At 25.6% G+C, this 57,671-nt stretch carries 49 protein-coding genes and 1 riboswitch (2 of these 50 cut by a window edge); of the genes, 17 read left to right on the forward strand and 32 right to left on the reverse strand.

Features of this window, described 5'->3' with window-relative positions:
• From JN03_RS08655 to JN03_RS00945, 6 genes are all read right to left on the reverse strand, one after another.
• On the reverse strand, positions 1-3,114 hold the beginning of the coding sequence (locus JN03_RS08655) for an ABC transporter permease (RefSeq protein WP_134076493.1). Its footprint begins 5,277 nt before the window's first position; 3,114 of the gene's 8,391 nt are visible here — the first part of the coding sequence; its start codon is at positions 3,112-3,114; the stop codon falls past the left edge of the window.
• A 451-nt stretch (positions 3,115-3,565) separates the two neighbouring features.
• On the reverse strand, positions 3,566-4,306 hold the full coding sequence (locus JN03_RS00925) for an ATP-binding cassette domain-containing protein (protein WP_134076494.1): 741 nt from the start codon (positions 4,304-4,306) through the stop codon (positions 3,566-3,568).
• Positions 4,306-5,268 (reverse strand): lactate/malate family dehydrogenase, encoded by a 963-nt coding sequence (locus JN03_RS08660; protein ID WP_235193135.1) that lies wholly within the window; start codon positions 5,266-5,268, stop codon positions 4,306-4,308. Before JN03_RS08660 ends, JN03_RS00925 begins: the two co-directional genes overlap by 1 nt.
• Positions 5,268-6,581 carry a glucose-6-phosphate isomerase gene (locus JN03_RS00935; protein ID WP_036443872.1) on the reverse strand — a complete coding sequence of 438 codons (1,314 nt, stop codon included), beginning with the start codon at positions 6,579-6,581 and terminating at the stop codon, positions 5,268-5,270. Before JN03_RS00935 ends, JN03_RS08660 begins: the two co-directional genes overlap by 1 nt.
• Positions 6,571-6,909, reverse strand: coding sequence for a S1 domain-containing protein (locus JN03_RS08665; RefSeq protein ID WP_036439989.1), 339 nt, complete (start codon positions 6,907-6,909; stop codon positions 6,571-6,573). Before JN03_RS08665 ends, JN03_RS00935 begins: the two co-directional genes overlap by 11 nt.
• Positions 6,909-8,681: a hypothetical protein gene (locus JN03_RS00945; RefSeq protein WP_134076495.1), complete on the reverse strand. Its 1,773-nt coding sequence runs from the start codon at positions 8,679-8,681 to the stop codon at positions 6,909-6,911. Before JN03_RS00945 ends, JN03_RS08665 begins: the two co-directional genes overlap by 1 nt.
• An 85-nt stretch (positions 8,682-8,766) precedes the next feature.
• A riboswitch (TPP riboswitch) is annotated at positions 8,767-8,856 on the forward strand.
• Between the two features lie 26 nt (positions 8,857-8,882).
• On the opposite strand from JN03_RS00945, the gene cypl reads away from it, so the two are divergent.
• Entirely contained in the window at positions 8,883-9,989 is a 1,107-nt protein-coding gene (gene cypl, locus JN03_RS08670; protein WP_134076496.1) for an ABC transporter thiamine pyrophosphate-binding lipoprotein p37/Cypl, read from the forward strand.
• Complete coding sequence (locus JN03_RS08675) at positions 9,970-11,637, forward strand: ABC transporter permease subunit (protein ID WP_036443877.1); 1,668 nt, start codon at positions 9,970-9,972, stop codon at positions 11,635-11,637. Before cypl ends, JN03_RS08675 begins: the two co-directional genes overlap by 20 nt.
• Positions 11,638-11,655: 18 nt before the next feature.
• Here the strand turns inward: JN03_RS08675 and tsaD are convergent, their stop codons facing one another.
• From tsaD to tsaE, 3 genes are read right to left on the reverse strand one after another with little or no spacing between them, the layout of a single operon-like run.
• The gene (gene tsaD / locus JN03_RS00960; protein ID WP_134076497.1) at positions 11,656-12,573 is read right to left on the reverse strand and encodes a tRNA (adenosine(37)-N6)-threonylcarbamoyltransferase complex transferase subunit TsaD; all 918 of its coding nucleotides are present in this window, start codon (positions 12,571-12,573) and stop codon (positions 11,656-11,658) included.
• The gene (locus JN03_RS00965) at positions 12,567-13,139 is read right to left on the reverse strand and encodes a hypothetical protein (RefSeq protein WP_134076498.1); all 573 of its coding nucleotides are present in this window, start codon (positions 13,137-13,139) and stop codon (positions 12,567-12,569) included. The genes tsaD and JN03_RS00965 overlap by 7 nt, the downstream gene beginning before the upstream one ends.
• A 1-nt stretch (position 13,140) precedes the next feature.
• Positions 13,141-13,527 carry a tRNA (adenosine(37)-N6)-threonylcarbamoyltransferase complex ATPase subunit type 1 TsaE gene (gene tsaE, locus JN03_RS08680; protein ID WP_200868350.1) on the reverse strand — a complete coding sequence of 129 codons (387 nt, stop codon included), beginning with the start codon at positions 13,525-13,527 and terminating at the stop codon, positions 13,141-13,143.
• Positions 13,528-13,653: 126 nt separating this feature from the next.
• On the opposite strand from tsaE, the gene JN03_RS08685 reads away from it, so the two are divergent.
• On the forward strand, positions 13,654-16,461 hold the full coding sequence (locus JN03_RS08685) for a hypothetical protein (RefSeq protein WP_134076499.1): 2,808 nt from the start codon (positions 13,654-13,656) through the stop codon (positions 16,459-16,461).
• On the opposite strand, the gene JN03_RS00980 is transcribed toward JN03_RS08685, so the two are convergent.
• From JN03_RS00980 to rsmD, 6 genes are read right to left on the reverse strand one after another with little or no spacing between them, the layout of a single operon-like run.
• The gene (locus tag JN03_RS00980) at positions 16,450-17,094 is read right to left on the reverse strand and encodes a ribulose-phosphate 3-epimerase (protein ID WP_134076500.1); all 645 of its coding nucleotides are present in this window, start codon (positions 17,092-17,094) and stop codon (positions 16,450-16,452) included. The genes JN03_RS08685 and JN03_RS00980 overlap by 12 nt on opposite strands.
• A 35-nt stretch (positions 17,095-17,129) precedes the next feature.
• Complete coding sequence (rsgA, locus tag JN03_RS00985) at positions 17,130-17,969, reverse strand: ribosome small subunit-dependent GTPase A (protein ID WP_036443887.1); 840 nt, start codon at positions 17,967-17,969, stop codon at positions 17,130-17,132.
• Between the two features lie 3 nt (positions 17,970-17,972).
• On the reverse strand, positions 17,973-18,989 hold the full coding sequence (locus tag JN03_RS00990; RefSeq protein WP_036444559.1) for a serine/threonine protein kinase: 1,017 nt from the start codon (positions 18,987-18,989) through the stop codon (positions 17,973-17,975).
• Entirely contained in the window at positions 18,990-19,736 is a 747-nt protein-coding gene (locus tag JN03_RS08690; protein ID WP_036440135.1) for a PP2C family protein-serine/threonine phosphatase, read from the reverse strand.
• Positions 19,736-20,365, reverse strand: a complete 630-nt coding sequence (gene gmk, locus JN03_RS01000; RefSeq protein ID WP_036440138.1) for a guanylate kinase — start codon at positions 20,363-20,365, stop codon at positions 19,736-19,738. Before gmk ends, JN03_RS08690 begins: the two co-directional genes overlap by 1 nt.
• A gap of 48 nt (positions 20,366-20,413) precedes the next feature.
• The gene (rsmD, locus tag JN03_RS01005) at positions 20,414-20,959 is read right to left on the reverse strand and encodes a 16S rRNA (guanine(966)-N(2))-methyltransferase RsmD (RefSeq protein ID WP_134076501.1); all 546 of its coding nucleotides are present in this window, start codon (positions 20,957-20,959) and stop codon (positions 20,414-20,416) included.
• A gap of 164 nt (positions 20,960-21,123) precedes the next feature.
• Between rsmD and JN03_RS08695 the strand changes: the two genes are divergently transcribed.
• From JN03_RS08695 to JN03_RS08710, 4 genes are all read left to right on the forward strand, one after another.
• The gene (locus JN03_RS08695) at positions 21,124-21,888 is read left to right on the forward strand and encodes a hypothetical protein (RefSeq protein WP_134076502.1); all 765 of its coding nucleotides are present in this window, start codon (positions 21,124-21,126) and stop codon (positions 21,886-21,888) included.
• Between the two features lie 64 nt (positions 21,889-21,952).
• Positions 21,953-23,854 (forward strand): MYPU_1760 family metalloprotease, encoded by a 1,902-nt coding sequence (locus JN03_RS08700; RefSeq protein ID WP_134076503.1) that lies wholly within the window; start codon positions 21,953-21,955, stop codon positions 23,852-23,854.
• 11 nt (positions 23,855-23,865) lie between these two features.
• The gene (locus tag JN03_RS08705) at positions 23,866-24,828 is read left to right on the forward strand and encodes an ABC transporter permease subunit (protein WP_119863668.1); all 963 of its coding nucleotides are present in this window, start codon (positions 23,866-23,868) and stop codon (positions 24,826-24,828) included.
• Complete coding sequence (locus JN03_RS08710; RefSeq protein ID WP_119863669.1) at positions 24,816-25,979, forward strand: ABC transporter permease subunit; 1,164 nt, start codon at positions 24,816-24,818, stop codon at positions 25,977-25,979. The genes JN03_RS08705 and JN03_RS08710 overlap by 13 nt, the downstream gene beginning before the upstream one ends.
• An 18-nt stretch (positions 25,980-25,997) precedes the next feature.
• On the opposite strand, the gene JN03_RS08715 is transcribed toward JN03_RS08710, so the two are convergent.
• Both JN03_RS08715 and JN03_RS08720 read right to left on the reverse strand, forming a co-directional pair.
• Positions 25,998-27,047, reverse strand: coding sequence for an HxHSH motif-containing lipoprotein (locus JN03_RS08715; RefSeq protein ID WP_051601311.1), 1,050 nt, complete (start codon positions 27,045-27,047; stop codon positions 25,998-26,000).
• Positions 27,047-28,981, reverse strand: a complete 1,935-nt coding sequence (locus tag JN03_RS08720) for an MAG3240 family lipoprotein (protein ID WP_134076504.1) — start codon at positions 28,979-28,981, stop codon at positions 27,047-27,049. The genes JN03_RS08715 and JN03_RS08720 overlap by 1 nt, the downstream gene beginning before the upstream one ends.
• A 116-nt stretch (positions 28,982-29,097) precedes the next feature.
• Between JN03_RS08720 and JN03_RS08725 the strand changes: the two genes are divergently transcribed.
• Together JN03_RS08725 and JN03_RS01045 are read left to right on the forward strand one after the other, a co-directional pair.
• Complete coding sequence (locus tag JN03_RS08725) at positions 29,098-30,084, forward strand: ZIP family metal transporter (RefSeq protein WP_036440161.1); 987 nt, start codon at positions 29,098-29,100, stop codon at positions 30,082-30,084.
• 11 nt (positions 30,085-30,095) lie between these two features.
• On the forward strand, positions 30,096-30,554 hold the full coding sequence (locus JN03_RS01045) for a hypothetical protein (RefSeq protein ID WP_036444580.1): 459 nt from the start codon (positions 30,096-30,098) through the stop codon (positions 30,552-30,554).
• A 78-nt stretch (positions 30,555-30,632) separates the two neighbouring features.
• Here the strand turns inward: JN03_RS01045 and JN03_RS08730 are convergent, their stop codons facing one another.
• From JN03_RS08730 to serS, 7 genes are all read right to left on the reverse strand, one after another.
• Positions 30,633-32,540, reverse strand: a complete 1,908-nt coding sequence (locus JN03_RS08730) for a M13 family metallopeptidase (RefSeq protein WP_036457223.1) — start codon at positions 32,538-32,540, stop codon at positions 30,633-30,635.
• 155 nt (positions 32,541-32,695) lie between these two features.
• The gene (locus JN03_RS08735) at positions 32,696-34,234 is read right to left on the reverse strand and encodes an MHO_4530 family protein (protein WP_134076505.1); all 1,539 of its coding nucleotides are present in this window, start codon (positions 34,232-34,234) and stop codon (positions 32,696-32,698) included.
• Positions 34,224-36,410, reverse strand: coding sequence for an ATP-dependent helicase (locus tag JN03_RS08740; RefSeq protein ID WP_235187854.1), 2,187 nt, complete (start codon positions 36,408-36,410; stop codon positions 34,224-34,226). Before JN03_RS08740 ends, JN03_RS08735 begins: the two co-directional genes overlap by 11 nt.
• Positions 36,411-36,517: 107 nt before the next feature.
• Positions 36,518-37,162 carry an RDD family protein gene (locus JN03_RS08745; RefSeq protein WP_134076506.1) on the reverse strand — a complete coding sequence of 215 codons (645 nt, stop codon included), beginning with the start codon at positions 37,160-37,162 and terminating at the stop codon, positions 36,518-36,520.
• A complete protein-coding gene (locus JN03_RS01070) occupies positions 37,156-38,175 on the reverse strand; it encodes a hypothetical protein (protein WP_036443911.1) in 1,020 nt (339 codons plus the stop codon). The genes JN03_RS08745 and JN03_RS01070 overlap by 7 nt, the downstream gene beginning before the upstream one ends.
• Before the next feature lie 11 nt (positions 38,176-38,186).
• The gene (asnS, locus tag JN03_RS01075) at positions 38,187-39,533 is read right to left on the reverse strand and encodes an asparagine--tRNA ligase (RefSeq protein ID WP_134076507.1); all 1,347 of its coding nucleotides are present in this window, start codon (positions 39,531-39,533) and stop codon (positions 38,187-38,189) included.
• Positions 39,534-39,536: 3 nt separating this feature from the next.
• Positions 39,537-40,805: a serine--tRNA ligase gene (gene serS / locus JN03_RS01080; protein ID WP_036440181.1), complete on the reverse strand. Its 1,269-nt coding sequence runs from the start codon at positions 40,803-40,805 to the stop codon at positions 39,537-39,539.
• Between the two features lie 107 nt (positions 40,806-40,912).
• On the opposite strand from serS, the gene JN03_RS08750 reads away from it, so the two are divergent.
• The 4 genes from JN03_RS08750 (at position 40,913) to ftsH (ending at position 46,769) form a co-directional block, all read left to right on the forward strand.
• Positions 40,913-43,102 (forward strand): ATP-dependent DNA helicase, encoded by a 2,190-nt coding sequence (locus JN03_RS08750; RefSeq protein WP_134076508.1) that lies wholly within the window; start codon positions 40,913-40,915, stop codon positions 43,100-43,102.
• The gene (gene pth, locus JN03_RS01090) at positions 43,102-43,647 is read left to right on the forward strand and encodes an aminoacyl-tRNA hydrolase (protein ID WP_036440187.1); all 546 of its coding nucleotides are present in this window, start codon (positions 43,102-43,104) and stop codon (positions 43,645-43,647) included. The genes JN03_RS08750 and pth overlap by 1 nt, the downstream gene beginning before the upstream one ends.
• On the forward strand, positions 43,647-44,555 hold the full coding sequence (gene tilS, locus JN03_RS08755) for a tRNA lysidine(34) synthetase TilS (RefSeq protein WP_051599083.1): 909 nt from the start codon (positions 43,647-43,649) through the stop codon (positions 44,553-44,555). The genes pth and tilS overlap by 1 nt, the downstream gene beginning before the upstream one ends.
• A gap of 138 nt (positions 44,556-44,693) precedes the next feature.
• Positions 44,694-46,769: an ATP-dependent zinc metalloprotease FtsH gene (gene ftsH, locus JN03_RS01100; RefSeq protein WP_134076509.1), complete on the forward strand. Its 2,076-nt coding sequence runs from the start codon at positions 44,694-44,696 to the stop codon at positions 46,767-46,769.
• 245 nt (positions 46,770-47,014) lie between these two features.
• On the opposite strand, the gene JN03_RS08760 is transcribed toward ftsH, so the two are convergent.
• Positions 47,015-47,137 (reverse strand): hypothetical protein, encoded by a 123-nt coding sequence (locus tag JN03_RS08760; RefSeq protein ID WP_273569406.1) that lies wholly within the window; start codon positions 47,135-47,137, stop codon positions 47,015-47,017.
• Positions 47,138-47,449: 312 nt separating this feature from the next.
• Here JN03_RS08760 and JN03_RS08765 point away from each other — a divergent pair, with 312 nt between their 5' ends.
• From JN03_RS08765 to plsY, 4 genes are read left to right on the forward strand one after another with little or no spacing between them, the layout of a single operon-like run.
• Entirely contained in the window at positions 47,450-48,373 is a 924-nt protein-coding gene (locus tag JN03_RS08765; protein WP_134076510.1) for a hypothetical protein, read from the forward strand.
• A 13-nt stretch (positions 48,374-48,386) separates the two neighbouring features.
• Positions 48,387-49,772, forward strand: a complete 1,386-nt coding sequence (gene gltX / locus JN03_RS08770; protein ID WP_036440195.1) for a glutamate--tRNA ligase — start codon at positions 48,387-48,389, stop codon at positions 49,770-49,772.
• Positions 49,763-50,137 (forward strand): hypothetical protein, encoded by a 375-nt coding sequence (locus tag JN03_RS08775; RefSeq protein ID WP_036440199.1) that lies wholly within the window; start codon positions 49,763-49,765, stop codon positions 50,135-50,137. The genes gltX and JN03_RS08775 overlap by 10 nt, the downstream gene beginning before the upstream one ends.
• Positions 50,138-50,161: 24 nt before the next feature.
• Positions 50,162-50,899 (forward strand): glycerol-3-phosphate 1-O-acyltransferase PlsY, encoded by a 738-nt coding sequence (gene plsY / locus JN03_RS08780; protein ID WP_036443974.1) that lies wholly within the window; start codon positions 50,162-50,164, stop codon positions 50,897-50,899.
• A 78-nt stretch (positions 50,900-50,977) separates the two neighbouring features.
• Here plsY and JN03_RS08785 read toward each other — a convergent pair whose 3' ends face one another.
• The 7 genes from JN03_RS08785 to JN03_RS08800 form a co-directional block, all read right to left on the reverse strand.
• Entirely contained in the window at positions 50,978-51,862 is an 885-nt protein-coding gene (locus JN03_RS08785; protein ID WP_166666752.1) for an ECF transporter S component, read from the reverse strand.
• Positions 51,863-51,927: 65 nt separating this feature from the next.
• Positions 51,928-53,298: a M17 family metallopeptidase gene (locus JN03_RS01135; protein WP_134076511.1), complete on the reverse strand. Its 1,371-nt coding sequence runs from the start codon at positions 53,296-53,298 to the stop codon at positions 51,928-51,930.
• Between the two features lies 1 nt (position 53,299).
• Entirely contained in the window at positions 53,300-54,721 is a 1,422-nt protein-coding gene (locus JN03_RS01140; protein ID WP_134076512.1) for a M17 family metallopeptidase, read from the reverse strand.
• 108 nt (positions 54,722-54,829) lie between these two features.
• A complete protein-coding gene (locus JN03_RS08790; protein ID WP_134076513.1) occupies positions 54,830-55,489 on the reverse strand; it encodes a uracil-DNA glycosylase in 660 nt (219 codons plus the stop codon).
• Positions 55,479-56,342, reverse strand: coding sequence for a methionyl-tRNA formyltransferase (gene fmt, locus JN03_RS08795; RefSeq protein WP_134076514.1), 864 nt, complete (start codon positions 56,340-56,342; stop codon positions 55,479-55,481). Before fmt ends, JN03_RS08790 begins: the two co-directional genes overlap by 11 nt.
• 39 nt (positions 56,343-56,381) lie before the next feature.
• Entirely contained in the window at positions 56,382-57,314 is a 933-nt protein-coding gene (locus JN03_RS01155; RefSeq protein WP_134076515.1) for a nucleotidyltransferase, read from the reverse strand.
• Positions 57,298-57,671: part of a hypothetical protein coding region (locus JN03_RS08800; RefSeq protein ID WP_166666753.1), annotated on the reverse strand (this coding region is incomplete at its 5' end). The annotated region continues 1,420 nt past the right edge of the window; the window shows 374 of its 1,794 annotated nt. The genes JN03_RS01155 and JN03_RS08800, both read right to left, overlap by 17 nt.

Here is a 57,671-nt window from a genome sequence, read left to right on the forward strand (position 1 = left end):
GTCTTCTCATTTTTTATAAAGACTAGTTTCACTGTTTGGATTTAGTATCGTATTAAAATCAATTTCACTTATTAATGATTTGATGGCATATTTAAATTTAGAATTATCTACTGAGGCAAAAAATGCTGAGGCAATTTTATGCACCGATAAGTTTCAGTATTCTAAATTAACTTCAGTTAGAGGAAAGTAAGGATGCTCTTTATATCATTTTTGAATGCTATTAGAAAAGTTTTCAAAATCAACTGAATTAATTAAATTCTTTAAGAAACTAAAGATCACTCTTTTACTTTTTATTACTTTCATAACTTCTAAAAGGCTCATATTTATGAAAGGAATTACATTTAAATTAACGCCAAATATTCTTGTGATATTTTCAATTTGTTCAACCAAAATTCTGTCACGTTCTTCATCTGTCGAAGCTGATTGGATGTATTGTTTTTCAAAATAACTAATGATGTAGTTGAATAAGTTCTTAACAAAAATGTTCCCATTCATATTAACAAATTGATAATTATGTGGCGATTCTGCACTGACATTTTTGATAACATTATTCAAAAAGTCAAATAGCACTTTTGTTAAAAGTGCATTGTTGTTTTTAGCCAACGCTAAAAGTGAATGGTAACTATTATCTTCAACTGCTTTTTTTAGATTATAGAAAACTGTGTTGATAGTATCTTCTGAAAATAGTTTGCTTGCGTCAGTGTCAATAATAATTTTCTTGATTGCAAAAGCTAGTTTTTCAATTGTTCTATTTTGAATAATATCATTTGTATATTCATTATTAATTGAACCAAAAGCAACTGGGAAGGTATAGAAGTTTTTGAATTGTTGGTTTGTTCAAACTCATCCATTTTCACCAATTTCACCTTTGATAGTAAGTGAGTTATTTACCATATAGTTATAAACATCATTTAATGATAAATAATCTTTTTTGTTATTTAAATTAACTTTCTTTCAAACCTTGTAATTTGAATGTTCATTAATTTTATTTTGCGTTAAAAGCACATAACTATCTTTTTTAGGCATTGCAATAGCCCCTAATATAGTTACATTATCTTTTTGCTCATCATTAGTGTTAGTTAAAACAACTATCTTACCGCTTGGAACTTTACGCAAAATTTCAGTATTAGGGTAATAATCATAATAATCTTCAAATCTTATGTCAGCAACAAAGTATTTGAAATTAGGTGTAAAGTTATTTTCTAAAATAGCCTTAATTATTTCTTTAGTATAAACTGATGGAATTTTCTTTTCAATGTTTTTATCAGTTGGTTTTAAAATGAAACTATCTGACAGTTTTTCGGAAATAGATGAATTTAAAACAGTTTTTGAAAGTTGTTCTTCTTTTAATTTACCTACATTTAATTTAATGCCATTAACTTTTTCGTTTTCATCGCCAGCATTTATGAAGTGAAAAGCATTTTTTTGGCTTGTTGCTTCATCAACAGTTTCAACTGTTAAAGTTTGACGTAGCCCTAGATTTTTTTCACCAACTGATTTTTGAATTTCTTCCAAAATCAGTTTCTTAGCAAAATTAGATGAGCCTTCACGAACAAATGAGATCTTGTTTTTGAATTCATTATTGTCAGTTATTTTTTCATATAACTTTTTATTAGCTTCAAGAGTTTGACTATCTTTATTAATTGTGCTATCAAAACTTGGATTAATAGCTTTTTCAATATCAATTATTGAATTATATGAATTTCCTGTTATTCAGTTATGCTTACTTAAAATGTCAAGTGATTTACCAGTTCAAGCTTTTTCAAATGCTATGTTAACAAATTCATCTTTCTTTTCACTAAAAGTAGCTTCTTCAGTTTGAACTTTTCCAGGTTTATCTTCATCGATTTCTTTTCCAGTTATATAAGTTGTTTGAGTTTCTTTTTTTCAAATAGAAAAGTATTTTAAACTTTCATATAACTCAGGATCATATTTTTTAAGATTAACTATATATTTAAAATATGCACCTTTTCAATTTGATTTTTCTTCATCATTTATTTCATTTCAATTCATTTTGAAACGGTGTCATTTGAAATAGTTTTTCTTAGTTATTTTTCTAATTCATTCTTTTGGAAATGAATATTTGAAACTATTGTCCTTATCAAGTTTTTGATACTGAACTTCACTATTTTTGAAACTTTGAACTAATGAATCTTCAAATTTTTCTAATTTAAAATTGCTTTGAATAGCATCATTACCATTTATATTGCCTTCGGTAGTGGTATATCCTGAAGCCAATTTGATACTTGCATCTGTTTGGCTACCTACTTTAAAGTATCACTTATCATCACGTTTTTCAAAATTAAGTGCTTTTAAAACATCCTCACCTTTAATATAAGCAACTTGACCTTCACGTTTTCACTCTTCATAATCGCCTATTTTTAAAGATGCTTTTTTATCTTTTATGTTCAAAAATATTGTATGCGGATTAATAACATACAATCCTTCTTCTTTAGCTGAATATACAACTTTAACTAAATCATTTAACTTCAGATCATGTTTGAAAGTAAATTCATCAGTTTTTTCAGCTTTAATTTCATTAGTTTCAATTTCGAATTTATCGCCAACTTTTTTATAAATTCTAAACTTAGTTTTATCACTATCATTTTTAAATTTGATAACTTCATTTAGTTTAGCTTTTTCATCTGTGCCATTTGGTATAAAATCAGTAATTCTAAAATTATTTAAATTTGAATAGTAAAAAGTAATGAAATCTTCGGTTCTAATGTATTTATCACTTCCAGAATTTCATCCATTAATTGAATTTACTTTTATATAGTTTTCAGAATCTTTAGGAAAGCTTAGCATATAACGTTGCTCACCATTGCCTGAATAGGCAAAAGTAATAGGAGTATTGGTCTTTTTATTTTCAGCATCAATTTGGTCAAAACCACCATTTGGAATCTTACCAGTTGAATTAATGTCAAGGTCAACTGTTAAATCGTGTAATCTTGAAATAGTTTCATAAGAATTAATTGTTTTCGAATAACTAGTTTTAATATCAAAAAATAATGTGAATATTCCAGAAGTCAAAAAGATTAAAATAGTTAAACAAATTACAACGATTTTATTTTTTGCAAGTGATTTAAAAACCTCTTTGAATAGCCGTTTCATACCTACTCCCTAAAAATAATTAAAAAATTATATATTATTAATTTTTATTTACAATATTTTTAATTTTTAAGAATTGAATAACAAAAAATAGATAGGTCAAATTATCTAATTTGTACTTAGTTTTTTTATCTTAATAAACTAAGTTTATTACTCTTAAAAAATTTAAAAATAATTTATGTGAAATTTAGCATAGAAAAATAGTTTCTCTATATGATGAAAAATTACTCAAAATATAGAAATAAAACTTATAAATTTATTGACAAATTTTCCCATTTTAAACTAGTAAAATGCTTGCTGCTTTTTCATATATTCGCCATGCTAAAAAAACAAAAAAAATGTGAAAGTAGTTTTAAAAAAGAAAAAAAATCAAAACACTAATTTTGTGAAAAAACCAATGTTTTGGTCTAATTAATGAGTTGAATTTTGGTGTTATATTATTTAAAAATTTGACTTAATTGTATAACTTTTCAATGTCTTCAGAAGTTATATCAGAAGGGACTTTATAGAATAAAACCTCTCCTTTTTTTAAGCCTATGATTTTATCAAAATATTTTTTTGCAAGCTCTATATCGTGAATATTCGCTATTACAGTGATGTTTTTGTTTTGAGATAGTTCTTTTATCAAAGATAAAACATCATTTGCAGTTTTAATATCGAGGCTTGTTGTGGGTTCATCAGCAAGGATTAATTTTGTGTCTTTTAACAAAAGTTTTGCAATTTCTACTCTTTGTTTTTGACCGCCACTTAGTTGATCAATTCGAGTGAATGCTTTATCAAAAAGCCCTAAACTCTCAAGTGTTTCATAGATTTCTTGCTTTTGAGATTTAGTTAAAATATGGAAGAAATCATAGAAAAAGTTTTTGTATTTCGTGTAAGTTCTTAAGATACTTTCATACACATTTTCAAAATCTAAAAGAAAAGTTTCTTGACTTAAAAAACCAATACTTTTTAAAAACTTTTTCATTTCTTTGCGGCTTAGTTCATTTATTTTTTTATCGTCTATATAAATGCTACCTTCAGATACAAAAAGTTGATTGATTATAGCATTAAAAATAGAAGTCTTACCAGCTCCTGATTTTCCGATAATTGCTATTTTTTGTCCACTAGAAATTGAAAAAGAAACATTATTAATAATGTTTACTTTTTTGTTATTTCTATAACTTGCAGTTAAATTTTGAAGTTTAATATCCATTATAGATTATGTTTTATTTTTAGATTATTTAGAATTTCAATTACTGTTTCTTTTATTTCACGAGAATAATCGTCAAATAATTTTTGTTCATCTTCTTCTAATCTGATTTTAGGTAAATGTCTATATCCATCTTTACCCAGTATTACCGGAAGACCAAAATATATTCCATGGTTCTTATATTCTTTCGAAAGTTGAACTCCAAGTGAATATACACTTTGTCTATCATTTTCAATAGCAAGGGTTATTTCAGCAAGATTTTCACCAATTCCAAAATTGGTTATACCTTTACCTGAAATAATTTCGAAAGCTTCATCTTTAACTTTCTTGCCTAAATCATCAAGTCATTCTTTTGTAACTGTTCCATTAGCTAATCAGTCCTTTAATGAACCTAATCCAATTCTCATTTTTAGAAATGGAATAATACATCTAGCTCCATGTTCGCCTATTACAAAGCCTGTGATTGAACTTGCTTTTACTTTCAGTTTTTGAGACAAGAATTTTTTCATTCTTGCAGTTTCAAGTATTGTTCCTGAACTTATAACTTTACTTGGTTCAAATTTTGTTACTTGTTGATAAACTGATGCCATTATATCAACAGGATTTGAAGCAATAATGGTTATTCCCTTAAATCCTGATTTTTTGATATTTTCAGCAATTTCTTTAATTAAAAGTGCATTATCTTTTAAAAGTTCTAATCTATCTTGAAGTTTACCTTCTTTTGGTTTTACACTTGCTGTTATTACAACAATTTGTGCATCTGCTAAATCTGCATATTTTCCAGCTTCAAAAGTTGATCCACAGTTTGCCATAGAGCAAGCCGCATCGTTTAAATCTTTAGCTTGAGCTTCTGCAAATTTTTCAAAAGCATCAATTAAAATGTAGTTAGCTTCAACGCCTTTATTTAAAGCAGCATATAGATAAGAACTTCCTACCGCTCCAACACCTACAATTCCTATTTTCATTATTTCTCTCCTTTAATAATCTTGCTAACTTTCTTGATCAAATTGATATTAAAATTCTTTATAGAGTTATTAATAAATGGATTTACCGCTTCAAGTCCTGCACTCATTATTGAAACTCTATGCATAAATGAAACTATCCAACCTAATGTATTAGCATTAATTTCTGATATATAAATTTTAACATTTGGTACTTTATAAATAATAACATTATTTTCAATAATGGTGTTTCTTATTATTTTATTTATCCCATTGAAGGTGATGCTTGAAAGAGCATTTAAATCATCATCTATGTAGTTTGCACTATTAAAAATATGATAATCATACTTTGGATTTTCAATTATGATATTAGTACAAAATGTGTTCAATGTGTTTTCATTCATTATTTGTGAGTTAATTTTTAAATCAACCAAGGCATTTTGATTTAATGCTAGAATTCCCGAACTATCTTTTAGTGAAGTTTCATTTAAATAAACACCCAAAACTTTTGTTATCAAATCTAAATCTTTAGAGTAATTATTTATAACTTCTATTTTGAAATTGTTTTTTCGTAAAATATGTCTAATTACTGCATATTGATAAGCAGGATTTTGTTCTAAACTATTATTAGAAAATCTTTGGTTAGCTTCATAAGCGCCTTCAAGATATTTATCAATATTTATTTCTGCACATGCAAGTGGAAACAAAATAGCAGCTGTATAGTTAGAAAAGTTTTCAGTTGTATTATCAAACAAAGTAAAGTGATTATACTTATATTTTTGAACTAGTTTAAATAAACTACCAAAGTTATTATTGGTTGTGATGTAAATATATTTGTTAGCATTTAGCTTACCAACATTTTTTTCAAGAATGTATTTAAATTCTCTGAAAAGTAGTAATGTTTGAAATGATTCGCCTGTTTTTGAAATTACATTAATTGCAAAACTTTTATTTTTGATTTTTTCAACAATTTGAGCAAATTCACTGCCATCAATACTTTCATCAACAAAAATAAATTTGATCTTATTCTCAAAAGGATTACTTCCATGATATAGGTCAAAAAGTGATTTTATTTGAAGACAATATGATTTATTTGCAAGAACAATAAAATATTCAATTTTCTCTTCATATAAAAGAATTTTTGAAAATTGCAAAATCTTTTCATAATCTATTTTGGTTATGTTTTTATAGATATTGAAAAACCCATAATATTCATTATCAGTATCTATCAACATATTAATTTTTTCATTAATAATTTTCACTTCACTTTGGTATTTATTAATAGATTCTTCTTTTACTGCATAATCAAAATTAATTGCGATTTTACTATTTGCCATATCTTATTCCTTTCATTACAAAATCCAGCAATTGCTCAAAGTTATTGTTTTCAGTTTCAAGTTTGTATTTGAAGGGATTACGTAATTCTTTTGGATGAATTCTTTTAAATGAAACTATTAAATCACCAAGTGGATCTATATCAATTATTTGTAGTTGTTTTATAGAATTAATTTTGAATAATTTTTCAATATCTGCTACTTTGTAATCACTTATTTCTTTAATTGTTAAATAACATTTTTTACTATCAGCAGTATATAAATAAACAACATTTCTTCATACTTTTTTTACCTGGGCTTTTATTATTTGTCCTACTTTATACTTTTCCATTATTTTACCTTTTCTAACTTCTTGAAAAATTCCTCAGTATTATTAATTTTTATTATTAAGGGTGCAGCTGTTGTAATAAGATCTTCAAACGCTTTATTATATTTTTCATATTTTTGTTTAAATGATGCTTTTTCAGATACTTCTAATTGTAATTTATCTATTATTTCATCACGTTGCTTTTTATATTCATTTTTTAACTCTACTAATCCAGAAAGTAAAGTAAAAGGATTATTTATTTTCTCTGCAATATCTAAATCAATAGCTATTTGAAATGTTTTTTGCAAATAATCAGAAATAAAATCAAACAATGGTCCAAATTTTTCTTTCTTTGAAATTAGATTTGATTCTAAAATCGATCTATTTATTGCTTCATTTTCAGATGGAATATAAATACTATCTAAATTACTTCTAAAACTTAAAAATTTTTCTGGAGAACTTAAATAAAGTTTACTTGTGTAAACTAATTCTTTATTTTTTATATGTTTTAAAATAAAATCAATAATTTCATAAATTTTGTTCTCAATGTATTGATTGATAACTATGTTTAGCTTTATATTAAAGTCATTTTTTAAATAATCTGACATATTTCTTTCAGTATAAAATTTCTCAATATTAGAAACAATATTTTCAAAATTAGTTTTATATTCGTTCAAAAATCCAGTTGTGATAAATACTTCGATATAATCATCTATTTTTTCATTAGTATTTGATTTAAGAATTTCTTTTATTGTTTCTAAATCAAACAATTTATTATTTACTATTGTTTGTTTAATATCTCCAAGTGAAATTTTTGTGTCTAATAATTTAGAATTAAAAATTTTATATTCAAAAATTAATGGAATTAATTCGCTTTCAACTCCATCAAAAAAAATTCGAAAATATGTATTTAATTTTCCTAATTCTTTATCTATTATTTCTTGCTCGTTTGATGCGAATATATTATTTATTAAAGCATCTATTCTATTAGATAATTTAGTTACTATTTCTTTAAAAATATTCTTTATTAAAATGGTTTTTGGAATTTTAGAATTTTTTAATTCGTTAATTATTTCATCTTCAATTGTCTTCTCAAATATTCTTATTTCACCAACAAAATTTTTCATTTTTTGAGGAATAGTTACATTGTTTTCAAAATATTTTTTTTGAATATTATTTAAATAATCTACAAGCAATTCAAAAACAATACTCTTAATATTTGTAAACATTCTCCTAATAAATAGTTCATTAGTTACAGAAATATCATTATTATTACCATTAATAATATTTGAAACTTTTTTTAATAAACTTGAAGTAAAAAATTCAATTGTGGTATTTGAAGATAGATATAACTTAGATTTTATTTCATCACTTGTTTTTAATCTTTCAAAAAAAGTTGAAATATTTTCAATAAACGCCTTGTAAAATTTATCAATATTATTTAAAAAACCAGTATCTCTTTCTTCTTTGCTGTTTTTTATATTGGTCAAAAGTGCATTCTTGTTATGTGATGCAAAATCCAAATAATTTTCATATGTTGTTTCTAAAAGTTTCTTAACTAATTCTGGTTTATCTTTTTTGTAATAAGAATCAATGGAATTTATTAAATTTTCTTTAAATGAATTTCATTCATTAATTGCATTTTCTTTTGTATAAATAAACTTTTCAGGGAATACTGTTTTTTCATTTTTTTCCTTGCGTACACAAGATTTTGAGATTATCGCAAGTGGACTTAATGCAATAGAAAAAGCAGAAAAAATACCCAACAATTTAATTAAATTTATTTCTTTCTTCATATCTCTTCCAATAACCTTTTCAACTAAAATTGCTATATATAATTATAATTTATACAAAAAATATTATTGCTATATAATTTAATTTTGAAAGAAACAGGGGTGCAAAATATTGCTGAGAAATACCCTCTTAACTGATCTAATTAGTATTAGCGTAGTGAGTTTCTCTTGTTTTCTTTTCTCATAAGGAGAGAACAAAACAAAATGAAAAAAATCTTAACAAGCATTTTATTACCAGCATTGGTTATTTCGCCTTTTTTTATTATTTCTTGTACAAAAAAAATAAACATTGTTGTAAATGAACCTTGAAGAGAATATTCTAAATTTAATTTTTTTGATGATATAGAAAAAAAATACAATGAACTTTTAAATTCAAATGTTAAGTTCAATATTTCATTTCGTGGTGAAAATAATGACCTAGCTAATGAAATAATAAAGGGAGGTAGTGACATCGGAAGTGTTACTACAACTTTGTATTATAGAAATAGACAATTTTTAGATCCAATAATCCAAACAAAAACATATTCATTTACTTTTGATAAACAGTTTGATGTTTTTTATAAAGATGGGTCAAATAATGATCCACTTGTTTTACTTGCGAAAAAAGCCGAAACAATTTTTAACAAGAAAAAATTTGCTGAATGAGATGATCAAGAATATGGTTGAGATGGAATCAAATACAATTATTTTTATGATAATGAATTAGTTGATTATTATCGTGGTAATGTACTTATTTGAGGAAATGATGATCAATTGAAATCTATAAAAGAAGCATGGAACAAAAAAGATTGAAGTACATTTAGAAATTTTGGAATATTGCATGGGAAGGAAACTAGTTCTTCAAAATATATATTACAAGAATTACTGTTCAAAAAACATTTCACAAATCCTAGTAATAAATTCACTTCTTTTATAAAAGATAAAGAAAAGAATTCAAATAAATATAAACAAGGGGCTGCACGTGATTTATCAAAAGGTGAGAATTCAAATTATCACATTGTTTTTGATGAGCTAGGATCATATGCTTACACACATAATATAAAAAAGAATAAAAAATTAAATTACTTTGAAACCTTAAATTTAAATAATAAAATTGAATTTTTAACAGTTACAGAACCCATAAAATATAATGTTTTTGCAGTTTCTAAATATATGAAAGAAATCGAAAAAAATGCTTTATCAAAGTCAATTTTTGAAAATTGAAAAAACAGAAAAGACGACTATGGACCACATGTTGGTTTTAATGGATACAGGATAATAACTAATAAGGAAGAAGAGGTAATTAAACCTTATGAAAGACTATTTAAATAGTGACGAAATACAACTAAAAAATTACCTATTCTTTGAAAAAATTAATAGCAAAAATACAACTATCAAAAATCAAAAAACTACTTTTAACAAACTGTTTTTTTGATTTTTTATTTTTTTAATATTTCTTATCTCTTTTGTTGTTGTAAGATGAACGCCTGCTAAATATGGATTTAATTTATTTTTTGAAAACATAAAAAATTTCTTTAATCCGGTAGTAAAAAGCGAATATATAAAAGATTCAAATTTGTTTGCTATTTCATTTTATTTATTATTTCAAACAGTTAATTATTCATTATTAGGATTATTAATAGGTGGAGGACTTGCATTTTTAACAAGTTACCTCTTTGCTTTTCAATTTAAAAATAAATGAATTTATTCTATATCAAAGATATTTTTTACAATTTTAAGAATTCTGCCAGAAATTATATTTATATATTATTTTTCAAATAGCTTTTCTAAGAAAATGTCAGTCGTAATGATATTTGCTTTATTTAATTGAGTTTGACTGCATGAATATTTCACACAAATGTTTGAAAATGCAAATTACACATTTTACTTTCATTTATTAAAAAATTCATGTAGCAAATTTAAAGCATTCCAAACTGAAATACTTCCTCAAATCAAAATTAAAATATTAAATTTACTTCTTTATACATTTGAATCAAACATAAGATGAAGTGTAATAATTTCTAAACTTGGCTTTTTAGGAATTGGTACATTATTAAATTCCCCAACTATTAATATTTCTTATTTTAGAGAGCTATTAATTCCACTATTTGTATTAGTTTTCTTTTTAGTTATCATTGAATTTTCTTTTAATCTAATTAAAAAATATATTTATGAAACTAAGACAACTATTAATGAAAGAAAGCATTTTAAACACAAAATATATAAAAGATTATTTAACTGATTAATATTTATCTTTTTAGTTTCATTTATTATATTTAATATCATTTATCTAAAAGATATCAAATTTTATCCATCAAATAGTACTGAATATTTCAAAGATTTCTTTAATCCAAGTTTTAAAGAAATAAATAATAATTTAGGCAAAAGTACTTTTTACATTGTAGAACTACTTTTACTAATATTTACTTGTAATTTCTTAGTATTCATCTTTACTTATATCTCATTATTCTTATTAAATAAAAAAATGAACAACAAATACTATTCAGCATTTATAAGAATTACAAATGTTATATTTAGAAATGTTCCAATAATAATTTTGTTTCTATTTACCTCTCCTATATTTAAAAATCCACAAGTTGCTTTCATTATCGGATTTGCTATTCATAGTACTTTTGTAATAAATAAAAATATGGATGAGTACATAAATTATGATGGTTATGAAAAAAATATTGAACTTTTACATAGTTATGGAATGTCAAAGTGGAAAATTTATAGAACTTATCTAAGACCTAAAATTGCTTCTAACTTTATAACATTCTTCACATTCGAAATTGAAAAGAATACTAGAAATTTCATAAACTATGGAATATTTGCATCAAGTACAATCGGACTAAAAACTACCATAACAAATGGTAGAGAATATATAGATATTGTTCCTTACTTATGAATTTCAATCGCAATAATATTTGTAGTTTATATATCAGGATATTTCATCAGAAAGAAAATCAATAAAAACTAAAATTTAACTTTATTAAAGTTATTTTTTAATTTTTTCATATGCCAATCTTGCTATCATCATTGCATTGTCTGTCGTATATTCCATATCAGGAATAAATGTATTTTCGTGTAATTGTTCAAACATTTTTCTTATACCTTTATTAGCTGATACGCCACCACACAAGACGATAGATTTTGGTTTATATTTAAAAATAGCAAGTTCCATTTTATTTTTTAAATATTTGATAATAGTATTTTGGAATTCAGTAGCTAATTGTTTCTTATCAATTGTTTCAAAAGAATTTACTTCATTAGTGATTTGAGTTTTAATTCCACTAAAAGATAAATCTAATTCACCTTCAGTTTTAGGAATTGTCATAGTATTTGTATATTTTTTATTATTAGTTATTCAAATTTTATCTATTAAACTTCCGCCCGGAAAACCTAATCCAAGTTTTCTAGCAACTTTATCATAAGCTTCACCAACAGCATCATCTTGTGTTTCACCGACTATTTTTGAATCATCAACACTTTTATAATAAACTATTTGGCTATGTCCACCAGATACAGTTAAAGCAAGAGAAGGAAATATTACCTCTTTTCCTATAAAAGCAGACATAAAATGACCATCCAAATGATTTAATGGAAGAATTGGTTTTTTCAAATATAAAGCTAATGAATTTGCAATTACATATCCAACATGAAGAGAACCTATTAATCCCGGACCTTTTGTATAAGCGATAACATCTATCTTAAATAAATCAATTTTTGATTTTAATTCTTCTATTAACTTGCCTATATTTAAACTATGCAATCTTGAAGCTATTTCAGGAACAGTTCCACCATATTTCTTATGAATTTCAATTTGTGAAATAGTTTTCATTCATATTGGGCTATTATTTTCCATTATTGCAAATGAAGTATCATCATGAGAGGATTCTATTGCGAAAATTATCATTTTAGTTCTCCTATTTGTGGATTACTTAAATATATTAATTCTTCTTTTAATAAATTTTCTTTTTCTACTTTTTTAGAAAAATTCAAATATGTAAAAATATTTTTTTCAAATAAAGAATAATTTAACTTTTCATAATTATTTTCATTTGCGATTAATTCCATATTTATTTTTTTAAGATTATCTGATAATGTAATCTTATAAATACTATGTTTGTTAGCTTTTATATTGATTATTTCTTTAGGATATGACATCAAAAGATGCTGAACATAAAAAATAACATATGTAGGAATTGTGAATAGTTCAATATCTGAAATTTGAGCAATAGTTCTTGCAAATAAAAATCCTATACGTGATCCATTAAAGCTTCCCGGACCTTTTGTTACATATATTTTATTAACTTCATTTATTTGAATTTTCGCTTCATTTAAGACGTAATTTAGATTTTCAAAAAATACGTCAGTTTTTTTAGTTATGTCATTTAATTTAATTTTTGAAATTATTTTTCCATTATTCTTAAATAAAATTAAATACAAATCATCTAAACAAGTTTCGATAAATAAATTCATATTAACTTACTTCCTTCTTGATTTCAAAAATGTGTTTCCCATCTTTTACATACACATCTATTTCTACATAATTAGTAAATGAATGCGTAATTTTGTCCGCTCATTCTATTATTACTAATTTATCTTCGAAATACTCTTCGTAAGGAAATAAATTTCCTACCATTTTATAAGCATCAATATGCACCAATTTATCATATATTAAAATTGAATTAAACGTTGGAGATATTACGGTTTTTTTTTCTCCCAATTGCTTTGCAATTGCTTTTGCAAGTGTTGTTTTGCCAGAACCTAATTCACCATTTAATAGTATTGCTTGCAAATTTGGTATATTTAACAAATAGCTAACCAAAACACCCAATTTCTCGTTATGTGCAAAAGTAAATTTCATATTTGAAATTATAAACTATCGCATTTACAAATTCACCAAAAATAATAATTTGTAAAAATATTTATAACTATCATTTTATTTTTTGATACAATACCCCCGTTTTTTTAAAAAAACATGAGGTGTAAAATGAATAAAACAACAAAAATTATTTTGTCTACTGCTATACCTGTTGGTGTAGCTAGTATACTAATCCCTACAATAGTAGTAGCTTCTTTAAAATCTAAAGTAAAGAAAACTGAGCAAGAAAGAAAATCACTAAATGATTTGAATCTTGAAGTTGAAGAATATTTGGGAAAAATTACAACAGAAATAAAGGAAAATAATATTGATGAATATGAACAATTGTTGAAATTAATATCCAAAACTAAAAATGTAATTGACAATAAATATTTAAGAAAAGAAGACTACAAAAAACAATTATTACTGTTAAAGGAAAAATTTGATAGTTTTAAAAACAAAAACCAATCACCCAAAAAAAACGATACCAATGAACCCTTTGATAATACTAACAAAGATAATACAAATAATAAAGATATAGAAAAACCCAACACAGGAAAAAACGGTGAAAATGAAACACCCAAAGAAAGTGTTGATGCTTATCAACAATTGAAAACAGAATTGGAAATAGTAGAAAAATTTTTTAATTCAATAAATGGCGAAAAATATATGGAAATAAAAACGAAATCCAATAAAAAGCTAGATGAATTTAAAAAAATATTACAAAATAAGAATTTAAAAGATATCGATTATTCAAATGCAAAAAATGAATTAACTAATTTTCTTGATCTAATAAAGAAAGAAATTGCATCAAAAGAAAAAGAAAAATTATTAGAAGATCAACTTGATGAAAATTCAAAAAAAGAATTAAAAAAAATTGACGAAAAAACTATTTTATTTAAAAGGAATTTTTCTGAAATAGATAATCAAGAAAAATATAAAGATAATATATTAAAAGAATTGAATGAAATTAAAACAAAATACAAGTTAGATACTCCAGTTACCAAAACTTCAATTGAAATAAAATATAGAAATATATTATTAGATGAAATAAATAATCGATATACTAAATTTAAAACTATACTTGATACTAACGAAACACAAGAAAAAGATTGATTAAAACAAGAAATCGAAAAAATTTCCGCTATTTTAGTTAAGAATAAAGTTGAATTATCACAATTAGCAAATGTTGAACAAATCCAAACGTATTTAAAAAGTATTAAAGAAAAAATAACTAGCATATCTAAAAACGAAATAATACAAACTGGTGTCACATTGTTGAATATATCTAATATTTTAGATATTTCAAAAAAAATTTATGATATTCAAAAAAATCTAAATTCCATAAATTTTAATAACATTATTAAAAATTCACCATTAAAAGATAATATAAATTTTGCTATAAATTTCCAAAATTTACTTATTACGTTTAATGAAAAAATGAAAAAACTAAAAGATATAAATGAATGAACTCAAAATAAATACATTGAATATTTTGATGCATTTTTGTCTATTAGCAAATTTAACTTGAGAATTGAAAATGAAGTAAGTAATTTAAAAAAATTGCTTGAATTAATCGATAGATTCAATGTTACTAAAACAAAAATAGAAAATATTTATTACAATAAAGATTTCAAAATTAGCGAAAAAGAAAAAAACAATGTAAATTTAGAAATAAAAAAATACATTGAAGAATATATTAAAACATTTTATGATCTTTCTTCACTTAATGAATTAACATTAAAAATTGATAATGTAGTAAAGAAAGTTGAAGAAGAAAGCAAGAAAAGTAAAATTTCATACATTGATGATCTTGAAGAAAAAAAGAACAATTTGTATAATAAACTAAAAAAATATGAGGAAATCTATGATACTAAAGAATTTGAAAAGACATTTCAAGAATTAAAATCAAAATATAAAAGTGCATCTATACAACTGGACAAACAATCGGCAATTAGCAATTTAGAAAATTTCTTCATATATTATGAAGATTTTATTGAAAATTTAGATAATAAGGTAAGCGAATATATCACTATGTTAAAAAGAATAGAAAATCTTGCAAATGAATATTCTGAACCTAAATATTCAAAAATTATTGCAGGAATTTCTACACTTGCTAAAGAAATAAAAGATGATAAATTTAGAAATATACAAAATATAAACACAATAAATTTTATTTTAACATCTTTAGTAAAAACAATAAATGATAGTTTACAATTTATAAAAAAATTACCAAATGACATTGAAACATTAAAAATTCAACTAAACAAATTAGTTCAAGAAACAAACAAATCATTAAATATAGAAATAATTCCGCAAGAAATAAAAACAAATTACCAAAAATTAGTAGATGAAATCAATAAAAATATAACAAATAATTCAAACATTAATATCAATGATTTGATTAATATGATATATATAGTAAATGCATATAGCACTACATTTAAAAATGATTTTACAATACTAAGAGAAGATAATATTTATAGTTATATTTCAAGTAATTTTCCTTATGATTATTTGTTTGAATTTATAAATGAATATACCATCTTCCAAGAAAAAACTAACAAACAAATTTCGTCAATTTTGAGTACGTTGGATGACCATAAAAAAACAACGTCATTAAAAGTTATTGATGGATTTATTTTATATTTAGATTTATTAAATAAAAAATATAAGGAAAAAATAGATAAATATGATGATTTCTTTGTTAAATATAATAAAAAGAATGAAAAACTATTATTAGAAATAAATAATTTTACAAATTATGAAAATGCAGTCTTCAATTTAACAGCAATGTTTACAAAACATTTAATTGATTTTTCATATAAATATTTTGAAAATATTCCTACAAAGAATATAAATCATTTAAACGATATGGAAAAAGATTTAGATTTACTAATTAAAATAGTAAGTGAAAATAAGACTTTAACTCAATAATTTATCTACAGTTTCTTTAGAAAAATTCTTAACTAGATAAGAACCGACAACCGCCAAATTTATTCCTGCATCAAAACAAGATTTTATATTGTGGTCTTTAATACCACCATCAACCTGCAAAATAAATTGGAGGTTGTTTTCTTTTTTATATTTATTTATTGCTTGAATTTTTGCAAAACTATCTTCAATGAAAGATTGTCCCCCTTTTCCGGGAAAAACACTCATCACCAATATAAGAGCAAAATGTTTAAAATGATCTTTGACTTCATCAATATTTGTGTCGGGATTTAATGCTAAGCCAATTTTTACATTATCATTTTTTGCTTGTAAAATTAACCAATTCATATTTTCTTTATTTAATGCCTCAAAATGAAAAGTCAAAATATCGCCAATGTTTTTATACATTTCATAATATTTCTTGATATCTTTTACCATTAAATGAATGTCCATTGTATGTACTAAACACTTATCTTTTATTTGCTTAATAAGTTCAAAACTAAGTGCAGTGTTTGGTACAAATTCACCATCCATTACATCGTAATGAATATTTGAAATTCCTCATTTAATAAGAGTATTAACATAGTCAATTTGGTTATCTTTTACATCTAAAATTGATGGACTAATCTTTTTCATATTTTTCCTTTTTTTTATAAAAATTTTAATAGCAATTAATGTAACAAGCGTTCTAAGAAGCTGCAATAGTTGTTATAACGCTCTTGTTTTATTTTTCCTTGTGATACTAGCCTTTTTACTTCGCAGTCTTTTTCTTGTTCTTGATAGTGTTTACAAGTTCTAAATTTGCATAGCTTGCTAGCTTCTCTAAAGGTGTTAAATGCAGTAGGCATTTCATTTATTGTAAGATCAAATTCAATAGAAGAAAAACCAGGAGTATCAATAATTTCCCCTCCATTAAAATCTATTAAACTTACTTCACGTGTGGTATGTTTACCTCTATTTAAAGCAAGTGAAATTTCTTGAGTCTTAAAATTAGTTTTAGCTAAATAATTAATTAAAGTGGTTTTACCTACACCGGTTTGACCAACAAAAAAGCTAGTTTTGTTTTTGAAAATATCACGAAGTCCTTCAAAGCCTTCTTCGGTTTGATAGTTAATTTCAAAAATTTTATATCCTTGTTCTTTGTAAAAATCAATCTTAGATTTAGAAGTAAGATCTTTTTTGGTCAAGACAATAATAGGTTCTACACCTTTGTTTTCAATGATAATTAAAAACTTGTCAATTAAAAGCGAACTGAATTCAGGTTCAACTAAGGACATAACAACAATAGCTTGATCAACATTGGCAATTTTGGGTCTGATGAAGAAATTCTTTCTTCCCATAATTCTATGAATTAATTCATTAGGTTCAAATTCAACATAATCACCTACAATTGGTTGCATATCTAATAAGCGCAATTTACCGCTTCCACGGACACGGTAAATTTTGCCATCACGTTCATTTTTTATGTCAAAGAAACCAGATATTGATTTAACTATTTTGCCTTTTTCCATAAACTATATTATTCCTCCAAAGTGAAGTCCTAATAAAATTACTAGAAGTACAAGTGTTCCTGCTATTGATGCAATAAGTGAAATTGTAAATTTTTTACTATTAACAATTTCTTTAAATGTTTTTCTTTTCTTCTTAGATTTAAGTGTAACTTTATCTTCTACAATACGTTCTTGTTGTAAACAAGTTTCAAGGTCACGGTAAAGTTCTTCACAATTTTCATATCTATCAGTTAGTTTTTTTGCTGTACATTTAATAATAATATTTTCAACTGCTTGAGGTATTAAAGTGTTTACTCCTTCTAGGGGAGGAAGGTCGCTATTAACATGCTTTAATGCTATGGTTTTGTGATCCATGCCAGCAAAAGGCAAATGTCCTGAAAGCATTTCATACATAATAATACCAAGTGAATATATATCACTTTGAGGTGACGGCGAGTGCGATTTAACAACAAGTTCAGGTGCCACATATTGCACTGAACCTACCAATTTATTATCTTCGGTAACTCTAAGCGATTCTTCGCTTAAAGAAATTCCGAAGTCAATAAGTTTAACAACACCATTTTCATTGAAAAGAATGTTGTTGGGTTTTAAATCACGGTGAACAATACCAGCATTATGAATATCTACAAGACCTAAGCAAATTTCACGAGCTATAGAAATAGCTTCATCAACTGGCAACTTTTTTCTACGTTCCAATTTTTCTTTCAAACTTGAACCTTCAACAAGTTCCATTGCAAGATAATATTCTTTATCATTTGGATCTGATTTAGGAATATAAGCACCTTTAAGTTGAACAACATATGGACTAACAACTTTTTTCATCATTTCAACTTCATTTTTGAATCTAAATTGAGTTGCACGCATTCTTTGAATATTTGCATAAGTTAAAATTTTGATAGCATAACGTTCACCAGTTTTTTTCATTGTAGCACTATAAACCGCACCAAAACCGCCACTACCTATTGGCTTAAAATCTTCAAAATTTTTGTTTAAGTTCTTATATTTAGATAAATCTAGCATTTATAACTCCACTAGAACAATTGACATATTGTCATTTGACATATTCTTTTTTGCATAGTTAATCAAAGTATTAGCTTTTTCTTCTAGAGTTAAATTATTAGCCTGAATAATACGCTCAAAAAGTGGTTTTTCTACTCAGTCATGAAGCCCATCGCTTGTTAAAACAATGTATTTAGCTTTCGATTCTTTACTATATACAAAGCCATCAGGGGTCATAACTTTGTTAGGCCCTAAACAACTAGTTAATTTATTGGCAAAAGGATGTCTTTCGGCTTCATGAGGTTTCATTACGCCTTCACGAATTCACTGGTTTTTCACATTTTGATCTTCGGTTACTTGGTGTAAAAGTCCATTATAAATATAAGTACGTGAATCACCTACATTAAACACATAAATTTGTTTTTCTGATGGATAAATTAAAGTCGCCGTTAAAGTAGTACCCATGTCTGCACATCCAGGGTCTTTTTTAGCGGCGATATTTAATTCATTTTTAATTCTATCTAATGCTTTTACAAATCAAGCTTTTATTGTTTTTTTATCAGTGTAGTCAGTATCTTCAGGGAAATTATGGTTAAAATAATTTTCAAAAGTAGATATTGAAATTGTTGATGCTATAGAACCTCCAGCATGTCCTCCCATACCATCACATAAAATTGCAAGCGCTCATTTACCTTTAATAGCCATTCCGACCCTATCCTGGTTTTCAGGTCTAACAATACCAACATCTGATTTTAAACAATAGTTCATTAGGCATTCCTTCCTTCGCTTGCTTCTTTTTCTGTATTTATTATGTTATTAAATTCCTTATTGATAATTTTTTTAATTTCTTCAGTTGCTTGTTCAATACTATTATTAATTACAATATATTCAAATAAACTTGATTGACCGATTTCTTCTTTGGCTTTAGCTAAACGTTTTTTAATAATTTTGGTAGGTTCAGTATTACGTCCGATAATTCTTTTTTCAAGTTCTTTAAATGAAGGTGGCATTAGGAAGATTGAAACAATTTCATCACTTTTGTTATATCTTTTATAGTATTCAATAACTTGTTCTGCGCCATTAGTTTCAATTTCTAGGAAAGGTATTTTGCCTTGCTCTATAATACGATTAATTTCTGAGTATAATGTTCCGTAATAATTATCAAAATGCATTGAGTATTCAATTAATTTATTTTCAGATAAACAAATGTCAAAAGTTTCTTGTGATACGAAATAATAATGCACACCATCAATTTCGCCTTCACGTGGTCTACGTGTAGTAACTGAAACTGATAGTTTCAGTTTTAAACTAGGATCTGAAAATAATTCTTTTTCTACAGTTCCCTTACCTACGCCACTAGGACCTGAAAAAATAATTAGTTTCTTGTTTTGCTTCATAATTACTCCTTATGATTACGGATTAATAATTATTAATATAATTTTAAATTAATATATTCTATATTTGATGTAATAGATATAAATTTTACCATATTTTTTTACTTTCAAAATTTCATATGAATTTGCGAAATTTAAAAATTGTTGGTTAGTTTCAACAAATATAATTCCATCACTCTTCAAGAGATTTTTTTGAACAATTAGTTGCAAACAATCATCTAAAATATTAGTGATTTTATATGGTGGATCTAAGTAAATATAATCAAATTGTAAATTAGTTTTTTTTAAAAAACTTAATGCATCTATGTTAAAAACTTCAAGATTTTTTTCACCTAAAGCTTGTCTATTCTTTAGAATAATTTCATAAGCATTATGGTCTTTTTCAATACAAATAGCATGTTTAGCTCCACGAGACAAAGCTTCTAAGCAAAAACTTCCACTACCCGCAAAAAGATCTAAAAAAATCTTATTTTCAATATCAAATTGAATAGATGAAAAAAGTCCTTCACGAGCACGATCTAATGTTGGTCTAGTGGTTTCATTTGAAGGTGTAATTAATCTTCTAGATTTATATTTTCCAGCTATGATTCTGAGCATAATAATAAAATTATATAGATTTTAATTGTATGGTTTTTGTTTTATAAAATGCATTTTTTTTATAAATTGAGTTCTAGAAAAAATGCAATAATTTTTTTTATTTTTTACAATTTTTCAAAACTTAAAGTATAATATATTTTGCATTTTCAAGGAGAATTATATTAATGAAACATAGCAAAAAAATTATATTTTCAAGTGTATTAGGTTCAATAGCTGTATTTTCTACATCAGTAGCTTTAATTTCAAAATCTTGTCCTTCTGCCCCTGAAACAAAACCCGAAGAAAAAATTAAATATCAAGAAAAACTTGGATTAAAAATTGCTGATAAAACCACTAAAGAAGAAGAAACACATCACTTTGTCCATGAAGCAAAAGAAGCAAAAACTTTAGAAGACATTAAAAAAGTTTTAACTAAATTCAATATTGCTTTTGATTTTTCTGGAATTCCAGAAGGTGCAACTTATAAAGTTGCAGATTCTACACATGATCATGCTGACCAAGGTATGATTCACTTAGATATCACTCAAACTATTAATGGAAGAGAAGCAACCGAAAGATTTGAAATCATTGGATTTGAAATCGAAAAAGTTCCTGAACACATTAAAATTGGTGGTTATACATTAGCTACAAAAGCTAAAAAAGAATGAAAAAAAACAGTTAGAGAAACTGCAGAAGAATTAAAAACTTACAAAGATAAATCATTCGAAGAACTACTTACATTCTTAAAGCAAATTGTAGAAATTAAAGAGCCTGAATCAGAAGAAGAAAAGAAACTACAATTCAAATTTGATTTGGAACACCTACATATCCATGCTCACCACGAAGGCGAAGGTGAAATTATATTTGAAAAAACATTTGTGTTTAATAAAGACAAACCTACCGAAACTACTGAACTTAAAGAAAAATACAGAATTCATCACTTGAAATAATAATTAATAATTCCCGTAATATCATTTTAATAAATGATATTATTTATTTTTAAAGGAGAAAAAAATGAAAAAGAAAATACCTGGATGAGCTACTTTCTTAATCGTTTTTTTTCTTTTTCTTACTGCGGGCCTTGCTGGCTTTGCCACTTATTTAGTTTTAAAACAAAAATGAGAAAAACTGCAAGAACCTGATAATAATACCCCTATTGTTTATAACAAGAAAAATAGTGCTGCTGAATATAGTGAAGGTATCTCTATAAAAAATGAATTTTTAGAAATTGAAGAATATCCTTATGCTATTGATTATGACAACAATCCAAAATACTTTTTTGGTATAGAAGGACTTGAACTATTGTCACGTGAATTTCACAAAAGAGCTTGATATGGCCCTGAAATAATTGAAATTCCTAAAATTACTATCAATAAAAAATTTACTAATGTTAATACTAACCAAGTAAATGGTTTTTATACTCCTGATAGTAAAGAAATTGCACTTTTTACTACCGAAATAGTTCGTGATAAAAATGGCAATATTAGAAAAGTAGATAATTTACGTAATGACATTAAAGTTGAAATGGTACTTCCAACTTTGGTTCATGAATACACTCACCACGTTGCTAATGTTTATAATAACTCAGGCAAACTATCGGATCCAAATTATTCCAATGAACTAGATTATAAACTTTCAACTAACATTCATTACATCGCAACTTATGCTAATAATATAAAATTCTTGAAAGAATTTAAATCATCACTATTTTATGATGAAACTTATAAACCGATTACTAATCTTCCCAATTGAGATATTGGAAATAAATCAATTTTTTCATATCCTAATTCTTTATATAAAAGTTTTTCAGCTAGAGAATTATTTAATTATGCCAACTATACAAATATAGAAAACCCTGAAAAATGAAATTCATTAAATACTACTGAATATACTTTTAATAACACTTATGAATCTCCTATTAAATTTAGCGAACCTGTTGAAAGTGGAAAAATTGAATATTTATATTCTTTTGAAGAATTAATTCCTCGTGAATTTATGAAGATGATTTATTCAACTTCAAAAAGAATTGCAAAAAGCTCAACAAATCCTAATGGAATATTATATTTCGATAAAGTTGATGACTATGGACATAATTATGGAATTCATTTAACTGCTTATGGTGAAGATTCATTAAGAAACTTAGCATTTAAACCAAAAAGTTTAAATTCTTATAATGTGAAAATAGCTGCTCCTAATTGAGTATTTGATGGCGAACTAAAACAATTCAGAAATATTTATGGCCAACAAATATATCCTGCAACAGAAAACAATGTTCAACTAAAAAAATTCTATAAAACATTTTTAGATTTATTTGGTTATGGACAAACTATAAGTTATATGGGATATAAGACTATCTTCAACAATAAAACAAAAAATAGCGATTATGAAAATATAAGACTTGGTGGTTACCTATCAAATAATGGAATAGATTCTAAAAATAATGTTTATTTAACTTATGAAGTAGGAACTAAAACCAAAAATGTAAAATTAAACTTATTTAATACCAATTTCACTACAAAAACCAAATGAAATTCATTTAGTGAAGATAGAAAATATAATCCTTCGATTTTAAATAAGCCATCTTCAATGTACGCTTATTATAGTAATTTAATTAACATTCAAGATATTAAAAAAAGTTTAATTGGCGATAAAGAATTCAAATATTTCATTTGACAAGATAAAAATAATAATGGCGATTATGATGCAGATGAAAAAGTTAATATTGATTTCAAAAAAGAATTTAACATTCAAAATGAAATTCAAAGATCAATTATTAACTCAAGAAAAAGTTTTGAGATTCAAAAAAATACAAAAGCATTATTTAATTCGCACATCTTAAAATTAAATTATGAAAAAACCACTGACACATTAGGTCAAGAAATTGATAACTACTACTATAGTTTTGTAAAATATTAAAAGGTTATAAAATGAATAAAACAAGAAAGATATTAACTAGAATAGGAATTTATACAGCTATATTTTTTGTATCAATAATTCTTATTTATTTTTTAATTAATCTTGTTTTTGAAAATCAAATCAAAAAAAATCTAGCTGTCTATTCACAAATTGAAAAAAATATATTTTTTCGTTTTGGTGCTTGAATAAAGCGATTTTTTACAAATGAAGGCAAGATATATAGTTATGAATTAAATGCTAATAACTTATCAATTCCATCGCTATATTTAAACCAATTCAAATGAACACTATTATTTACTATTTTAGTATTTATAATTAGTTTCTTTGTGGGCAATGCACTAGGTATTTATTCAGCATATAAATTTAATAAAACATCTGATATTCTTATCAACTTCATAATTACTTTATTTGCTACATTCCCTTTAATAATTATCGGTATAGTTTCGCTAGTTTTATCTAATACTTTCAAATATCCATCACAATTTATACTTAGTTCAAAATATACATTTATTTCTATTTTAGTACCTATTCTAATTACTAGTTTTGGTAGTACTAGCTTATTCTTTTCAAGAGCTAGAAAACTAGCAAAAGAAATAATAACTAGCAACTTCTATATTTTCCATAAATCCCTTGGTTTAAGTCAAAATTCGCTTATTAAGAAGTGTTTATTAAAAAATATTTTTATTTATGAACTTCAAGTAATAATCCCATTTTACTTACTACTATTTTCATCATCAATGGTTATTGAAAGAATATTTTCAATCCCGGGGCAAAGTATCTTTTTAGCTTATGCATTTAAACATGCCGAAATGGATTTAATACTATTTTATTTCGTATGAAACTTATCATTTTTATTAATTACAAAATTCATATTTTCAATTGTTTTAATTTATATTAATCCTATGCAAAAAGATTCAACTTTGTACGATCTAAGTTTTATTAGAATTAGAAAGGCTAAATTATGGACAAGATAAATAGCCAATTATTAAAACCAGCAAAAAGAAAAGAACCCACTGCACAAGCAGTTAGACAAACTACTTCTTTAAAACTTTATTGAAAGAAATTCTTTTCTAAAAAGACAAATATCTTTGCATTTGTGTTTTTCTTGGCTATTTTTTTAAGTTTAATAATTGCGCTTTTCTTCGTTAAAAACTCAGCAACTAAATCTGTATCAGATAGCATATTTGTGAATAACTTACCTTCATATTACAATCAAATAGTTACTCGGAGTTTTGATAAAGGTGAAACATTAAACTTCATTAGAAAACTAGGCGAACTTGAAAAATCAAGAGCCAGTGAACTCGGAATATCACCTATTTTTGAAATCTATTTTGATTCAGCTTATGATACTTCCGGACAAATAAACATCACAACTGATATTGTTATTCTTCAATATAATCCTTATAAATTATTAGAAGCTATGAACATAAACTTAGGTTCTAAAATTGAAATTCCACAATATATTTTAGGCACCAACCAAAATGGTGTTGATATATATTCACGTAGCATACTTTCAATTTTTACAACTATCATTATTATTACAATTTCACTATTTGGAAATATTTTAATTGGCTTTATATTAGCCTCACTTTATTCATTCAACAAAAGAAAATGATGAAGCAAAATTATTGATGTTATAGCATCTATTATTAACTCAGTTCCTACTATTATTTGAATATTCATATTTACTATTTTATTTGGGACTAAACCATGACAAATTCTGATCTCATTTTTATTAGTTTCATGAGCTTCATTTTATGAATTGACGAAAAATGAAATTGAAGAAGTATCAAAAACAGAATTTATTATTGCAGCCAAAGCTATTGGATTAAATAATTTTCAAGTAGCAAAACGTCATTTATTCACTTACATATTACCATCACTTTTAATTCTATTTGTTGATATGTTCACAATGGATATTTTGATAATTTCTTCTCTTGCGTTTTTAGAATTTATTAATGAAACAAATAACTTAAATATTGGAATGGTAATTAAAGAATCTATTTCAATGATAAGCTTAAATATTTCATATTTAATTGTAATTTGCGTTTATATAAGTCTTTTTTCAATTTCGCTTAAATTATTATCTAACTCACTTTCTTCAACTTTTAATCCAAAGATATAAAAAAACCGCTTATGCGGTTTAATCAAAATCAACTATATTTTTTAGACCTTGACTATCTCTAATGATAGTTAATTTTTTCTTCAATTCATCAAGAAGTGATTGACCTTTTTTCTTAAAATCTTCACTTTCGAGTTTTCAATCTTTATTTATTTCTTGTGAAACACCACCAACAATTTGTGTTGTAGTTTCAAAGATTTTACTTAATGCCTCTAATGCTTTTTTTTGATTTGAATTCACTACTAATTGATTAGGGTTATCGACAATATGTGGGATCGTTTGTGCAAATGCAGTAGTATATATATCTTTTTCTAACTTATAATTCTCTCCCAATTTCTTATGCCATAAACCTAATTCATTAGTCAAATTTATTATGGCATGTGAATGATTATGACTAGTTTTATCGCTTTCTAAATTAACCTTATCCAAATCCTCTTCTTTAGTTATTCTATTTGGATCATAAATTAAAAGCTTAGCTAAATTTCAAATTGATTTTAAGCTTGCTTCTAATTTGGCAATATTTATGTCTTTTCCAGACAATCTTCCATCTATAACTAACAAATGATCCATAAATTCTTGTGAATCTAGTTTCAAATTAATATCAACTAAAACTGCATTAACATCTTGATAGATTAATAAAAACTTAGAAATATATTTAGCAAATAAACTATCACTTTCTATCTTATTTTCTTTATTAGGCTCTAATAATCATTTTTTTTGAAACTCATATATTTTTTCCTGATTATTTGGAATGGTTTGAACTATTCTTAATTCTCTAAGTTTATTTTTTAAAAATGAAAACTCACGGCTAAATACACTTGCATATTTTTTATATTGAAAATAATTATTTTTTACTTCAATGAAAAGCGGGGTTAAAGTATTGTCATAAATTTCTTTTATGGATACAACTTCAGAACTTAAAAAATTGTATTTTTTGGTTTCAATAGGCATATCATAATCATCAGTTAAAAGTTTTTCATAATCTTCTGACTTACAAGAAACCATTGAAATTGTAGGAACAAAAGAAAGCGTTGATAGTAAGGGTAAATTAATTAAAAACTTTCTTTTCATTATTCTTCACCTTCTACAATTTTCTCAATTTCAATTTCTTTATAATCACTTTTCTTTTCATATCCTTTAAAATCATTTCAATATATGTAAACAGATACTAATTTCTTTTCACCTTCTGTTTTATATTTATAATCATTTTCGCCAGCATATGACATAAAGTCGAGTTTTAGATGGATTTTACCAACTTCATATGGTGTTGGTAAAACTGAAATATCTATTCTTTTAACACCCGTAAATAATTTTTCTTCTTCATTATTCAGGGCGTAAGCTAACATATAATTGTTTATAAATGAAGCTAATATTTTTATTTGAAACGAATCAGTATGCAAAAAACTCGCTTCATAACTTTGTCTAATATCGTTATTTCAATATTTAAAATCTTGTAAATTGTTTGTAGCTTTTAAAAGTAATTTATAGAATGCTACTGATGTGTAAACCTTATTAATATCTTCAGTTGAAACTTCATTTTTTTTAACTGGTTGAAAATTAAAAAACTCCTTAAATGAAATCCCTTTTGGGATTTTCTTATTTAATCCAGTATAGTTTCAAATGTCTTCTGTTGTTAAATTTTCAGGACTAGATGATTGTGAATCGTAATATTTATTTTTAAATATTTGACCTTTTAATCTATGTCCATGATCATCAAAGTTTGAACTAAATCAAACATAATCTTTATAACTTTTATCTTTTTTAAATACTCTAACTATTGCTTTCAATATTTGATTTGTTTCAAGATATGGTGTATATTCAAAATCAATAATCTTATATAAAATGTCTTCATTCTGTTTGTGTTTTGGAATTTTAATTTCAAAAAAATCATTTATAAAATTTTTGAATAAATAAATTAATCCTTTTGAATTTCAAAAGTCATATTCTAATGCGCCTTTAACAAAATGGTTTATATTATCATTAACAGTTAAATAATTTTTCCCATTAATCAATAAAAGCGGATTAGGAATATATTCATTAAATAGAGGTAATTCATCAGATTTAATTCCAGTAGTGCCTAAACCGAATTTTTTATCAGTATCATATTTTCGAAAATCATTTATATAATAGGAATTATTTAATTTTTCAACTGGCATTATTGACTTATCATTAAAATCAATAATATCCTTTATTTTGAATGATACAAAGTCAGTTTCTTTAGATAAAGATTCTTCTGCTTTAGCTTGTTTTCAATCAATAATAATATCTTTAACACCAACATTAAACTTATTTAAATAGAGAACTAAATATTTTTTGAATACTTCACGTTCAAATTCATGTGCATCATCTAATCAGGTTTTTGCTTGTATAAAATCTGGTCTAAAAACTGTTTTTTTCAAAACAGATTCATTATTCACATTTACCATTCTACGAGAATTTAAAAAATTGTAGTTAGTATTTAAATCAAAAATAACTTTGAATATTATTGTTTGCAAATCAGCAAAATAAGGATCGCCAGCTCTATTAAAATCAAATCCTAATTTTTGTGACATTGCTAAAAATCAATCATCATTAAATCCATTAGCTGCATCTACTGATTCGAATGGATATTCTGTCAAAATATTAGAAATATTAGTTTTTTCATTTCCTTCTATTATATTCATAGAATTAAATTGATTTAATTGCTGATATCAAGTTTTTTTGAAAGTAAAGTCAGGCTTGTATATAACAAAATTATTTTTATCTTTAAATAACTTAAATTCATTTTTTTTATCATCAAATACTGCTGATTGAAAATATAATCTCTTACCTTTTTCATAAAAATAAAAAATTTTATTTTGGTTATGAAAAATAGCAATTTGATTACCAGATAAAATTTTTAAGTATTTTCTTGATATTTTATTTATATCTAAATAGCTATTTTTTTGACTACAAGAAATAGAAAAAACGGCAGGTGTAAAAGATAATACACTAAAAATTGAACTATACATTAACTTTTTTGTCATTTTTTTTATTCCTTTTCTACATTTTTTATTATAATATAATTAAAAAAAATATGCATTTATTAATAATTATATATTAATATTAACATTAATAATTAATAATAGAAGGGTACAGTGATATGTTTTTTGGTATTGAAAAATTTAATTACAATTTAGAACTAACTGTATTTTTGAATTTATTAATTTTTATTCTTATTCTAATTGGTATACCTATGATATTTATGGGTATAATGTCCGCTTTTAAGATAAAGCCAAGTTCTAAAAAGTCTATCTATTTATATACATTTTCTACTGGAATGTTCTTGATGATAGGTTCTGCTGGATTTCTAAAAGAAGGCTATATACAACTAGAAATTTGATTTCACAAGCAAGGGCCACAAGGCGGTTTAATACTAACAGGCGGAAATAGTTTATATGAACAGCTTTACATTGCTTTAATAGTTGGGGTAAGTACAATAGTAGGACTTGGAATTGTTATTTTAGGAAGATATTTATTATCTGATAAAAAGAAAATCGATCTTCATAAAGAACACTATGAACATGACCACTCTGAACACTTGATGTCTTTTGGTGATATTGATAACCCTAAAGCCGCATGAACAGCAATCATAATGATGTTAAGTCATAGAATTATTGATGGACTAATACTTGGCCTATCAGTCTATCAAATGACTAATAATGGATTGAACAAAGCCAATGTAGCATTGATAGTTACTTTTAATATACATATAATCTTAGAAGCAATTATTGTTTACTACCGTCAATTGCAATATGGATTTACAAAAAAGAGATCTATTTTATTTAACTTTGTCTCGCTTTTGCTCATAATACCAATAATGTTCATTGGAGCATTTCTAGGAAAATATTTAGATAGAGCTGGTTGAGTAATCCCAGCCTTCCAAATATTAGGCGGAGCAATAATTATCTTTATGTCTATATTTGAACTCGTACCAGAATTTATCCACTATAGACATATGGATAAAAAAGGAATTTATATCACTTTAATAATATTTGCTTTATCAATAGTATTCACATTAATCTTATTAAGCTTCCACTCTCACAATCAGGTTTCATCAATTGTAGGAAAAATAATTAATACATCTTAGAAGGAGATAAAATGAAAAAAATATTATTATCACTGCCAATAATAGCTATTACATCATTACCTTTAATTTCAGTCAAATGTGAAAATAGATTTCAAAAAGTAGCTCAACTAAATTCATCACAAGTAGAAGAAATAAAAAATCAAATACAGTTTGAAATAACATTAGAAGGAAAAAAGAAATACATAATAGATACTAATTATGACTATACAAATTTAAATAAATTTATAGCAGAAAAAAATAACGAATATGTACATAGTGGAAAATTTAGATTTTTACCAAATGATAAAGATTTCAAAAAAATAATAACACTATCTTTTCCAGATGTAAATTCACTTTTTTATGGACATAATTTAACAATAACTTTTTCAAAGGATCAAACCGGAATTCCTATACTACTTTGAGAAGTTGGATGTGAGGCTTACGGTAAGGAAGGTGAGGGGCAAATCAAACTAGAAGGCGCCCAAAAATAAAAAAAAGAAAAAATTAAAAAATACCTTGTGTGAAAGGTATTTTTTAATTTTTTAATTTCAATATTTTATTAAAATTTTCTATCAAATTTTCACTCTTTTTTCAGGTGCTAAATACATATTGTCACCTTCTTTGATATCAAAAACTTTATAGAAATCATCACTATTTTTGCTTTGAATATTAGTTCTTAATTTCGCAGGTGCATGTACATCTATTTGCAAGTGTAATTTTGCAGTTTCTTCTCTATATTTAATTCTTCATATTGTCGCAAAACTCAAGAAGAATTTTTGAAGATCACAATCTTTTTCTTTCTTAGCTGCTTCTATTGCGCAAGCCACTCCGCCGGCATCTGCTATATTTTCAGAAACTGTTAATTTACCATTACATTTACCATATTCAATTTCTTGATTGTCAAATAGTTCAATCATTTGTTTGGTTTTTTCTTCAAAATTCTTTTTATCTTCTTCTGTTCATCAATTTATCATATTACCATCTACATCAAAATTAGAACCATTGTTGTCAAATGCATGTGAAATTTCATGAGCTATAACAGCACCTATACCACCATAGTTTTCACTAGTGTTTCTATTATATTCATAAAAAGGATATTGAAGAATAGCGGCAGGAAATACAATTTGATTTTCGGTAGGACTATAATAAGCATTTACTTTAGCAGGTGACATTGATCATAATTTTTTATTTACTGGTTTTAGATATTGACTAAATTTATATTCATTTATTAAATAAGTAAATTTAGAAATATTATTTATGAGAGCATTATAACCTTCATATTCCAAAACAACAAAGTCTTTATAATATGGTCTTATTTCAGTAGGGTAACCTATATGAATACCTAAACCATTTAATTTTTCAATTGCTTTTTCTATGGTTTTCGGAGTTAATCATGTGTTTTTGGTAATTCTATTTTTATAAATGTTTACCATTTCTTTTACCATTCTTTCAACATCACTCTTAGCTTTTTCTCCAAAATAGGTCTTTCCATAAAACATTCCAAAAGGCATATCATAGAATTTCATAGTTGCATTAATTTCATATTTATCCTTTGGGAAAGACTTAATTCCAGATAATGCGCTAGTATATTCTGTAGCTATCAATCTACATTCATCAGTTAAAAATGAAGCAGCTGACAATAAAGTATCAATTAATAATCTTGATTTAAATAGTTCAAAATTATTTTTATAAATTAAATCTAGATTTTCTAAGAAATCTAAAGCTGGTGCACATATTTCTTTAACTTCTTGTCCACCAACTATTTCAGAAGCAATTTTCTTAAAATCTAAGAAACTACATTTTTTAGCAACATAATCAATATCTTTCATATTATATAACGATGTAAACACTGCTTCTTGTTCTGGTGTGAGTATGAATTTTGCTAATGTTTCATCAAATTTAATTGCATTATTTATGTGTTTTTCAACTAATTCTTTATCTTTATTAAAATATATATTTAATAATTTTGAAACCATATTTTTTCAAACGTTTAATAAGTTGCCTTGTTGTGCAGGGTTAGTATAATAATTTTTTGATGGCAAGATTACTTCAGGATAATCAAATCACAAAATTTGTTTTTTACTATCTTTAAAATCATTTATAATAAAAAAGTGAATAGGTAAATATCTATTAATATAAGAAAATTGCTTGTAATTTTTTTCAATATCTTTTCAACTTTTTAATTGATTTATTTCCTTTATTAGTTCTAAAGCAGGTTTAATTCCATATTCTTCACGTGCATCTCAATTACCTACTAATTTGTAAAATTTAACCATTTCTAATAAAATAGACTCATTCCTTATTTCATCAGGATTTGCTTTTCATTTTTTTAATAAATCAATTTTTAGATTTTTAATATTTTCATCTAATTCATAAAAAGACCCTCAACCAGTCAAATGTTTTGGTATATCATTTTCTTTTATTCATTTACCATTTATTGCTTCATAGAAGTCTTTTTTTAATAATTCTTTATCCATTATTTTTTCCTTTTTTTCTTGTAATAGATAGTTAATCTATATAAATATATTAATATAAAACGAATAATTTTTAATGCATTTAGCAAATTCATTTCAAATAAAAATCTCCTGCAATTTTAATTTTGAAGGAGATTATTTTTCAAATCAATTTCATATTATGATTTTAATTTATATAAGAATTTATTGTAATATTCCTTATTGAAATTTTCAAATATGATTTTTGTTTGTCTTGATTTTTGAAAGTTCAAAAGTGCTGATATATAAAGAACATTTTTCTCATTATTTAAATCACTTGATATCGAACTAGAAATTACTAAATATTTAATATTTGTTTTTGTTAAAAAGAAGAAAACATTTTCATCAATTTTATTTATTTTAATTCCAATCCGATAGCTATTATCAGATAATGAATTTATTTTTCTTCACAAATTTTCTAGGTTTAAATTATTAGTAATATTTACTATATAAGACATTTCTTCATTATTTTCTCAGTCCTGAATTTTCTTCAAATAATTTATATTCAAGTAATTGAAAGTGTAATCTTCTATTAATAGTAGAGAATCATTGAAATTAAACTTTTTGAAATTTTGTAAGAAGTGTAAGAACAAATACTCATAAACATCAGTTCTAGAAAAATTTTCACGATAATATTTCTTCTTTCAAGCATCCGAAAAATTCAAGGATAGAATTGTATTTTTAATATCTTCATCAAAACTCATAGTGGTTTGTTTATTTAAAACATATTCACCATTATTTACAGTTGCAATAGCATCATTATATTTTTTCAAGAAAAATTTATATTCTTGTTGATCTAAAAACTGTTTATTTATTTCAATGTAATTAAATTGATTTTCCGATTTAAGACTATTTTTATATCTACAAAAATTGCATAATATATTAAAATTAAATTCATTAACATCTTGTAAAACATCATTAGAAAATAGAACAACAAGATCAAAATATTTATTGAATTTTCTAAGTGATTGGAGAAGGTTAAAAAATATTGAGTTTATGTTTTCTATTCCTTCGTTTTCATTATAAAATATATATAAATTATCACCTTTTGTTCATAGGAAAACTTTTTGAAAAAGTACTTTTGGAATGATATTTTTTAAATTTTTTATAATTTCTTTTTTCTCAAAAGAATGTTCGCTATTTAATTTCAAAAATAGACATTTTTCAGCATCATTATTAATTACAAAATTAGATGTTTGATATTCTGCAATAAACGGTTCGTAATCTTCTATTTCATTTCAAGATAACGTTCCATAAAAATAGTTTAAATCATATCTTTCTAAAATTAGATTATATTTTTTTTCTCTAATTCCAAAACTATCCATTGATATATTTAATTTAAATTCTGATGTTTTACTTGTATTAGGATTAAAAGCATCAATTAATAATTTCTGCGTATCAGAAGAAAATATTGAAATAAATAATTCCATACTAAATCACATACCATTAACTATTTTTAAATTTTTTAAATAATTAGGTAAAAATCTTAATACATCAATATCATTATTTATTCTTACCCGTCGATTAATTAAATCAATATTAAATAATAAAAATCCTGAATATATCTTTTGTGATTGGATATATTTAAGATTTATAGATCTTATTATATTTACTAAAAATATAGTAATTGCAAGAATACTAAAGCCAGTGAATAATCAAAACCAAACATTATTTATCATTTGATTCTCATTTCTTGATTGATTCATGATGTCTTAAAATATTTTTAATTTTCTTTTCACCAGCAAATTTTACACAAATAATGTCTTTATCTTTAACTTCGACTATTTGACCAATTCCATAAGTACTATGTGAAATATAATCTCCGACTATCAACGAATCATTATCAGTAATATCAATAGCATTTTTGAATTGACTAGCTGTTATAAACATTTTTCTTTCTCTAATACCTGCTTCTAAAACAAATCTACTTCTTTTACTATTCTTATTTAAAGCAAGCGATAAATAAAGTCTTTCTTTTGCTCTTGTCATTGCAACATATGCAATTCTTCTTTCTTCTTCAAGTGCTTCAATATTTTCATATTTTTCACTGTTTACATTATTCAATTTAGAAAAATCTTCTTTTAAAGAAATGCTTATTGCTCTTTTTAATGGGAATATCCCTTCGCTTAAACCAATTACAAAAACATAGTCAAATTCAAGACCCTTGGCGTTATGCACAGTCATTAATGAAACATAGCTTGCCGCATCATCTTCAACATCTCTATCTGTTATCAAAGTAATTTCTTGAAGGTATTCATCTATTTTTCCGCCTTTGTTTTTTTGTTCTCAGTTTTCAATTGCGGATATTAGACTCAAGAAGTTTTCCATTCTTGATTCATATTCTTCTTCAGATTTTTTGATATCTTCAAAATAACCAATTTTGTTGATCATAAAATCTTTTATTGTCAACGAAATAGAATTATTTTTCAAGGCACTGCGCGCATATCTTATAGCATTAATTAAAATAGCTATATTTTTTATAGTTTCAACACTAATACCTAATTTATTATGAATATCATTCAATTTGGTTTCTAAACATTTGTATAGATCTAATTTATTTTCTTCTGCGAATCTTAGAAGTTTTTCAATTGTTGCTTCGCCTATTCTTCTTAAAGGTTTATTGATGATTCTAAGAAGTGAAATTTCACTTCCATCATGTATTACACGAAGGTATGCAAGTGTATCTTTTATTTCTTCTCTTTGATAAAACTTAATAGAACCAAACAATTTATAAATGGTATTTTCTTTAATAAGCGCTTCTTCAACAGAACGTGAATAACTATTGATTCTAAATAAAATAGCAATGTTTTTTAATTGAACACGTTGCTTTTTCAATTCATTGATTCTTTGTGCAACCCACCTAGCTTCAGCTTCTTCGTTGAATCCTACAAAAAGGTCAACATCAACACCTTCATCATTTTCTGTAAATAGCTTTTTATCAAATCTAACTTTATTATGAGAAATCAAATTATTGGCTACATTAAGTATTTTTTTGGTAGAACGATAGTTTTGTTCAAGCTTAATGGTCTGTGTATTTTTGAAGTCTTTGTCAAAGTTCATTATGATATTAATATCAGCATTTCTTCAAGAATAAATAGTTTGATCAGGATCACCAACTATTGTTAAATGATTAGTATTTTTAGCAAGCTGTTTTAAGATTTCATATTGAAGCAGGCTAGTGTCTTGAAACTCATCAACTAAAATATGAGTAAATTCATTACTTCATTTTTCAGCTGCTTTTGTATATTTTGGCGAATAGAATAATCTATGAACAAAAACAAGTAAATCATCAAAATCAAGTGTATGAGCTTTATCTAAGTGTTGTTGGTAGTGTTTATATATTTTTGTCCTAATATCATTTTTTAATTCAGAATCTTTTTCTAAATCTTCAGGAGTTTTCAATAAATTCTTTTGATTTTGAATAAATGAAATAAGTGAATTATAAGTATATGAACTTTGACTAATATTAAGTTCTGAATAAACTACTTTCAATACTTCTCTTTGATCTAGTTCATCAATAATTTGAAAATCATTAGGAAAATTCATTACGTGGATTTCTCTACGTAAGATTTTGGCGCACAATGAGTGGAATGTAGAAATCGTTGGATAAGTAATAGCATCTTCAATTAAAGCAAAAGCTCTTTGTTTCATTTCATTAGCTGCTTTATTAGAAAAAGTTAGAGCAAGTATTTTTTCAGGATCAATCCTCAATTCTTCTATTAAATAAACAATTTTATTAGTAAGAACTTTCGTTTTACCAGCACCAGCTCCTGCTATAATTCGCAAAGGACCTTCATTATATAAAACGGCATTCTTTTGTTCTTTATTTAGACTATCTAAATTTAATATACTCATATTTTTGCCTCCTTGAAGATGAAATCTTTTCTTAATTAACAAAAATAGCAAAAAATTTTTGCCTTCTATTTAATTTTACCATTTTTTCAAATTTGATAAAGTTGTTATTAGTTCATGAAGTCCAATTCAGCTAATTTTCTAGGTATCTTTTTAATTTTTAGATTCTTTTTTGAAGTCAAATCTTCTTCATCAAATTTATTGTCTCAAACAATTAACGTATTAGAAAATTTATCATTTAATCCAATTCTTCTTTCGCTAAAAACACTGAATAAGAATACTAATTCAGTAATAATTGTAAGCGATGAAAGCACAGTTGGAATTGTTAAAAAAACCTTTTGGTAAAGTTTTAATTCGCTTCTTTGAGATACTTGAATAAATGTGTTTGGACTAATAAAAAATATAAATGAAGTTAATATACAAACTCATAAAAACGAAAATAGTCTTTGTGAATCAAAAACCTTGTTTGAAAATTTTTCCTTTTCATCTTGTTGTATTAATTTTATTTTACAAATTGCTTTTCCAATTGTTTTTCCTTTTCAGATAATAGGTAAAACTATATAAAAAAATATGAGAAAACTTATTAATAAAAATAGCCAAACATAATAATTAGCAATATGATAATAAATTCCTTTTTTATAGTTGAACACCATAAAAGAAGAAAAAATAGCAAAAATCAAAAACAAAGTACTATCAATAATAGAAGCTAATATTCGGATAAATGGATGTGCTTTTTTGTTTTGATTTTTTACCATATGAATTTTTTTAGAATATTTTTTCAGTTTTTATAATCCAAAATTTCTTTATCAGTAGGAATTACTATTTTTCATTTATTTATGAAATTGTTGTAAGTGTTTAAATCAAATGATTGGTTTTGAATAAATTTAGTGATGTTTAATTTGAGTACACTTTTTAAATTATTTAATGTTTTATATTCTCTTGTTTTTTTAGAAAATGCAAGTTGTCCTAAAAACCCAGCAGTGAAATAAAATAAATGCATTTTTTTAGCAAATTGAAGCGAAGTCATTAAATCAGAATTTTCAAAAGTCTTTGCAAACTTTTCTATTTCTTTTCATTCTTTTTCAATATTATTAGGATTTAATAAAGTCAATAAATTATTGCTATCTTGAATCCAAATATTTGATAAATAAACAAAAGTTTTCGATAAAAGAAGTGAAATATATTTTATAGAAGATGTATATTGGAAACTTGTAAATTTAATATTCATTTCACAAAAAATCCTTTTGTATATGGAAGTTTTTGAAATTGAATTAAATAAATAAGGACTTACTAAAACAAATGGATCTAATGATTTTTCTAAATTAATTATTTTTTTATCTTCAAATTTAGTTCTATAAAAATCGTGATCATTTAATTGTCTACAATACCCAGGAACTTCAATAAAATCAGGAGTATTATTTTTGTTTTCTAAAATAAATTGGTTGAATACTTTTGTGAATTCATTTTTCAGTTGTGAATAAGAAAGCAAGAAATAAGTGTATTCAGTTTGTACATATTCAAGTGCTTGCTTTACTACTTCTGATAAAATGTTGTGAGTTGAATTAATTATTAATGTCATTCTCTTATCAAAAATTTCAAGATACTTATTGATTTGAACCAACTCTTCACTATAAGGATCATCTATCAAACAAACAATATTAAAATTCTGATTTTTTTGTTGTTTTAAATTCTTAAAAATAGCATCTACATTTGTAGTTGTAGGATGATAAATTGGGATAACAAAAGTAATTAATTTTTCTTCATTCATTTCAATCCTCTTTACATTTTAATTGAACCAGGAGTTCTTGGGAAAGGTATTACATCTCTAATATTAGATGCACCTGTAACATACATTACAAGTCTTTCAAAACCAATTCCAAATCCACTTGAACCTGCATATCCATATTTTCTTAAATCTAAATATCATTGCAAAGGTTCTTGAGGAATTTTTAGTTCTTTTAATCTATTACATAATTTGTCATAATCTGATTCTCTTTGAGAGCCGCCTATTAATTCACCAATTCCCGGAACTAGTAGATCAAATGCTGCAACAGTTTTTTTATCTGGGTTTTGATACATATAAAATGCTTTAAGTTCTTTTGGATAGTTAATAACCGCAACAGGTCCATTTACAATTTTTTCAGATATGAATTTTTCGTGTTCAGAAGCTAAATCCATTCCAAAAGTAATGTTTTTTTCTTCAAAACTTGATTTGTGTTTTTGTAAAACAGGAATAACATCTTTATATTCCATAATAGTTAATTTAGTGTTAATGAATTTATTTAATGCATTTAACAACTTATTATCTTTTAACGAATCTAAAAATTGCATTTCGCTTTGATAGTTTTTTAAAACATTAGAAATTACTGTTTTAAGTAAATCATCAGCAAGTAAAATTACATCCTTTAATTCATAAAAAGCTACTTCGGGTTCAATCATTCAAAATTCTGCTAAATGCCTTGATGTATGGGAATTTTCAGCTCTGAAGGTAGGTGCAAATGTATATACTTTTTTAAATCCTGATGCATAAGCTTCTGCGTGTAATTGTCCTGTAACTCCAAGGAATGCTTTTTGTTTGAAAAACATTTCTTTCCCGTCACTTTCAACATTCAAAGTTTCACCCGCTCCTTCACCATCATTTGAAGTAATAATAGGGGCGGCAATGTTTATGAAATCATGTTCTTGAAAATATTTATGAATTTCATAAGTTAAAGCATTTCTAATTATCATAATAGTTCTAAATAAATTAGTTCTATGTCTTAGTTGAGGTATTTCTCTTAGAAAATCAATTGTAATTTCTTTTTTTTGGATTGGGAAATCAGGGGTATTTAAGTTGTAAATTTTCAAATCACTTACAACTAGTTCAATAGGCTGTGGTGATTTAGGTGTTAAAAATAATTTCCCCTTGGCAAAAAGTGAAGTTCCTAGATTCAAACTATCAATGTCAAATTTAGCAATGTCACTGCCTTTAATAACAAGTTGCAAGTTATCAATGCTGCTTCCATCATTTATAGTTACAAATCTAATTTTTTCATTTCCTCTATTTGCAACTACTCATCCCTTGATTTCAAAATCTTGTGAGTCTTCAATTTTACTTAATGAACTTAAAAGAGTTTTTATCGTCATATCTTAACCTATTTTTGTAATACCTTTCATATAAGGAATTAAAACTTTTGGAACAGTGATAGTTCCATCTGCATTTTGATAATTTTCTAAAATAGCAGCCATTACTCTATCAATAGCAACGCCTGATCCGTTTATAGTATGGGCATATTTGGTTTTACCATTTTCATCACGGTATCTAATTTTTGCTCTACGAGCTTGAAAATCATTGCAAATTGAAATTGAACTAGTTTCTCTATATTTTTGTTCACTTGGGATTCATATTTCTAAATCTATTGTTTTAGCTGAACTGAATCCAATATCACCTGTACATAGTAAAAGTTCACGATATGGAATTTCAAGAAGTTCGAGAATATTTTTTGCATCATTTACAGTTTGTTTTCATTCTTCCAAACTTTGTTCTTGTGAAACTATTTTTACAAGTTCTACTTTATGAAATTCATGTTGTCTTATAAGTCCACGCGTGTCTTTACCACCGCTACCAGCCTCAGAACGGAAGCATTTGGTATATGACACATATTTCTTAGGTTTTTCTAAATCAACAATTTCATCGTAGTGATAGTTAGTTACAGGAACTTCGGCAGTTGGAATTAATCACAAATCTTCGCCTTCGATTTTAAATAAATCTTCTTTGAATTTAGGAAGTTGCCCAGTACCAAACAACATTCTTCCATTTACCATATGGCTAGGCATAATTTCCTTGTAGCCTTTTTTGATATGTTCATCTAACATAAAATTCACAAGTGCTCTAACTAGCTGTGCACCTTCATTTTTATATAGTACAAATCTTGTTTTAGCTAATTTTACAGCACGAGCAAAATCTACTATATCAAGTTTAGTTGCTATTTCATAGTGAGGTAAAACTTCTTTTACAAGCCCTCTTCCAAGATCAGGGTGTTCAGCTATTTCTTGATTGTCGAGATCATTTCTTCCCACAGGAACATCATCATATGGTAAATTAGGAATTTGCGAAATTTGCTTATCAAGTTTAGCAAGTAATTGTTGAAGTTTTAAATCTTGTTTGTCAATTTCTGTTTTGATTTCATTTACTTGCAACACTAATTTATCAGCATTTTGTTTACTTGCTTTCATTGCACCAATTTCTTGACTCAATGAATTTCTTTTTGATTGTAGTGTTTCAATTTTACTAATCAAATCATTTCTTTTATTGATTAATTTAACAATTTTATCAATATTGTTTATGTCGTAATTACGGGTCGAAAGTTTTTTTATAACTTCCGATTTATTATTAATAATGAATTTTAAATCAAGCATAATTTCTCCTTAATAGAGTTCAAATTTTATTATTTAAAAATTATAATTAAAAAAAATATTTTATAGATAATATAGAATTTATATATAGAAATGGGGTATGAGAACTTATGAGTGATTACATAAAAATTACAGGTATATTCAAGAAAATGCTTTTCGAAAAAGAAGCAGATAAGTTTCGCATTGCTTCTTGCAAGATCATTCAAGTTGAAGATAAAAATATATCAGTTAAAACTAATAAATATGGCAATATTTCTGTAATTTCAAAAGATTTTGATTTCGAATTTGATAAATATTATGAACTTACTCTTGAAAATGCACGTCATTCAAAATACCCTGAGAGTTATAATTTAATTGAATTAAAAGAAAGTGAATTGTGAAAATTAAACTATGTAGTTAAATTTTTACAAGGAACTAATTTCCCAGGCATTGGCGAAATTAGAGCAAAAAAAATTGTTGAAAAATATGGTTTTAATACATTGAAAGTTATAGCTTATGATAAGTCTATAACTGCAAAATCTCTTGGAATTAATGATGAATCTCTTGAAAAAGCAAGACACTTTCTCAAAACTAATCCCCAAATAATTGAAGATCAACTATTTTTCTTGAAACTGAATTTATCACCAAGTTTTTATGAAAAGATAAGTAAAGAATTTTCAAACCTTTCACAATTTCTTGAAACTTATCGAGAAAATTTTTATAAATACTATTTTGAAAGTGATGGAGTAATAATTTCTGATCTTGAGAAAATTTCAAAAAACTTCTATCCAGAAGGTCATTTTTTTGATTACTCAATTAGAATTTATAAAGCATTAGAAGACTTTTTCTTTAATTTAGGACACACTAAAACTCAAATAAATACTTTTTATTCTTACTATTATTTAAATTATGAAAAAATAACAATTGAAGTCTTTAAAGAAGGATTAAAACATTTAATTCAAGAAAACTATATTCTTTTATTTGATAATCGTAGTTGAATAACAACTGCAAAACTTCGTAATATGGAAGAATATATTATCAAAAGATTAAAATCTATAAAATACAAAAATAATGCTTTTAAATTTAAAAAATTCAATAGTCCAGACTTTCATAAATTACAAAACGAAGCTATCAATACATCATTAAATAATTCACTTACTTTAATTACGGGCTCACCTGGAACTGGTAAAACTTTAATAATTAATAAAATTATTAAATTACTTTTAGAACATTATGATAACAACAACATTGCAGTTGTTACTCCAACCGGCCGTGCCACTATAAATATAAATAAAAATTCTGAAATAAAAGCTTCTACAATTCATAGTTTCCTACAGTGAAATGTTGAAGAAAATGTTTTTGAAATAAATGAAACTTGACCCGAGAAAAAAGAAGTCCTAATTATTGATGAGTTTTCAATGGTTAGTGTTGATCTTTTCTATCATTTATTAAAAGGTATTTCCGAGAAAACTTTAACAAAAATTATTTTAGTAGGTGATAAAAATCAATTGCCTGCAATAGGTCCAGGATATTTAATAAAAGATTTTATTGAAACTGGTATTTTTGAAACTATTGAACTTACAAAAATATATCGTCAAAGTGAAAATTATGAAATAATAAAAGATGCTGTTGATATCAATGAAATGAAAATTCCTGAGTTCAAAGGTAAGAATTCTAAATTTAATGAAACTTCAAAAGAAAACCTTGGAAAAGCCGTTATTTCTGAGATAAATAAATTATTGAAAAAAGGCTTTACCAAAAGGGATATTGGAGTTTTAAGTCCTATTTACAATTATCAAACCGGAATAGATAATTTGAATGTAATTCTTTCGGAATTTTGAAGAAATCAAGAAAAAACAGAATCTATTACTTTAAATAAAAGAACATTATTTATTGATGATAAAATAATTAATTTGATTAATGATCCCATAAAAAATATATTTAATGGTGAAATAGGATACATCAATAAATTCATTTATAATGAAAACATTTTAACCCATATACAAGTGGAATTTGAATATGATCACAAATATGTCCAATATACCAAAAAAGATTTTTTACAAAAAACTACATTAGCCTATTGTACAAGTGTTCATAAATATCAAGGTAGTGAATGTCCAATAGTATTAACTATATTATTTGATGAAGCTAAAAAACTTTTAAGTAAAAAGTTGTTATATACTGCAATTACTCGTGCTCAAAGATTAAGTGTAATTTTTGGAGAATATGAGGCATTACAACTTTGTATAGAAAATGATGAAGATTCAAATCGTCAAACATGTATTGAAGAATTATGAAAAACCATAGAAGGAGCTAACTAATGAAATTAATAGTTGGATTGGGAAATCCTGGAGCTGAGTATGAAAAAACTAGACACAATCTTGGTTTTTTAATAATAGATGCTCTTTGTAAAAAAATAAAAATACAATTAACTGATGAAAAATTTAATGGTATATTTTTCAAGAACCAAGATTTCATTATTGCAAAACCTTTAACATATATGAATAAAAGTGGCGACTTTGTTCAAGCTATTGCAAATTATTATGATATTAAACCAGTTGATATACTGGTTGTTCATGATGATATTGATCTTCCGATGGGAAAAGTTGTGATTAAGCAAAATGGATCTTCTGGTGGTCATAACGGAATAAAAGACATCATTAACAAATTAGGAACCACTGAATTTAAAAGAATAAAAGTTGGTATTGGTAGAAGTTCAGATGTTATAAATTATGTTCTTTCTGAATTTTCAAAAACAGACTTAGAAAACTTAAAAAAATTATTTGATAAATTAAGTGATGCAATAGTAACTTACATCTATAATGACATAAAATACTTATTAGATAAATTTAGTGGAAAATGATAATGGAAGATAATAATCTTTTAAATAATTTACTAGTTTCATTAAATAATAAAAAAGTATTAGTTGGGGTTAGCGGCGGACCAGATTCTATGTTTTTATTATTCTTACTCAGAAATTATAAAAACATAGTTGTTGCCCATGTGAATTATAATAAACGCGAAGATAGCACTAACGATGAAAATATTGTTCGTGAATTTTGCAAAAAACACGAAATACAATTAGAAGTTCTAAGTTTAAAAAATACTTATATCAAAGGGAATTTTCAAGAAATTGCAAGAAATGAAAGATATGAATTTTACAAAGAAATTTATGATAAATATTCTTGTGAAATTCTATTACTTGCTCACCACAAAGATGACTTTTTAGAAACTGCAATTATGCAATTTGAATCTAAAAGATATTCATTTCATTACGGAATAAAAGAAACTAATCGGCTATTAAATATGAATATCTATAGACCCTTAATTCATATTTATTGAAAAGATGAAATTTTAGAATTATGTAAACAAAATAAAATTAATTATGCAGTTGATTATACTAATGCAATGGATATTTACACGCGAAATAAAATAAGGAATTCATTAAAAAAGATTTCGTTAGTTGAAAAAGAAAATCTATATAAAAACTATATTTCCAAAAACAACGAATTAAGTGAAACTGAAAATATGGTTGATAAAAAATTTAATGAATGAAAAGATAAAAACTTTGAAGTAAATTTTCTAAAAGATGAAAAATTTTACAAAGAATTAATTTATAAACTCATAAATACAAATTATGAAAAAGTATTACTATCAAGCAAAAAAATAGAAAATATATATCAATTTTTAATTTCACAAAATCGCACTTCAAAATACAAACTTGATAATCAACATTTTTTAGTAAAAAGAAAAAATTTAATTATTTTTAATTAAAATTAAATAAATATTAAATTATTATTTATATTTAAATTTTTTTACTTATACTTTTAAATTCCAAAAATATAATAATTTCATATTTTAAGAAAGGATGATATGCAACCAAATCCAAAACCAAAAAAGAGATTTAACTTTATGTGACTTCTCTTAATACTGTTAATCATTTTGACCGTATCTTTGCTTTATGTGATTATTTCCCATTATGTATCAAATGCAAGAACCACAATCACAAAAGATATTGCTTTTTTTGAAAAAGTATTAGAAGAAACCAAATTAGATACTAAAGATGCAAACTATATAAAAGAATGAATTTACAACCCCTATAATGGAAATGTAAAAATAGTATTAAATGCAACTTCCGAAGTTTTAAATAAATTAGGTGTAAAAATTCAAACAAATGAAAGTACTTTCACATTTGCTGTTGATATTACAGGAACACAAATGGGAATAAACGAAAATTTATTTGCTTGAAAAAATATAAAGAATTCATTTATGTATGGTTCTAATGGTGATTTAATTGGAACTCATATAACTGCTCCCGCTCCTACACTTAGTCTAAGCGAAAAAATATTTAACCTAATCTCTAAATTACTTCCAATATTCTCAATTATTATTTTTGGTTACTTCATATTCTCAATGTTATTTAGAACCCCTGGTATTGGTGGGGAATTCACCAAAGCTCAATCGCCTGCTGTTCAAGTTAAAACTAATAAAAAATTCTCTGATATAGCTGGTAATGAAGAAGCTAAAGAAGAAGTAGCTGAATTAATTGATTACCTAAAAAACCCTAAAAAATATGACATTGCTGGGGCAAGAATTCCTAAGGGAATTCTGCTAGGCGGTCCTCCAGGAACTGGTAAAACTTTACTTGCTAAGGCTACTGCTGGTGAAGCCAATGTTCCTTTCTTCTTTATCTCAGCTTCAAACTTTGTTGAAATGTTTGTAGGTCTTGGAGCTAAGAGAGTTAGAGATATGTTTGAAGAAGCTCGTAGAAATGCTCCTGCTATAATCTTCATTGATGAACTTGATGCTGTTGGTAGATCAAGAGGTGCTGGTATCGGTGGCGGTAATGATGAACGTGAACAAACCTTAAACCAACTTCTTGTTGAAATGGATGGCATTAAAGAAAATAGTGGGATCTTAATAATGGCTGCAACAAACAGAACTGACGTTCTAGATCCTGCTTTATTACGTCCTGGTAGATTTGATAGAACAATAAATGTTGCACTTCCTGATATAAAAGAAAGAGAAGCTATTCTAAAACTTCATGCAAGAGGTAAAAGAATTAGTGAAAACATTAAATTCAATTTAGTAGCAAGAAGAACACCCGGTTTTTCTGGTGCACAACTTGAAAACGTATTAAATGAAGCTTCATTATTATCAGTTAGAGAAAAAACTGGCGTTATAACAATTGAACAAATCGATGAAGCTATTGATAGAGTTATTGCTGGCCCTGCTAAAAAATCAAGAACTATTTCTGAAAAAGAAAATATTGCGGTCGCTTATCACGAAGCTGGGCATGCTGTTGTTGGTCTAAAAATAAAAGGCGGAAATAAAGTTCAAAAGATTACAATAATCCCAAGAGGGCATGCAGGTGGTTATAACTTAATGCTTCCTGAAGAAGAAAAATATAATAGATCAAAAATTGAACTTATAGCTATGATTACCTCATTTATGGGCGGTCGTGCTGCTGAAGCTATAATTTATGGTAAAGACAATGTTTCAACTGGTGCAAGTGATGACATTGCAAAAGCTACTAGAATAGCTCGTAAGATGGTAACTGAATATGGTCTTTCAGATCTAGGTCCTATTAAATATGAAGAAGATACTGACACTCCATTTTTGGGAAGAGACTATATGAAAAATAATTCATTTTCTTCAAATACAGCTCAAGAAATAGATCAAGAAGTAAGAAAGATTATGTTAGAAGCAGAACGTAATGCTTATAAGATAATTAATGAAAACAAGAAACTTCTAGAACTTATAAAAGATGCATTAATATTAAATGAAACCATAGTTGCTGAAGAAATTGAATACATTGAAAAACATATGAAACTTCCTGAAAGAATGAATAAGGAAAAAGTCGAATTAAGTAAAGAATACTCTAAGAAAGACTTCGAAACTTTATTTAATGAAGTAACCTCTCCAGAAGAAACAAAGCCTACTAAGAAGCCAAAAACCACTAAAAAAGGCGATAACGAAAATAATTAATTAAAAAAAGAAAGTAGAATAGCCACCCAAAAAAAGGGTGGCTATTTCAAACAATTACTTAATACTTTTAATTTGATAAATGAAAATACTTAAATTTTAAAACTCTCAAAAAGAGAATTCAAATTATTTCATTCCGATAAGGAAGAATTTTATGAATTAAGTCACAATATCTTCCCCACAAAATCTTTCTTTTAAATATAAACTCATATTAATATCTCTTCCTTTATTATTTTTAGTCTTCACTTCTAGTTTTCTAAATGAAGTTTAATCAATGACTTATTAGGATTTTTTATTTTTCCAATTAAAGCGTCAAGTCATTCAATTTTCTTTTCGTATTCTTTGATTTCTTTAATCTTTTTTCTGCTCATAAAAACTCCCGTTAAGTGATTGTGCTAAAATTATTATATATACGGTTTTGCTAAAAAGTTAATAAAAAAATAAGAAAATTTTTTCACTTTTTCTTTTAATTTATAATTGATAAATTAAGCAAAAAACATATAAATTCCATTTTAGGAAAAATTTTTGCAAATAGATAATTTTAGATTTTTTTAATTGCAATAAAACAAATCCAAAATGACATCAAACCACAAATAATAAAAACCAAAAATTTATTAAGTTTTAGGATAAACACAGACAAAACTAATTCAAATATTATTAGCAAAAAAAGTATAATTTAATTTATGAAAAAAATTATTGGCAAATTTTTAATTTTATCGAGTGTTGCAGTACCATTTTCTTTAATGTCAGCTTCATGTACTTATCAACCTTCCATAAAATTAAAAGAAAATAAAAAAGAAGAAAATTTTATATATGATACTAAAAGCAATAAATGATTAGTTAGGGGAAGCGCAACTTCTTTTAAAATTAATTCATTAAAAAATTTAAATCCAATTGACCCATCTGATCCTAGTTATGGAATTTATGAATATCAAAAAGATGAATCAGGAAAAGTTTTATTGCACAACAATAAACCACTTTTAAAATTTAAAGCAGATTCTATTATTCAACACAAAAACAAAGATGACAAAATTATAAATTTTGGAAAGCTACAAATTGCTGCATTAAACCCCGGAAAATTCAAACCATTATATTCAGAAATACTTGATTTTACTAATTTTTCAGGTCAGTACCAATTTCGAATTTATGCTTTCACATCGGAAGAATTAGAAAAATATTATCCTTCTGCATTTAATAAAAAATATTGACAATATAAAAATAATAATAAGGCTTTATTTCTTACAATATTCTATTTGTCTAAAACATCATTAAGTGTTAATAACTATGTAAGTTTAGATTCAAAACCAACTGATGACACTAATCAAAATACACTAACACCAGTTGAATATTTAAATGATAGCGGAATACCTTCAACACTTGAGACTATATCTATTTCAAATAGTTGAAAACCACATTTTGATGATGCTTACAATACTATGATGAAAAATCCATTTGCTAATAAATTTATATCATTACCTGCACCTGCTAGTGTAAATTATTTAAATTATAATGAAGCATTCTGACCATTTATGACCAATGAACCCGAAAAAAAGGGTGTTGTAAAAAATACTGTTGATCCAATAGTTGTAGAATTTGAAACTAATTAAGAAAAGAGATAATATGAAAATAAGAACGCGTTATGCACCAAGTCCAACAGGATATTTACATATAGGTGGAGCTAGAACTGCTCTATTTTGTTATTTATATGCCAAACATTTTAATGGCGATTTTGTATTTCGTTTAGAAGATACAGATGTTGAAAGAAACATTAAAGATGGTGAAAAAAGTCAACTAGAAAATTTAAAATGACTTGGAATAATCCCTGATGAAAGTCCATTAAAACCTAATGAAAAATATGGTAAATATCGCCAAAGTGAAAAACTAGATGTTTATAAAAAAATAGCAGAAGATTTAATAAAAAAGAATTTAGCATATAAAGCTTATGACACTTCAGAAGAGTTAAATATTCAACGTGAAGAACAAGAATCTAAAGGAATAACTTCTTTTAGATATGATAAAAATTGACTTCAAATTTCCAACGAAGAAAAATCTAGACGTGATAAAAATAACGAATATTCAATTAGACTTGCATTAAAACCAAACCAAGTTTATGAATGAGATGATATTGTTAGAGGAAAAATTTCTGTTAATAGTGATGATATCGGTGATTTTGTTATAGTAAAAAGCGATGGATATCCAACCTATAATTTTGCTGTTGTGGTTGATGATCATCAAATGGAAATAACACATGTATTACGTGGTGAAGAACATATAACAAATACCCCAAAACAACTCGCTATATATGAATCTTTAGATTGAACACCTCCATTATTTGGTCATTTAACAATAATCACAAATATGGAAGGAAAAAAACTTTCAAAGCGTGACATTAATACAAAACAATTCATAGAAGACTATAGAAATGAAGGTTATTCACCAGAAGGTATTTTCAATTTCTTAGCTTTATTAGGTTGAACTTCGGCAGATGCTCAAGAATTAATGACTCGTGAAGAATTAATTAAAAAATTCGATCCTGCAAGATTAAGTAAAAGTCCATCAAAATTTGACGTTGTTAAAATGGATTGATTTTCTAAACAGCATATAAAAAGTATTCCTAACGAAGAACTATTAAAAACATTAAAACTAAAAGACAATGAATGAAGTCAAATTTTCATTGATACTTACAAAACACATTGTTCAACTACAAATCAAATAAAAGAATATTTAAAAACTTATACAAATATTAAAAAGGAACTCGATATTCCTTTTAAAAAGAACAATGTAGTTACTTATTTTTATAATGAATTATCAAAAAAACCTTTTACCATAGATAAAATTCAAGAATCAATTAATGCAGTTAAAGATGCATTAAAAGTAAAAGGTAAAGATTTATTTATGCCCATAAGAATAGCAACAACATACGAAGAACATGGGCCAGAACTTGCAAAAGCTATTTATCTATTCGGAAAAGAAACTATATTCGAAAGACTAAAAAAATGAAATTAACATATACATCTTTTAGTTGAATAGATGAAACGAAAGAAAATATTTTTTCTACCCCTCCATTAGACTATACTCTAAAAATGAACGGGAACACTAGAGTAATTAATTTTGTTGATCACGAAAATAATGAACATTATCTTGAAATAAGCGAAACCACAGTATTTGTAAGATATGACAAAAGATCATTATGGCTTGATATAAATAAACCAAGAGAAAATGTATTAAATTTCACCGAAGATAAAAATATAGTTTTAAAATGAGCACTTCTTGAAATCAATATTTCAATATCTCAAATAGATTTTTCTTATGAAATTTATCAAGGCAATACATTACTAACCACTAATGTAGTATTGCTTAAATTTTTATAATAAATAATTTATAATTCTTCTATAATGAAGTTCAATTTTAGTTATATTTGAATAAACCTAATTATCTTTTTATGTGCTTATTTAATAGGATCTATTAACTTAAGTATCATCCTATCTAAGTACAAAAACAAGGATGATATACGAACAAAAGGCTCTGGAAATCCCGGATCAACAAATGCATTTAGAAACTTTGGAGCAAAATTTGGAATTATTGTTTTTTTATTTGACTTCTTGAAAAGTTATATTTCGATAATAATAGTTTTTTTATTTAAACAGTTTCTTACAATATATGATTCTAATTTCAATTATATTTTACCTTTAATTGCCGGACTTGGAGTAATGCTTGGACATATATTTCCAATATATTTTAAATTTAAGGGCGGCAAGGGCGTAGCTAGTTTCTTTGGAATTTTACTTGCATTTGACTTTGTCCTATTTTTAATTGGCGTAATCTTATTTTTTACAATTCTATTAATTGGAAAAATGGTTTCATTATCTTCTGTTATTTCAACAAACTTAGCATCATTTATTTCATTTATTCCATTCTTCTATTTCTGACCATTAGGTTTCATACATTTAAATACACCATTTTATGTAGATAGCGTTATGCTTGTTATTGGTTCAGCTACCATAATGCTCACACATATTCCTAATTACTTCAAAATTTCAGATGGGCATGAAAACAAAGTTAACCTAATAAAATACTTCAAAAACAAGAAAAATAAAGAAATTGTAGCTTCAAATCACGAAGAAATAAATTAATTTTAAACTAAAATTTATATTTTTTAAAAATTAAAAATGTCGTTTATTTAAGGACATTTTTAATTTTTTGATTATTAATTAAAATGTATATTCTCTACTTGAATAGAAATAGATTTTATTTTTTATTATTCTTATAATCGGAAGTAAGGAATAAGTCAATAAAGAATAAAATGGAATTTCTATAAGACTCTTAAATACAATTGGAATCATATATACTAAGAATCAAAGTTTATAATCTTTTGGTTTTCTTCCTTCGGGTACTATTCAAGTATTGTAATAATTAATAAATGCAAATGGACCTCATAATCATCTAGTAATGATAATTACAATGAATATCATAATCAGAATATCAAATATAGAATGCAATTTCATTTTTATAAAATAAGATACTCGTGAAAATTTAAAAATGAAAAATGTTATTAGTGAATATATTCAAATCAAAGTAAATGATGTAGATACAACCGCTACTACTAATGATAAAGGAACTTTAACATTCTTAGAACCTTTTTCTCATTTAATTTTTTGATATTCTTGTGTTATCATAAATATTGCAATTGTTGTAATAAATGCTAATATAAGAAATCCTATGTATCAAGACTTACTTGATTTACCTTTAAAGTAAAACATAATAAGACTGGACATTATTGCTATTGCAGGTGGCACAATGGCATATTCAAGCATTCAACCCATACCACCATGCTTAATAATCATTAAAAACGTATCACACAGAATAGCAAGAAACGCTCCTTTTAAAGCCCCTAAGCATAAACCAAATAATATGAATACAAAATATGTAAGTGAAATACGATATGACTTTCGAAATAAATATGTCTCAATTAAATTTGCAATAATGAAAATTGCAACTAACATACCATATAATGTAATTTCAAATATTGTTAACTTATATGCTTTTGTTTTTATATTCCGTGTTAATTTATATAAGAAATTGAATTTAATTACCAACTTTTCTAAAATTTTAATAGTTTAAAAACTAAAACCAAAAATTAATGATGGTTTTAGTTTCAATTTTACAATGCCATTTCAATTAATGTTTTAACCATTGCGAACATTGGTTTTTCATCAATGTCATTAGTCCCAGCAACATCACAATGAATATATTCAACATTGTTTGTAAATTCTTTTAAGAACATTGCAGCTGAACAAGATCCAGCATTTCCTGAATAATCTGTGTTCTTTAAATCAGCTACAACTGAACCCTTCATAAACTGAATATAGTCTTTGTCAAAGGGCATTCTCCAAATTAGCTCGTGTTGTTTTTTAGCTGCTACACTAATGTCATTTCAAGCTTTATCAGTGGTTGCCCACACACCAGTATAAGTTTCACCCAATGTTCTAACAATAGCACCTGTTAATGTAGCTACATCTACTAAACGAGTTGCTTTTAATTTTGTAGCGCCATAGTAAAGTCCATCAGCTAATACTAATCTACCTTCAGCGTCAGTATTATTAATTTCAACTGTTTTACCACTCATTGAGGTTCATACAGAATCAGGAAGTGATGCATCGCCATTAACTCTATTATCAGTAATGCACATAATGGCAGAAACGTTTTTCTTGGGTTTTAATTGAGCAATTGCCTTCATAGCAGAAGCTACTATTGCAGATCCTGACATATCATATTTCATACCTAACATAAACTTAGGAGGTTTTAACGAATATCCGCCAGAGTCAAATGTAATACCTTTACCTACATAAACATATTTTTCATCACTCTTAGGATTTCCCTTATATTCAATAATAACCACTCTGGCTTCATACATAGAACCACGGTTTACTGAAAGTAATAAATCCATTCCAAGTTTTTCAATTTGTTCTTTGTTTAGGACTTTTATTTTAAGTTCTGGAAATTTTTTAAAATCTTTTTTAATAATTTGAGCAAGTTGTTCACTGTTTAATTCATTTGGTGGTGTAATACCCAAATTACGCGCATAGTTTTGTGCATCTATTATTATTGATGCTTTTCTGAAAGCTTGTTTAGCATCTTCTGATTGTTCTTCTAAAAATAATGAAAGGAAATTTCTGTTTTCTTTTTTAGTGTATGTTTTGTAATTGAAAATTTTGTAAGCTGAAAAATTAATTCCTTTAGTAAAAGCATCAATTACTTCTAATATACTTAAATTAGGGGTTACAAACGTTATTAAATCAATTTGAAAATCACGTGGAGTACTTAGACCTAAATATTTACCAAATTCATATATATCATCATATTTTAGTTCTTCTTTTTTGCCTAAATAAACATAAGCAATTTTATCTGATAAATACTCAGTAATTTTATTAGGTTTTTTAACTAGGAAATTTGGATGTTTGTCTTCTTCAAAAATAGCTTTTAATAATACATCTTGATTTCTTTTATTATCTAATGTTTTAATTAATTCCATTTTATTCTCCTTGTCCTTGGGCTTGTGATTTTCCCAATTCTACCAATGTAGAAACCAAAATTCCAAGTCCCATACCTTTTTTGTCAGCTGTCCCAGCAACATCACAGTGAATATAATCCACTTTGTTTGTAAATTCTTTTAAGAACATTGCGGCAGTATTACAATCTGATTTTTCATTGTTTGAATAGTTGTTTAAATCAGCTATTAACGATTCTTTATTTGGTTTGTGGAAGTCTTCATGCAATGGCATTCTTCAAACTTTTTCATGAGCAATTTTAGCTGCATCTTCAAATTGATGTCATCTCTTGCAACAAGTTGAATAAATACCCGAATATGTTCTTCCTAATGCTGCAAGCATAGTTCCAGTTAATGTAGCAACATCAACTAACAAACTTGCTTTCAATTTTGTAGCCCCGTAATAAAGTCCATCAGCTAATACTAATCTACCTTCGGCATCGGTATCAGTTATTTCAACACTTTTACCACTTAATGATTTGATTACTGATTCAGGAACTGTAGCATGTGTATCAATTGCATTATCAGTTAACATCATAACCGCTGCAACATTAGCTTTAACTTTTAATTCAGCAAGCGCCTTTACTGCATAAGCACAAATTACTGAACCTGACATATCAAATTTCATACCTTCCATATGGTAGCCTTTAGTATTATAGCCACCAGTATCAAAGGTAATCCCTTTACCTACATAAACGAATTTTTCTTTTGATTTGCTATTACCATTGTATTCAATAACAACAACTCTCGGTTCATACGAACTACCACTATTAACCGCTAGTAATAAGTTCATTCCTAATTTTTGAATTTCTTCTTTATCTAAAATAGAAATTTTCAAATTCTTGTTTTTAGAAAATTCTTTTTTAATTTCATTTGCAATATATTCTGAAGTAGCGATGTTTGGTGGCGTAATTTGTAAATTTCTCGCACCATTAATGGCGTTTGCTATTTTAGAAAGTTCTTCTACAAATTCTTGTTTGGTCTCATCTTCTAAAAATAAAGAAATTTCAATTTTATCTTCTTTGTCAGTTTTTGACTTTTCTTTCATCGAAAACAATTCGGCTGAGTGAAATGCATCGCGCATAACAAATGCTCTAAGAACTTCATCTATAGAAATATGTTCATTCACAAATGATTTAACATCAATAACATAATTTCTTCTTTTGCTTAAAATAATAGCGTCAACTACTTTAGTAAGATCATAATAGTCATCACAATCTTTTGATATGAATATATAAGCTTCATTTTTATCCAAAAATTCTGTAATGTAATTTGGTTCGGTTGAAATTTGATTATCAAGACACCCTTGACAAATTTCATCTATTCTACAGCTTAAGCATTTTTTTTCATAAAATGCTTTTAGTAAAATATTTTTACCATCATACTTTGTAGCATATTTTGTAATCATATTTTCCTTTCGACATAATGAGTAACTTTTTTAATATTAAAAATATATTTAAATTATAAATTAATTAAAAATAATAGTAAATTATTATTAACATTTAAAACTTAGAATTTAATAAATTGATCAATCAATTTCAGATTTTCCAAGATCTTTCAATTTTTGATTTATCCTTTTAAATAAGTGGAAATTTTCAAATCCCTTGTTATATCCAAGAGGAGAAGGGTGCGAAGTTGAAATAAGAATTTGATTATTTAAATTTAATTTAGATAAGAAATTTCTAGCATAACCGCCAAGTGCAATATAAATAATATTGTCTTTAATTTCATTAATTTCTTTAAGGAAATTAATTACAAATTCTTCTCATCCAATGTTTTTATGTGAAAGTGGTCTACCTTCAAAAACTGTTAAAATGGTGTTGATTAACATAACACCTTGATTTTTTCATGATGTAAGATCACCGTTTTTTAGTACAACATTGGGATAATCTTTTTTAAGTTCTTTAAACATATTTTGAAGGGACATTGGAAGGTATGGATTAGATTTGTTAATAGAAAAAGCAAGACCATTAGCAACATTAACTGTTGGATATGGGTCTTGACCAATAATTATTACTTTCAAATTATCATAATCAAAATTCTCAAATGCAGAAAATATTTGCTTCTTAGGAGGAAATATTTTCTGACTTTGATTATTATTTATAAATCCAACAATTTTCTTAAAATAATCTTTTTCTTTTTCTAATTTTAGAAACTCAATAAAATTAAATTTCATGTTTAACTTTCTTTTTGCCTTCAAATTGATATTCTACTAAATATAATTTTCCATTTGAAAAATCTAATGAAAGAGGGGTTTTTATCTTGGTTAATGAAGCTCTAAAAATTTTTAGTCTTTTATTATTGATGATTATGAAAGCGCCCGGTTGATCATTAAATGCTTTTATTTTTGAAAGTGCTTCTTCTTTGGTTTGACTTAAAAATATTTCAGCATCTTCATTTTTTATTTTGGGAGCAAGAGTTGCTTTTAATTCATCTTGCTTAATTGCTTTTATTTTATTTTGTGAAAGTTGGATAAGTCAATTAGGTAAATTTTTGATTGTTAAATTTGCAAGTTTATCAAAAATTTCGAGCGCTGTATCTTGCTCGAGAATTTCGCATTTTGCCGTTCCAATAATATCACCAGCATCCATCCTATCGATCATATAAATTAAAGAAATACCAGTTTCTTTTTCATTATTTAAAAGTGCATGTTGAATAGGCGCGGCACCACGATATTTTTCAAGCAAACTTCCATGGACGTTGATAGATGCTATTTTCGCGATTTCTAAGACAGAGTTTGGTATGAATTGACCAAATGCAGCAGTTATAAAAAAATCGTAGTTTAGAGTAATTAATTTATCTTTTATCTCTTTTATTTTGATCGGTTGGAATAGAGGAATATTATACTTTTCAGCTAGTAAAGCAACTGGAGTCTTGATTAGATTTTTATTTCTATCAACCGAATTGTTTGGTTGACTAACCAAAGCTAAGACTTCAAAATTTTCATTATTTATTAAGCTTTCAAAAATATTTTTTGAAAACTCACCAGTGCCTGCTAGTACTAATTTAAGTTTATTTTTTTGTCACATAATTATCTTTATTCTTTATTCATAGCTAAAATTCTTTTATTAATTTTTGGGTTTTTTCATTCCTAATAATGTATATACAAAAACTCTTTTTATACGATTTCGAATATATCTTGTAGAAACACATGAATCAATAAATTCTTCATAAGTTTCTTTATATATATTTTTTTTGAATAGATTTTCCATTCCCTCATCCATTAAAAGAATATCTTTTAATTCGGATGCTGGTGTTGTAAAAACTATCATTTGAAATCTTTCATAATATTCTTGAATCTTATTAAAACTCATAGAAATTTTTATTGGTGTATATTTACTATAATCTTTATCTTCTTCAATTAGTTTCCTAATATAAGAACCAGATGCTATATTACCATTGGGTTTATCTGAATTATGTTCAACTAAACGGTTAACTGCAATTGGTTTAATATCTAAATTATTAAAAACAATATATTTAATATATTCAAACGCAAGTATATCTTCAGGCAAGATATTTTTATTAACTACTGTTTTTAATGCCTCAGAAGCACTGTAAACAAATGATTTACCTTTATCTAATTCAAATTGCAAAACTTTATTATAAGTGTCAAGATTATTTTTTATTTGGTTAGCACAATAAATATAATCATCTACTGTCGCTGTTTTATCATTAATACCAAAAGCTAAATATTCAATTTGTTCTTTTAATAAAGCTAAAATTGCTTTTTCAGCATATATGTGTGCTGCTTGAGTGCTTATTTCTACACCCAGTTTAATCACTTTGTTTCCACCATAAGATAATGCGATTTGTTTCCTAGTTTCATAATCTAATATTGCAATATCCCCACGTTGCGTGAAGTCAGAAGATAAAGCAATAATCAAAGAACAATTTCCTAATTGTTCTTTGATTATATTAATTAAATATGCATGTCCGTTATGGAACGGATTAAATTCTGCAATTAATCCTATTTTAACTGGTTGATTATTCCTTGATTTCATTTGGATCAACTAATTGAATAACTTCTTGACCTACTCTTAATTTTTGTACATATTCTTTTTGTAATACTATTTCGAATAGACCATCTCATTTTTCAATTCTTGAAGAAGTATGTCTTAAAGGTTTAATTTCATATTTTGTAGGATCAGTTAGAATAGTGAATTTAAGTATCATTTGTTCCCCGATTTCACTATAGAATTTCTTATTACCATCAATAAAGAAATCACCTTTGTATAGTTGCTTTCCTTCGTTTGCATAGATCTTATTGTGTAGACGTTGTTTGTGTGGTTTATCAAAGTTTGGATTTAGAAGAATTTCCATCTTTACACCATAAATATCTAATATATATTTATCTCTAT

It is taken from the genome of Metamycoplasma hyosynoviae, from assembly GCF_004365165.1.
Taxonomy (GTDB): domain Bacteria; phylum Bacillota_I; class Bacilli_A; order Mycoplasmatales; family Metamycoplasmataceae; genus Metamycoplasma; species Metamycoplasma hyosynoviae.